Annotated in this window: 43 protein-coding genes and 1 pseudogene (1 of these 44 running past the window's edge); 25 read left to right on the top strand and 19 right to left on the bottom strand. The window is 70.6% G+C overall.

Features of this window, described 5'->3' with window-relative positions:
- From AB0J58_RS27725 to AB0J58_RS27705, 5 genes are all read left to right on the top strand, one after another.
- A protein-coding gene (locus AB0J58_RS27725; protein WP_364220726.1) for an MFS transporter crosses the window boundary here: on the top strand, window positions 1-802 show its 3' portion. Its footprint begins 476 nt before the window's first position; only the last 802 of its 1,278 coding nucleotides appear in the window; its start codon lies off the left edge, out of view; the stop codon is at window positions 800-802.
- A 4-nt stretch (window positions 803-806) separates the two neighbouring features.
- Window positions 807-1,463, top strand: a complete 657-nt coding sequence (locus AB0J58_RS27720; protein WP_364220723.1) for a TetR/AcrR family transcriptional regulator — start codon at window positions 807-809, stop codon at window positions 1,461-1,463.
- A 260-nt stretch (window positions 1,464-1,723) separates the two neighbouring features.
- Complete coding sequence (locus AB0J58_RS27715; RefSeq protein WP_364220720.1) at window positions 1,724-3,052, top strand: SWIM zinc finger family protein; 1,329 nt, start codon at window positions 1,724-1,726, stop codon at window positions 3,050-3,052.
- On the top strand, window positions 3,049-6,258 hold the full coding sequence (locus AB0J58_RS27710; protein ID WP_364220717.1) for a hypothetical protein: 3,210 nt from the start codon (window positions 3,049-3,051) through the stop codon (window positions 6,256-6,258). Before AB0J58_RS27715 ends, AB0J58_RS27710 begins: the two co-directional genes overlap by 4 nt.
- On the top strand, window positions 6,255-9,095 hold the full coding sequence (locus AB0J58_RS27705; RefSeq protein ID WP_364220714.1) for a hypothetical protein: 2,841 nt from the start codon (window positions 6,255-6,257) through the stop codon (window positions 9,093-9,095). The genes AB0J58_RS27710 and AB0J58_RS27705 overlap by 4 nt, the downstream gene beginning before the upstream one ends.
- A 374-nt stretch (window positions 9,096-9,469) precedes the next feature.
- Here AB0J58_RS27705 and AB0J58_RS27700 read toward each other — a convergent pair whose 3' ends face one another.
- Window positions 9,470-10,084: a TetR/AcrR family transcriptional regulator gene (locus AB0J58_RS27700; RefSeq protein WP_364220711.1), complete on the bottom strand. Its 615-nt coding sequence runs from the start codon at window positions 10,082-10,084 to the stop codon at window positions 9,470-9,472.
- A gap of 192 nt (window positions 10,085-10,276) precedes the next feature.
- Here AB0J58_RS27700 and AB0J58_RS27695 point away from each other — a divergent pair, with 192 nt between their 5' ends.
- From AB0J58_RS27695 to AB0J58_RS27650, 10 genes and pseudogenes are all read left to right on the top strand, one after another.
- The gene (locus AB0J58_RS27695) at window positions 10,277-11,887 is read left to right on the top strand and encodes an MFS transporter (protein ID WP_364220708.1); all 1,611 of its coding nucleotides are present in this window, start codon (window positions 10,277-10,279) and stop codon (window positions 11,885-11,887) included.
- Between the two features lie 187 nt (window positions 11,888-12,074).
- On the top strand, window positions 12,075-13,076 hold the full coding sequence (locus AB0J58_RS27690; protein ID WP_364220705.1) for a phosphotriesterase: 1,002 nt from the start codon (window positions 12,075-12,077) through the stop codon (window positions 13,074-13,076).
- Between the two features lie 49 nt (window positions 13,077-13,125).
- Entirely contained in the window at window positions 13,126-14,082 is a 957-nt protein-coding gene (locus tag AB0J58_RS27685; protein ID WP_364220702.1) for a phosphotriesterase, read from the top strand.
- 14 nt (window positions 14,083-14,096) lie between these two features.
- On the top strand, window positions 14,097-15,233 hold the full coding sequence (locus AB0J58_RS27680; protein ID WP_364220699.1) for an NAD(P)/FAD-dependent oxidoreductase: 1,137 nt from the start codon (window positions 14,097-14,099) through the stop codon (window positions 15,231-15,233).
- Window positions 15,234-15,237: 4 nt separating this feature from the next.
- Window positions 15,238-16,158, top strand: coding sequence for an alpha/beta hydrolase (locus AB0J58_RS27675; protein ID WP_364220696.1), 921 nt, complete (start codon window positions 15,238-15,240; stop codon window positions 16,156-16,158).
- 36 nt (window positions 16,159-16,194) lie between these two features.
- Window positions 16,195-17,133: an MBL fold metallo-hydrolase gene (locus AB0J58_RS27670; RefSeq protein ID WP_364220693.1), complete on the top strand. Its 939-nt coding sequence runs from the start codon at window positions 16,195-16,197 to the stop codon at window positions 17,131-17,133.
- A 14-nt stretch (window positions 17,134-17,147) separates the two neighbouring features.
- Window positions 17,148-18,884, top strand: coding sequence for a CocE/NonD family hydrolase (locus AB0J58_RS27665; RefSeq protein WP_364220690.1), 1,737 nt, complete (start codon window positions 17,148-17,150; stop codon window positions 18,882-18,884).
- A 39-nt stretch (window positions 18,885-18,923) separates the two neighbouring features.
- Window positions 18,924-19,163, top strand: a pseudogene (locus AB0J58_RS27660) (3-oxoadipyl-CoA thiolase); the annotation flags it as partial.
- Window positions 19,160-19,855 (top strand): 3-oxoacid CoA-transferase subunit A, encoded by a 696-nt coding sequence (locus tag AB0J58_RS27655; protein WP_364220687.1) that lies wholly within the window; start codon window positions 19,160-19,162, stop codon window positions 19,853-19,855. The pseudogene AB0J58_RS27660 and the gene AB0J58_RS27655, both read left to right, overlap by 4 nt.
- A complete protein-coding gene (locus AB0J58_RS27650) occupies window positions 19,855-20,493 on the top strand; it encodes a 3-oxoacid CoA-transferase subunit B (protein ID WP_364220684.1) in 639 nt (212 codons plus the stop codon). The genes AB0J58_RS27655 and AB0J58_RS27650 overlap by 1 nt, the downstream gene beginning before the upstream one ends.
- A 91-nt stretch (window positions 20,494-20,584) precedes the next feature.
- On the opposite strand, the gene AB0J58_RS27645 is transcribed toward AB0J58_RS27650, so the two are convergent.
- From AB0J58_RS27645 to AB0J58_RS27590, 12 genes are all read right to left on the bottom strand, one after another.
- The gene (locus AB0J58_RS27645) at window positions 20,585-23,668 is read right to left on the bottom strand and encodes an AMP-binding protein (RefSeq protein ID WP_364220681.1); all 3,084 of its coding nucleotides are present in this window, start codon (window positions 23,666-23,668) and stop codon (window positions 20,585-20,587) included.
- Window positions 23,665-26,814, bottom strand: coding sequence for an amino acid adenylation domain-containing protein (locus AB0J58_RS27640; protein WP_364220678.1), 3,150 nt, complete (start codon window positions 26,812-26,814; stop codon window positions 23,665-23,667). Before AB0J58_RS27640 ends, AB0J58_RS27645 begins: the two co-directional genes overlap by 4 nt.
- Window positions 26,811-28,103, bottom strand: a complete 1,293-nt coding sequence (locus AB0J58_RS27635) for an MFS transporter (protein ID WP_364220675.1) — start codon at window positions 28,101-28,103, stop codon at window positions 26,811-26,813. Before AB0J58_RS27635 ends, AB0J58_RS27640 begins: the two co-directional genes overlap by 4 nt.
- On the bottom strand, window positions 28,100-30,043 hold the full coding sequence (locus AB0J58_RS27630) for an ATP-grasp domain-containing protein (protein ID WP_364220672.1): 1,944 nt from the start codon (window positions 30,041-30,043) through the stop codon (window positions 28,100-28,102). The genes AB0J58_RS27635 and AB0J58_RS27630 overlap by 4 nt, the downstream gene beginning before the upstream one ends.
- Before the next feature lie 201 nt (window positions 30,044-30,244).
- On the bottom strand, window positions 30,245-31,063 hold the full coding sequence (locus tag AB0J58_RS27625; RefSeq protein WP_364220669.1) for a glycosyltransferase family 2 protein: 819 nt from the start codon (window positions 31,061-31,063) through the stop codon (window positions 30,245-30,247).
- Complete coding sequence (locus tag AB0J58_RS27620; RefSeq protein ID WP_343963239.1) at window positions 31,042-31,761, bottom strand: polysaccharide deacetylase family protein; 720 nt, start codon at window positions 31,759-31,761, stop codon at window positions 31,042-31,044. The genes AB0J58_RS27625 and AB0J58_RS27620 overlap by 22 nt, the downstream gene beginning before the upstream one ends.
- The gene (locus AB0J58_RS27615; RefSeq protein WP_343963237.1) at window positions 31,758-33,167 is read right to left on the bottom strand and encodes an Ldh family oxidoreductase; all 1,410 of its coding nucleotides are present in this window, start codon (window positions 33,165-33,167) and stop codon (window positions 31,758-31,760) included. The genes AB0J58_RS27620 and AB0J58_RS27615 overlap by 4 nt, the downstream gene beginning before the upstream one ends.
- A gap of 65 nt (window positions 33,168-33,232) precedes the next feature.
- Window positions 33,233-33,670 (bottom strand): VOC family protein, encoded by a 438-nt coding sequence (locus AB0J58_RS27610; RefSeq protein ID WP_364220665.1) that lies wholly within the window; start codon window positions 33,668-33,670, stop codon window positions 33,233-33,235.
- Between the two features lie 13 nt (window positions 33,671-33,683).
- Window positions 33,684-34,454, bottom strand: coding sequence for a sulfotransferase (locus AB0J58_RS27605; RefSeq protein ID WP_364220662.1), 771 nt, complete (start codon window positions 34,452-34,454; stop codon window positions 33,684-33,686).
- A complete protein-coding gene (locus AB0J58_RS27600; protein WP_364220659.1) occupies window positions 34,451-35,293 on the bottom strand; it encodes a sugar phosphate isomerase/epimerase family protein in 843 nt (280 codons plus the stop codon). The genes AB0J58_RS27605 and AB0J58_RS27600 overlap by 4 nt, the downstream gene beginning before the upstream one ends.
- Window positions 35,290-35,973 (bottom strand): hypothetical protein, encoded by a 684-nt coding sequence (locus AB0J58_RS27595; RefSeq protein ID WP_364220656.1) that lies wholly within the window; start codon window positions 35,971-35,973, stop codon window positions 35,290-35,292. Before AB0J58_RS27595 ends, AB0J58_RS27600 begins: the two co-directional genes overlap by 4 nt.
- Window positions 35,970-36,854 carry a Gfo/Idh/MocA family oxidoreductase gene (locus AB0J58_RS27590; RefSeq protein ID WP_364220653.1) on the bottom strand — a complete coding sequence of 295 codons (885 nt, stop codon included), beginning with the start codon at window positions 36,852-36,854 and terminating at the stop codon, window positions 35,970-35,972. The genes AB0J58_RS27595 and AB0J58_RS27590 overlap by 4 nt, the downstream gene beginning before the upstream one ends.
- Before the next feature lie 847 nt (window positions 36,855-37,701).
- Here AB0J58_RS27590 and AB0J58_RS27585 point away from each other — a divergent pair.
- The 4 genes from AB0J58_RS27585 (at window position 37,702) to rfbD (ending at window position 46,038) form a co-directional block, all read left to right on the top strand.
- Window positions 37,702-40,593, top strand: coding sequence for an AAA family ATPase (locus AB0J58_RS27585; protein WP_364220650.1), 2,892 nt, complete (start codon window positions 37,702-37,704; stop codon window positions 40,591-40,593).
- A 73-nt stretch (window positions 40,594-40,666) separates the two neighbouring features.
- A complete protein-coding gene (locus tag AB0J58_RS27580) occupies window positions 40,667-40,792 on the top strand; it encodes a hypothetical protein (protein ID WP_364220647.1) in 126 nt (41 codons plus the stop codon).
- A 100-nt stretch (window positions 40,793-40,892) separates the two neighbouring features.
- The gene (locus AB0J58_RS27575) at window positions 40,893-44,894 is read left to right on the top strand and encodes a S8 family serine peptidase (protein ID WP_364220644.1); all 4,002 of its coding nucleotides are present in this window, start codon (window positions 40,893-40,895) and stop codon (window positions 44,892-44,894) included.
- 283 nt (window positions 44,895-45,177) lie between these two features.
- Entirely contained in the window at window positions 45,178-46,038 is an 861-nt protein-coding gene (gene rfbD / locus AB0J58_RS27570; protein ID WP_364220641.1) for a dTDP-4-dehydrorhamnose reductase, read from the top strand.
- A gap of 63 nt (window positions 46,039-46,101) precedes the next feature.
- On the opposite strand, the gene rfbC is transcribed toward rfbD, so the two are convergent.
- A complete protein-coding gene (gene rfbC / locus AB0J58_RS27565; protein ID WP_364220638.1) occupies window positions 46,102-46,698 on the bottom strand; it encodes a dTDP-4-dehydrorhamnose 3,5-epimerase in 597 nt (198 codons plus the stop codon).
- Between the two features lie 274 nt (window positions 46,699-46,972).
- Here rfbC and AB0J58_RS27560 point away from each other — a divergent pair, with 274 nt between their 5' ends.
- The 4 genes from AB0J58_RS27560 to AB0J58_RS27545 all read left to right on the top strand — a co-directional run bounded on the left by AB0J58_RS27560 (window position 46,973) and on the right by AB0J58_RS27545 (window position 51,549).
- Window positions 46,973-47,170, top strand: a complete 198-nt coding sequence (locus AB0J58_RS27560; RefSeq protein WP_364220635.1) for a hypothetical protein — start codon at window positions 46,973-46,975, stop codon at window positions 47,168-47,170.
- Window positions 47,171-47,269: 99 nt separating this feature from the next.
- Complete coding sequence (locus AB0J58_RS27555) at window positions 47,270-48,076, top strand: ABC transporter ATP-binding protein (protein ID WP_364220632.1); 807 nt, start codon at window positions 47,270-47,272, stop codon at window positions 48,074-48,076.
- On the top strand, window positions 48,076-50,607 hold the full coding sequence (locus tag AB0J58_RS27550; protein WP_364220628.1) for an FtsX-like permease family protein: 2,532 nt from the start codon (window positions 48,076-48,078) through the stop codon (window positions 50,605-50,607). The genes AB0J58_RS27555 and AB0J58_RS27550 overlap by 1 nt, the downstream gene beginning before the upstream one ends.
- 54 nt (window positions 50,608-50,661) lie before the next feature.
- The gene (locus AB0J58_RS27545) at window positions 50,662-51,549 is read left to right on the top strand and encodes a DUF4429 domain-containing protein (RefSeq protein WP_343963209.1); all 888 of its coding nucleotides are present in this window, start codon (window positions 50,662-50,664) and stop codon (window positions 51,547-51,549) included.
- Here AB0J58_RS27545 and AB0J58_RS27540 read toward each other — a convergent pair.
- From AB0J58_RS27540 to AB0J58_RS27525, 4 genes are all read right to left on the bottom strand, one after another.
- Complete coding sequence (locus tag AB0J58_RS27540) at window positions 51,546-52,274, bottom strand: LmbU family transcriptional regulator (RefSeq protein WP_364220625.1); 729 nt, start codon at window positions 52,272-52,274, stop codon at window positions 51,546-51,548. The genes AB0J58_RS27545 and AB0J58_RS27540 overlap by 4 nt on opposite strands.
- A gap of 155 nt (window positions 52,275-52,429) precedes the next feature.
- Window positions 52,430-53,443, bottom strand: coding sequence for a sporulation-delaying protein SdpB family protein (locus AB0J58_RS27535; protein ID WP_364220622.1), 1,014 nt, complete (start codon window positions 53,441-53,443; stop codon window positions 52,430-52,432).
- Window positions 53,437-53,988, bottom strand: a complete 552-nt coding sequence (locus AB0J58_RS27530; protein ID WP_364220620.1) for an SdpA family antimicrobial peptide system protein — start codon at window positions 53,986-53,988, stop codon at window positions 53,437-53,439. The genes AB0J58_RS27535 and AB0J58_RS27530 overlap by 7 nt, the downstream gene beginning before the upstream one ends.
- On the bottom strand, window positions 53,985-54,368 hold the full coding sequence (locus AB0J58_RS27525) for a hypothetical protein (RefSeq protein WP_364220617.1): 384 nt from the start codon (window positions 54,366-54,368) through the stop codon (window positions 53,985-53,987). The genes AB0J58_RS27530 and AB0J58_RS27525 overlap by 4 nt, the downstream gene beginning before the upstream one ends.
- 277 nt (window positions 54,369-54,645) lie before the next feature.
- Between AB0J58_RS27525 and AB0J58_RS27520 the strand changes: the two genes are divergently transcribed.
- Window positions 54,646-55,032: a GntR family transcriptional regulator gene (locus AB0J58_RS27520; protein WP_343963203.1), complete on the top strand. Its 387-nt coding sequence runs from the start codon at window positions 54,646-54,648 to the stop codon at window positions 55,030-55,032.
- Between the two features lie 98 nt (window positions 55,033-55,130).
- Window positions 55,131-56,210, top strand: coding sequence for a hypothetical protein (locus AB0J58_RS27515; RefSeq protein ID WP_364220614.1), 1,080 nt, complete (start codon window positions 55,131-55,133; stop codon window positions 56,208-56,210).
- On the opposite strand, the gene AB0J58_RS27510 is transcribed toward AB0J58_RS27515, so the two are convergent.
- Window positions 56,173-57,516, bottom strand: a complete 1,344-nt coding sequence (locus tag AB0J58_RS27510; RefSeq protein ID WP_364220611.1) for a cation:proton antiporter — start codon at window positions 57,514-57,516, stop codon at window positions 56,173-56,175. The two genes, AB0J58_RS27515 and AB0J58_RS27510, sit on opposite strands and share 38 nt — an antisense overlap.
- Window positions 57,517-57,671 lie beyond the last annotated feature (155 nt).

The raw sequence follows: 57,671 nt of genomic DNA, 5'->3' as shown, positions 1-57,671 counted from the left end.
CGCCGGACCCGCCGGCCTCCTCCTGGCGACGATCGCGATCATGGCCGTCGCCGGCATGGACAAGGCCGACTTCCTCTCGTACGGCTGGCGCATCCCCTTCCTGCTCTCAGCCGTGCTCGTGCTCGTCGGCCTGGCGATCCGCGCCTCCGCCCCGGAGAGCCCGGTCTTCGCCGAGTCCCGGATCCGCCACAGCGCGCCCGTCCTGGAGGTCTTCCGCCGCCACGTCCGCACGGTTCTGCTCGGCGTGGGCACCGGCTTCGGCTTCTACGTCGTCTTCTACGTGCTGCTCGTCTTCGCCGGCTCCTACCTGACCACGCAGCTCAGGCTCCCCGCCCAGGTGCCGCTGGTCGCGGTGGCCGTCGGCTCGGTCATGGTGATCATCCTCGGCCCGCTCTGCGGCCGCCTGTCCGACCGCTTCGGCCGTCGCCCGATGATCGCGACCGGCTCCGCCCTGAGCGCCCTGTTCAGCTTCGCCTTCTTCGCCATGCTGGCCACCGGCGGCACCACCCTGATCTACCTGGCCTACGCGCTGGCCTTCGGCCTGATGACCATCATGTACTCGCCGTTGATCACCTTCATCGCCGAGCAGTTCCCCACCCCCGTGCGCTTCAGCGGCGCCTCGGTCGCCGGGCAGATCGGCGCCGTCCTCGGCGGCGGCTTCGCCCCGCTGATCGCCACCGCCCTGCTCACCGCCTCCGGCATCTGGGCGGTCGCGGCCTACGTCTGCGCCTCGCTGCTGGTCTCCCTCGCCTGCGCGCTGGCGCTGAAGGAGACCAACCAGAGCGATATCACGGCAGAATGAGGTCGTGACCAACGATCGACCGGCAGCACTCGCGACCCAGCGCCGGATCGCCGCCTCCGACGTCCGGCTCCCGGAGCATGTCCTGCTGGAGGGCACCTCCGGCCGGATCCTGCGCGAGGCGCTGCTGCTGTTCGCCGAGCGGGGCTTCCACGGCACCTCCATCCGCGGCCTCGCGGACGCCTGCGAGATCCGCTCGGCGACCCTCTACTCCCACTACCCGGCCAAGGAGAACGTGCTGGCCGAGCTGGTCCGCATCGGTCACGAGGAGCACCACCGGCGGCTGGTCGACGCGGCTTCCGCGGGACCGGCGGACCCCGAGTCGCGCCTGCGCCGGGTGGTCCGTGCGCATGTGCTGGTCCACGCGGAGTTCCCCATGCTCGCCGTCGTCGCCAACAACGAGCTGCACGCCCTCTCCGCCGAGCTGGCCGGTCCCGCGCTCGTCCTCCGTGCCAGTGGCCGGCAGCTGCTCATCGACACCCTCGAGGAGGGCATCGCCGAGGGCGTCTTCGACGTGCCCGACGCCTTCCTCGCGGTCACCGCGATCAGCGGGATGGGTATGCGAGTGGCGAACTGGTATGACTCCGCCATGCCGTACGAACCTGAGGAGGTCGCGAACACCTACGCGGAGTTCGCCCTGCGGATCACCAGGGCGGGCTTCTGACGCGCACACGCCGCCGTACAGACGGGGACCGGCACCACCGGTGACGGTCAGCGGGCGCGCGGGCCCTTCCTGAGGATCCCGCCGCTCGCGGACTTGGGGACGGCGTCCGAGGTGACCGAGGCCGAGTCGAAGCGGGGCACCCTGCGGAAGAGCCCGGTGCGGCCGGTGTTCGTTATGGAAGGTCTCGCACCCGCGCAGCGCGTACAGAAGGTGACATCTCCCGCGCCGGTTTGTCGGTGGGGCGATCTAATGTCCCGGCCATGACTTCAGCGACGCAGGCGTACACGTACGCCGCGCCCTCCTCCCTTGTCGACGGTCGTCTCGGATTGGCGACCTCCGGCGGCCGGGCCCTGTCCGGCCCGGCCGTGGCCCCCCGGTTCTTCAGCGGCGTGGTGACCCAGGCGGCCCCCGCCGCGGCGGCCCTGCTCGGCGTCGCCGATGTGGCGCTGGCCCGCTACCACCAGCCGCAGGCGCGGCCCGGCTGGGTGCGGGATCCGGTGGTGACGTGCAACGGGGACCGGCTGCGGTTCGAGTCGTTCTCGGCCTGTGGCGGCGTGTACGCCCGGCTTGACCTGCTGAACGGCGCGCTCGACGGCGAGGTGTTCGACCGGGGCACCACCAACGTCGACGTGAACGCGCCGCTTCGGGAGGCGCTGGCGCGCATCGGCGCGCGCGACCCGTTGCACCTGGGGGTCGGGCTCGACGAACTGGTCGTGACCACGATGGACGGCGCGGTGGTGGAGAAGAAGGTGCCGCTGCCCGAGCGCTGGTTGCGCGGCTTCGCCGAGGTGCAGGTCATCGCCTCGGGCATGGACCAGCGCGGTGAGCTGACCGGCATGGCGGCGGTGCGGTTCCTGCGCGGGCTGCCCAAGAAGGGCACGGTGTGGGTGGCGCAGGCGGGGCGGGAGCTGAAGGTCTCCGACCGTCGGGTTCCGGGCTCGGTCCAGCTCGCCGGCCCCAACCGGCTCGGCACCCTCCTGCCGCTGCTGCGCTTCGCGAAGTCCCTCCGGGTGTACGGCCCGGCCGACGCCGCCTCCAGCGCCTGGGAGCTGGAGCTGCCGGGCATGCGCTACACGCTCACCCTCTCGCCCGAGCGCTGGCGCGGCTTCTCCGGCGAGGGCGCGGTGCTCGACGACCTGGCCACCGACGAGGCCGAGAACGACGCCGACGTGGTGGGCATGCTGCTCAACTTCGAGCCCGAGATCGAGATCGGCCTGCTGGCCGACCGCGCGGGCATCCCCGCCGACCGGGCGCGGGCCGCGCTGACACAGCTCGGCGTCGCCGGCCGGGTCGGCTACGACCTGTCGGAGGCCGCCCACTTCCACCGTGAGCTGCCCTATGACAAGGACAATGTGATCCTGCTCAACCCGCGGCTGGCCAAGGCGCGCAAGCTCGTCGACGCGGGCGCCGTGCACCTCGAAGGCGAGCTGGCCACCGTCCGCACCTCGGGCGGCGCGCGCCGGGTCTCGCTGGCCGACGGCTCCTGTACCTGCGAGTGGTGGTGGGACCATCGCGGCTCCCGTGGGCCGTGCAAACACGTGCTGGCCGCCCGGATCGTCGCCCGCGCCGCCGTGGAGGTCTCCCCATGACCTTCTGGGCGGAGATCTGCGACCTGATCGCCCGCAACCAGGTCACCCGCCTGGCCGACCGGCTGGTCACGCTCACCGAGGAGGAGCGCGCCGAGTCGGCCGGGCGGTTGCCCGGCCTCGTCAAGGAGCTGCGCCGCGCCCACACCGAGCGGGTGCGCGCCCAGCATCCCGACGACTTCGAGGAGATGGCCTCCTGGGAGGTCGGCGACCTGCTCGACAAACTGGCCGGCGCGCTGCTGCTGACCGGTGTCGGCGTCATCACCGGTCCGGCGGCCGCCGTGGCGTGGATGACCGGCCGCGACGTCAACCGCCGCTGGGCCGAGGCCCCCGACGTCGCCCAGGTGTGCCGGGTGGCGGCCGCCCGCCCCCGGGAGTGGCGTCGCGATGTCGCGGTCCGGCTGGCCCGGCGGGTGCGCCGTCCCGCCGACCGCATCGCGCCGCTGGCCGTGGCGCTGCTGCGCGAGTCCGGCGCCGTGCCGCCCGACCACGGCCCGCTGGTGGCCGCCTGGCTGGCCGCGCCGAGCGTGGCCGATGACCCGCTGACCCCCGTGCTGCTGCCTCGTGTCTTCGACGCCGACGGCGCGGGCCGCGCCCTCCGTGACGAGCGGCTGGAGCCCCGGCCAACCCGCTGGCTGGCCACCGCCGCCCGCGAGCTGCCCAGGGAGCAGGTGCTCGACGGTTGCGTGAGCCGTTTCCTGCGCGGCGGCGAGGCGCAGGACCTGCGTTTCTTCGTCCGGCTGCACACGCTCCTCGACCCCACGCCCGCGGAGTCCGCTCCCCGCCTGCGCGACTACCTGCGGTTGTTGCCCTCGGCTCCGGGCACGGTCGCCGAGCTGGCCGCCGGGCAGGTGCGCGGGGCGATGCCGCTCGATCACGCCGACCTGGTCGAGGCGGTCGACGCGCTCACCTTCCGGGACGAGGCCAAGCTCGCCGCCACGGGCCTGCGCTGGCTCGACCGGGCGATCCGGGCCACGCCCGAGGCGGCCGCCGACTTCGTGACCGCGCTGACCACGGCGTACGCGCACAAGTCCTTCGACGTGCGCAACCGCGCGGTCGAGCTGACCCTGAAATACGCCGACCTGTTCGCCGAGCACGCCGAGGCGATCCTCGACGGCGTCCGCCACCTCCCCGCCGACCTGGGCGCGAAGCTGGCCGGGCGGTTCGGCGGGGAGAGGCCCGTCGAGGAGCTGATCGAGGCCAAGGAGTTCCCGCCGCTGCCCGAGGTGCCCTCACCGGAGCGTTTCCCCGAGCCGTCGATCTCCCCGAACCACCACGAGCGGTGGATCGGATGGGAACGCTGGATGGCGGCGTTCGTCTCCGGGGTCGCGGAGAACCGCACGAACCTGCGCCGCAGGCTGAGGCCGCACGTCGAGCAGCGGACGCAGTACCGGCGGGACAGGAATGAGATCACCGATCCCGACGAATGGCAGGCCGTGCTGGCCGAGGAGCTCGTCGTGCCCGGCACCCTGCCGGAGATCCCTCCTGTCGGCCCGGAGAAGTTCTGGGACGACGCGAGTCACTCGGTCTCGGTCCGCCCGGTCGCCCGCGGCGAGGAGATCGAGCTGGAGCCGCCGAAACGGCGGATCACGGTGGTCGGCGGCTGGCGCCCCGGCCGCTACCTCGACGACGACACCCCGCTCCGCGTCGTCTTCATCACCTGGACCAGCGACGACGGCCCGGCCGGGGCCGTGGCCGTCGAGGCCGGTCGGCCGGTCCCCTTCGCCAACGGCCGGGTCTACCTTTACGGACAGCCCTCCGATGACGACCAGGCACCGGACACGGGCCCCGGCGAGTCCGACGAGTACGAGGACTTCGACGACGCCGTCCCGGATCACCGCGAGCGCCGTCCGGTGGAGCCCGGAGTCCGCTACGACGACTCGGTGGCGGCCATGCCGTGGCACGCCCTGCGTGGCGTCTACGAGCGCATGGCCGAACTGGGGGTGAACCCCGACCGGATCACGGCCATGCGGAAGGGCCTGCCGGTGCCCCCGCCCGGCCCGGACGAGCCGCTCGTGGCGGTCACCGTCGGCTTCGTCCCGCCCCGGTTGCGCTCCTTCCAGCCCCGGCCGCTTCCCGCCCCGCACGAGTGGCGGCGGCGGCACCGGCTCCCGCACCCGAACCGTCTCTCGCCGCCGTCCGACTTCCTCGTCAACCGCTACGCGGAGCTGTACGGGGCCCTGCGCGCCGGCACGCTGCCGCCGGTGCTGCTGGCCACGCCGACGTGGATGACCGGCCACCTCGATCCCGACGTGCTGGTCGGCCGACTGGAGACGTGCGCCGACGCGGGCGTGGAACCGCTGCGGGCCGATCTGACGCAGGCGCTGCTGCGGCTGCCCCGGGGCAGCCACCAGGCCGCTGCCGACCGGGCCGCGAAGATCGATTCCGCGGCGGCGCGCACGGCGGCCGAATGGCTGGCCGGGCCGGGTATGCCCGACCCGGAGTGCGGTCTCCGGTGGACCCACATGGTGGACGCGTCCATGGTCGAGTTCGGCGACGGCGAACCCGAGCACTTCACCGCGGTCCGCCTGACGCCGGTGCTACGGGCCATGCCCACCGGCGACGAGCTGATCGACGAGGTGCTGCTGCGGCAGCCGTTCGACTGGTCGGGCGAGGACCTGGGCAGCGGGATCGGCGGGTGGCCGGCCATGCTGCCCTCGCACCGCGAGGTGGTGGCCGTGAACATGCTGCCGTTCGTGCTCCACAGCCGCTGGTACGCGAGCGTGACCCCGGCGGAACTGTCCCGCCTGGCCGCCTGCGACGGCCCCGCGAGCGAGGCGACGGCGGTGATCATCGCTTGCCTGCTGGGCAGCGGCGTGCCCGGGACGATCCCGGTGGTACTGCGGATGGCGGCCAGAGGCGACCTGCCCGCCGAGGCGATCGGCCGCCAGCTCGCGCTGCTGCTGCGCCGCACCTGGCTGGAGACCCGCCCCGCCATCGCGGCCCTGGCCGAACTGGCCGACGCCGGCGGCCACCACGAGGTGTGGCGCATCCTGCGCGCCCTGCTGCCCGGGATGCTGCCGGGCGAGGGGCGGCGCATCACCGTGACCCACACCGAACTCGTCGCCTTCGCCGCCGACGTGGCACGCTGGACCGGCGCGCGCGGGGAGATCCCGGTCGTCGGCGAGTTCGCGCGGAGCCGCCGGACGATCCGCTTCGTCCACGAGTGCAAGCGCCTCCACGCCCAGCTCACCGGGGCCACGTCATGACCTCTGACGACATCCGTACCGAGATCAGGAATCTCGTGCTCGACCACGACGCCGAGGGTCTGGCGTTGCGGTTGCCGAAGCTCACCGACGCCGAGCGGGCCACCGTCGCCGCCGAGTTGCCGGATCTGCTCGCCGAGCTCCGCGAGAGCCCGCCGCCGGCCGCCGGCGTCGGCTGGGACGCCTTCGACCGGACCGCCGACCAGGTCACCGGCCCGTCCGAGGTGCTGATGATGGTGGGCGCGGCGACCATTCCCGGCCCGGCCGGGGTGGCCACCTGGCTGATGAAGCGCGACCTCAATCCCCGCTGGTCCGGCGCGCCGAGCCCGCACCGGCTGGTGAGGGCGCTCTCCGGTCGCCCGGTGGCCTGGCGTGCCGATCTGGCGGTACGGCTCGCACGCCGCATCCGCCGTCCCGACGACCGGATCGTGCCGCTGGCCCTGGAACTGCTGCGCGACGGCGAGGCCACCCCACCCGACCACGAGCCGCTGGTGGCGGCCTGGTTGTCGGCGGTGGGCGTGGCCCAGGACCCGCTCACGCCCCACCTGCTTCCGAAGATCTTCGAGGCGGCCGGCGCGGGCCGGGCGCTGGTCGACGAGACGCTCACCCCGAAGCCGTCCCGCCGACTGGCCCTGACCGCCCGCACGCTGCCGCGCGAGCAGATCATCACCGGCTGCGTGAGCCGTTTCCTGCTCGGCGGCGACGCGCAGGACCTGCGTTTCTTCGTCCGGCTGCACACGCTCGTGGCGCCCACGCCGGAGGAGTCGGCCGGGCGGCTGCGCGACTACCTGCGGCTGCTGCCCGCCGCACCGGGCCCGGTGGCCGAGCTGGCCTGGCAGCAGGTGCGCCAGGCGCGGCTCGACCCGGCGGACGTCGCCGAGGCCGTCGAGGCGATGACCTTCCGCCAGGAGGCCAAGCTCGCCGTGAAAGGCCTGACCTGGCTCGCCCGCGACCTCGCCACCGCACCGGAACGTGTGGCCGACCACGTCACCGCGCTGACCAACGCGTACGCGCACGCCTCCCACGAGGTGCGCGACCGCGCGGTCACCCTCACCCTCAGGCACGCCGACCACCTCACCGACCCCGCCCCGATCCTGGAGGCGGCCGAACTGCTGCCCCCGGTCTCGGCCCGGCGGCTTTTCGAGCGCTTCACCGGGGGCTGGACCGGCGATTTCACCCCCGGCCGCCTGCCCGACGCCACCGTCCCCGGCCCGTTCCCCACCTCCGGCCTGGAGAGCGGCCCGCCGGAGGAGATCGGCTGGGTCGACGTCGAGGCGTGGCTGGCGGCGGTCATACGGGAGGCGCATACGAACCCGGACTCCCTGAAGGAAACGCTGGCCCGGCGGTTCGGCGAACACCTGCGGCCGGTGCTCTACGACGCGCCGGCGTGGCAGTCCCCGCGTGACTGGTGCACGGCGCTGGCCAGGGAACTCGTCAACCCCGGCGAAGATCCGGGGCCGCCCGTGTCCCGTCCGCCGAGGCAGCGCCCGTCGTACCGGAAGACGATCTCCGAGGAGCAGCGAGCCGACGCGGAGCAGGCCTTCCCCGGCCTGTCCGGCGATCTCGGGCAGGCCCTGTACGACGGCATGGTGAACATCGCGGCCACGGCCTTCCAGCTGTTCCCCGGCCTCCGCAGGGTCGTCCCGCTCCACGGGATGCCCGACTACGTACAGGAGGAGATCCTGCGGACGGTCGACGTCCAGACCGACCTCTACGACCCGAAGGCGCGACCCGCGCCCGCCCCCTGGAGCCGCCTCCCCCACCTGCGGGAGTGCGCCCGCCCCCACGCCTTCCTCCTGTCCCGCCTCGACGAACTCCTGCGCGCGGCGAAGACCGGAGCCCTGCCCCCGGTACTGCTGGCCACCCCCACCCGCGCCGACGGCCACCTCGACCCCGAGACCTTGCTCGACCGCCTGGCCGGGTGCGCGGAATCCGGCTGCGAACCGCTCCCGCTGGACGTGGCACAGGCCCTGTTGCGCCTCCCACCCGATCCCGCCCCCGACCTGGCCGAACGCGCGAAGGGCATCGGCTCGGCGGCCGCCGCGGTGGTGGCCCGCTGGTTCGAGCGCGGCGCGCCCCCACCCCCGGAGGTGGAGCTGACCTGGACCCTCGACCTCGGCTCCCACGTCGTGCCCTACGACGACCATGTCCTCGACCGGCGCGGCATCGTCAACGTGAGCTGGCGCCCCGTGGAGCCCACCGGTCTCGCCCACCTCGACGCCCTGCTGACCGCGCCCGAGATGCGGCCGTTCCGGCGCGTGTCACGTCACTTCTGGCCCGGCATGACGCCCCACCACCGGGAGCTCGCGGCGGCCCACCTGGCGATCGGCCTGATCGACCGTTTCGACCCGCCCGACATCGCGATCGACGACCTCCGCGACCTGGCCCTGGCCGAAGGCGCGTCCGGCCCGGCGACGGCCCTGGTCCTGGCCTACTTCCTCACCGTGGAGGGCGACGACGCGGTGCCCTCGCTGCTTCGGCTGGCGGCCAGGGGCGCGCTCCCCGCCGCTGAGACGGGCCGCCTGCTGGGCCTGTTCGGCCGCCGCACCCGCTACGACGCCGGCCCCGCGTTGCCCTCACTGGAGCTGGCCGCCAAGCAGGGCGCGCACGCCGAGGTGTGGACGATCCTGCGCCACTTCCTGGCCGCCTTCCTCCCGGGGGAGGGCGAGCGGGCCCAGCGTCCGCACACCGACGCCGTCGTGCTGGCCACCGACATCGCCACGTGGGCCGGCGCGCGGGGCGAGATCCCCGAGGTGGCCGCCCACGCGAAGAAGCGCGGTTCGACCTCGCTGATCCGGGCCTGCCGGAGCCTCCACCGGTTCCTGACCCGGGAGGCCTGATCGGCTCAGCGGACGCCCCCTCCCGGGGCCGCCCGGGAGGGAGTCGATCATCGTGGTGGCCGTGCCGCCGCAGTGCCGTTCCTCACTTTTCGGGTGCGCTGGAGTGTCCCGTCGGCCTGGCCCACCGGCATCCGGTCGGGGAGTTTGGATCGGCAGGCCGAAGGGCCGCGTGTCGAAATCCTTAGAACCGGCTCCTCCGAGCATCGCAGAATCGAAAGTTCACCGTCCGGCAGGCAGCCGAAGGGTGAGCCGCCAGGACCGCGGATGTTCCACGCCTCGCACTGAGAGTCGGCGCGTTCTCCGCCGCGCGCCGGTTCGTCGCGGGCCACCCGGAATCCGAGGCGGGGTTCGCGTGGGCCGGCGTGGCTTGGCGCTCAGCGGCGCCCGATCGAGCCGATCCAGCTCTCGGTGAGGACGTCCAGCATCTCGTCGCGCCCGACACCCCAGGTCCCCGGCTTCCAGTGGCGCGCGACGTGGTCGAGCTCGGTGATGGCGATGACGCCGCGAAAGTGGCGGGTGCCCGCCGGGAACCGGTCGGCGCGGTCGAGCCCCTCCTTGATGTCACCGATGGCCTCGTTCAGCCACTCGTCGAGGAGCGCGCGGATCTCGGGGTCGACGGCCGCGGCCTCGAAGGCGGCCGTGGTGTAGGGGCGAATCACATCCCATCGTTCCGAGGTCGACGCCAGCCACCCGCGGATCCGCTCTCGCGAGCCGTCCTCGACCACGGCGACCAGCTCACGCTCGGTCGACCCGTGCTCGGCGGAGGGGAGCCGGTCGAGTGCGGCGTTGAGCCGCTCCGAGACGAGGGCCTTCATCAGATCGACCTTGGAGGGGAAGTACGCGTAGAAGGTCACCCGGGTCGTCCCCGCCACCGACGCGATGTCGTCGACCGTCGTCGTCGCGTAGCCCTTCGACCCGAACAGGTCCAGGCCGGCGTCGAGCAGGAGCTTTCTCGTCATCTCCTTCTGTGCCGCACGAAGCGTAGCCATGCCGCCAGCATAGGGCACCGCGGCTGTGTTCCACCCTTGCTGATCGTTCTGAATACATATCGCTCAAACTCTTGATGCAGTGTCAAGTTATATGACACCTTGCACGTTCAACAGGTGGTCGCGCTCACCCCGGGTGGCCGATCCCGAGCGGCCGGAACCGATCATCCGGCCTATCGACAAGGAAGAAATCGCATGACGCAGACCGCTGCGCGCAAGCAGGGCCACACCGCCACGGTGGTCGCCGGCTGCTTCGCCGTACTCCTCGCGCAAGTGGCGTACTCGCTGCCCGGCGCGCTCAATGGCACCTTCCAGCAGGAGTTCCAGACCACCGGTGCCGAACTGACCTGGATCACGGCCGCCTTCGCCATCCCCATGGTCGTCTTCGAGCTGACCACCGGCGTGCTCGGTGACCTGTTCGGCCGCAAGCGGCTGCTGCAGGCGGGTGCCCTGCTGACCGTTGCCGGCTCGCTCGTCAGCTGCGTCGCCGAGACGGTCCGGATCCTGTGGATCGGGCAGGCCGTCGCGGGTCTCGGAGCCGCGATCCTCTACCCGATCTCGCTCGCCATGCTGGCCGCGGTCAGCCCGTCACAGGAGGCCCGCTCCAAGGCCATCGCCGTCTGGGCCGGCTTCCTCTCGATCGGTGCGGCCATCTCCCCGCTGATGGGCGGGTGGCTGGCCGCAGGGGGCGACTGGCGAACGTCGTACATCGCGGTGATCGCGGCGGCGGTCGTCTCGGTCATCATCACCCGGTTCGCCGTCGACTCCTCGGCGCCGGAGGGGCGCAAGCTGGACATCCCCGGCCAGGTCACGCTGGCCCTCGGTCTGATCGCCATCCTCTTCGCCGCCACGCAGGGTTCCGAAGCCGGCTTCGCCCGTCCCGAGATCATCGGCGCCTTCGTCGCGGGCCTCGTGCTCCTCTGCGCCTTCGTCGTCATCGAGTTGCGGGCCGACGTCCCGCTGCTGCACCTCAACATCTTCGCCAACCGTTCCTACGCGATCGTCGCGATCGCCACGGTGGTCGGCATGTTCGCGTTCCTCGCGATCTGCTACTCGATGAGCATCTGGCTCGGCGCGATCCAGCACCAGAGCGCTCTGAAGATCGGCGTGCTGTTCCTGTTCATCCAGGGTCCGGCCTTCGTGCTGGTGCCGGCCGTCTCCCACCTGATCCGGAACTTCTCGCCTCGTTGGGTGCTCACCGCCGGTTTCGCCCTCATCGCCGTCAGCGGTATCTGGTGCTCGACGTTCGACGTCCACGACATGAACTGGACGCGGTTCATCGGTCCGATGCCGGCCCTCGGTGTCGGCTTCGCGCTCACCGTCGGCTCGATCACGGCCGTCGCGATCAACAGTGTTCCGCTCCGGCTCGCCGGCATGGCCAGTGCCACCACCAACCTGCTCCGCGACTTCGGCTTCGCTCTCGGTCCGGTGCTCATCGCCGCGTTCGCGGTCAGCGGGGCGAACAGTGACCTGAGCGCCGGTTTCGGCAGGGCGATCGGTGAGTCCGGGCTTGAGCCGCCGTACACCGACATCGCCGGGGGTATCGCACAGGGGAGCGGCGCCATGGCGATCAACTCGATGCCGGTCGTGCCCGGCACCGGGCCGGAGATGCCGCCGGTGCCGATGCCGGAGAGCCTCCGCCTGCTCGCGCTCGAGTCGCTGGGCAGCGCCTACAGCCTCGCGTTCCTGGTCGCCGGCCTCTGTGCCGCCGCCGCCGCGGCTCTGACGCTGTTCGGGCTCTTCGGCGCGGAGCGCGCGGGCGCCGAGGAGCCGCTGAGCGAGGCGGAACTCGTCCCCACCGAGTGAGTTGAGAGTCGCCGGACCGGATCGAGGCCCCCGCTTCCCGGGGATGGGGACCTCGACCTGCCCTGTACGAGTAGATTATCCAGTTTACCCATTGGATAATTGATTGACACGCTGTAAAATCTACGTAACACGACTCACGTCGCGACGTGACCGTGGTCACTCGCCGAGACCGAAAGGAGGGGCAGCGATGGGTGCCCAGACTGCCGAGAACACCGCCGATACCGCCGTCAACACCGTCAACACCGTCCTCGGCCCCGTTCCCGCGCGGGAGCTGGGGGTCGTCTCGGTGCACGAGGCCCTGCTGTCGGTGGTTCCGGGAGCGGAGTACGCGTTCGACGTCACCATCGACCGTGCCGAGATCTTCGAGGCCCTGGCCGAGAGGCTGGCGGACTTCCGCGGGCACGGCGGCGGGACGATCGTCGACAGCACCGGCATGTTCCACGGGCGCGACGTGAGGCTGTACGAGGCCCTCTCGCGCGCGACCGGCGTGCACATCGTCGCGTCGACGGGCCAGGGCCCCGAGGAGATGCTCGGCGGTTACTTCCTGACGCCGCAGACCAACCCCCCGACGCCGTGGCCGGCCGAGAGGTTCGCCGACCTCTTCGCCAAGGAGGTCACCGAGGGCATGGTGGTCCCCCGTGTCGAGCGACGGGGCGCCGCGGGCCTGGTGGCCACCGCCGCGACCCTCACGGGCATGACCGCGACCGACGAGAGCCTGTTCCGCGGTGCGGCCCGCGCCGCCCTGGCCACCGGTGTCCCGGTGTCCATCCGCTACGGGGACGACGCCGTGCGCGACCTCGAGATCGTCCTGGACGAGAGGCTGCCGGCCGACCGCGTCGTCGTCGGCGGGCTCGATCGCAAGGACGCCGTCGCGGCCGGCGCGCCGCTCAAGGTCGCGACCCGCGGCGCCTACGTCGCCCTCGACCACGTGGGCACCGAGGACGACGCCCACGTCACCGGCACCGAGCGCGCCGCCCTGGTCGCCGAGCTGATCGAGGCCGGCCACGGCGACCGGATCCTGCTCTCGAGCAACGCCACCGGCGTCGCCAAGGGGCACCCGGCCAACGACGTGCGCTACAGCCACGTCCTGACCACGTTCGTCCCCCTCCTGGCGGCGCGGGGCCTCAGCGACGAGGACGTCGCGCGGATCCTCGTGGACAACCCGCGCGACCTGCTGTCGGTGCGCTGAGCGCGCGGCAGCCCAAGACCATCAAGTTCTTCGCTAAAAGGTGAGTGCCGTGTCGAGAGTGAACACCGTCCTGGGGCCGATCCCGGCCGAAGAGCTGGGCCTCGTGGCCGTCCACGAGCACATCGGGTACGGCATGCCGGGCTCCGAGCTGGACACGAAGTGGTGGAAGACCCCCGAGCAGCGGTACGAGGAGACCGTCCCGAAGCTGCGCCGGTTCCATGAGTACGGCGGCGGCACGTTCGTCGACGCGACCGGCATCTGCAACGGCCGAGACGTCGACTACTACAGGTCGCTGTCCGCGAAGACCGGCGTGCACATCGTGGCGAGCACCGGCTTCGTCGGCGGCGACACCGCGCTGCCGTTCTTCGCCCGGGCGAGCGTGGCATACCTGGCCGAGCACCTCATCCACGAGATCGCCGTCGGCATCGGCGACACCGGCGGCCGCGCCGGCATCATCAAGGTCGGCGTGAGCCGCGGCGGCCGGATGACCGACCTGGACAAGCGCATCTACCGCGCGGCCGCCCGCGCCTCCAAGGCCACCGGGGTCGGCATCCTGACCCACCTGGCCATCGACGCCGAGAACGCGATCGCGATCTTCAACGAGGAGGGCCTCCCCCTCGACCGCGTGCTCTTCGGGCACGTCGACGACGGCGTCAACGCCGACAAGACCCGCGACACCTGGATCGCCGAACAGGGGGGCCGGATCGGCTTCGACACCTTCGGCTACGAGACCGAGCTCCCGGACCCGCCGTTCTGGGCCCGTCCGCGCAAGGATCGCCTGGACCACTTCCTCCGGTTCATCGGCAGCGGGGGTCGCATCAAGCAGGTGCTCGCCTCGGCCGACGCCAACTGCAGCCCGCTGGGCTGGCCGGGCGTGAAGGGCCACACCGTCAACTACATCTTCACCGACCTCATCCCGGACCTCCGCGCCGCCGGTCTCGACGAGGCCGCGATCAAGACCATCTTCGTCGACAACCCCGCCGACTTCCTTTCGATCAAGAACTGACAAGGACCGGAACCATGCAGTCCTCAGACCTGAAGAACCTGAACATCGCCGTCGTCGGCGCGGGGTACGGCGGCGCCGCCGCGGCCAAGGCCCTGAGCCTCCTCGGCGCCACCGTCGACGTCTACGAGCAGGCGAGCCAGATCCGCGAGGTCGGCGCCGGCATCGGCCTGCGGCCGTCCACCATGGACCGGTTCCGCCGGTGGGGCATCTTCGACACGATCGCGGAGGTGAGCTCGCCGAGCGACTACTTCGAGATCCTCACCGCCACCGCCGACCCGATCCTGAAGGAGGCGTGGCCGGAGATCGACGTCTTCGGCGAGAAGACCCACCTGATCCACCGCGGGGACTTCATCGAGGCTCTCCTGGGTGTGCTCCCCGAGGGCATGGTGCATCTCGGTCACAGGCTGGAGAGCGTCAAGGACGAGGGTGACAGGGCGACGCTGACCTTCGCCAACGGCGAGTCGGTCACCGCCGACCTGGTGGTCGGCGCCGACGGCATCAAGTCGGTCGTGCGCGAGCGGCTGTTCGGCGACAACCAGCCGGTGTTCTCCGGCGAGCACGCCTACCGCGCGGTGATCTCCGTCGACGACGCCCACGGGATGGCCGTCGACGACAACCTCCGGATGTACATCGGCCGGGGCACGAAGGTCTACTTCCTGCCGCTGCGCCACCGCGGCCAGGTCTCCTTCGACATCACCGCCCTGTGTCCGGAGAGCACCTGGGCGCCGAAGGTCACCAAGGACGACCTGCTGAAGACCGTCGAGGGTTTCGACGAGCGGATCGTGAACATCACCCGCGAGCTCGACATGGACGCCGTCAACTGCCGTGCGGTCTACGACATCGACCCGGTCGGCACCTGGCACTCGGACTCCGTCGTCCTCGTGGGCGACGCGGCCCACTCGATGCTGCACCACCAGGGCCAGGGCGCGAACTCGGCGATCCTGGACGCCGGTGCCCTCGCCGACGCCCTCAAGGAGGCCGGCTCCGTCTCCGAGGCGCTGGCGCGCTACCAGGCCGTCCGCAAGCCGGTGACCGACGAGTTGCAGCGGATCTCGCGCCAGGGCTGGACCGAGGACGAGGTCGACGACGTCTTCCCGGGCCAGAAGCCCGCGTCCCAGAAGCCCGCGTCCCAGAAGCCGCAGGGGGCCTGACGCCATGCCGCTGCACCCCGACATCGCCCGGACCCTCGCCGGCCTGCCGACGCCGCCTCCCGGCCCGCTGAACCCGGCGGCGATGCGCGCCGGCGAGGAGTCCCAGGTTCCGCCCGTGGCCGACCGCCTGCCGCTGCACTCCGTGGAGGACCTCACCGCGCGGACCGCCGCCGGCGAGGTCCCGGTACGGGTCTACACGCCGGTCGAGGCCGACGCGTACGGCCTACTGGTCTACTTCCACGGCGGCGCGTTCTTCCTCGGCAGCCTTGAGACGCACGACCACGTCGCGCGCTCCCTGGCCGGGGAGACCGGGCTCAAGGTCGTCTCCGTCGGCTACCGGCTGGCGCCCGAGTACGCCTTCCCCGCCGGTCTCGAGGACTGCTACGCCGCGGTCCGATGGGCCGCCGAGAACGGCGAGACCCTGGGCTGGGACGGCACGACGCTGGCCATCGCCGGTGACAGCTCCGGCGGCACGTTCGTCGCCGCGGTCGCCGGCATGGCGCACGACGACGGCTTCCACCGGATCACCCACCAGGTGATGTTCTACCCGTCGCTCGACCTGGACTTCGACGTCGACCGCTACCCGTCGCTGCGGGAGAACGCCGTCGGCCACGGGCTCGAGACGGCCGGGCTGAAGCCGTTCAACGCCTTCTACCTCGACGGCGGCGCCGACCCGGCGGACCCCCGCGTCTCCCCGATCAAGCGGGCGGACCTCACCGGGCTGCCGCCGGCGCTGATCATCACCGGCGAGCTCGACCCGCTGCGGGACGAGGGCGAGCTCTACGGCCGGAGGCTGAGGGAGGCCGGCGTGGACGCGACCGTCAGCCGGTACGCCGGCGCGGGGCACGGGTTCGTGCAGCACTTCTCGTGGATCCCGGAGTACCGCCGGGCCTACGCGGAGACCCGCGACTTCCTCGCGCGCTGACCCGACACCACCCCACGGAGCTTACGAAGGAGAGCCATGTCCGCGTTGAAAGTCCATCCCCTGGTCTCGCCGTGGGGCCGGTTCGGCCTCTACAGCTTCTTCGTCGACGCGCCGGAGCCGGCCATCGTCGACACCGGCATCGCCTCCTCCCCCGCCGAGGGCATGGCCCCCGCGCTCGAGGCCATCGGCCGCAGGATCGAGGACGTGCGCTGGATCCTGCTGACCCATGGTCACATCGACCACGTCGGCGGGGCCCACGCCCTGTGGGAGCTCACCGGACGGCGTGCGCGGGTCGTGATCCACGAGGCCGACGCGCCGATGCTGCGCTCGCGCCGGGCCCACGTGGACGAGTACCTCGCCGGGCGGGGGCGGTATCTGAACGACGCCGAGGGCGAGGCGAAGGTGGCGGCCGCGGCCGACGCGGTCATCTCCGGCGAGATGGAGCCGACCACGCTGCTCAAAGGCGGCGAGACCCTCTCGCTCGGCGGCGACGTCACCGTCTCCGTCCACTCGATCCCCGGCCACACACCGGGGTCGGTCGCCTACGTCGTCGACGGCCTGCGCTCCGCCTTCGTCGGCGACGCGGTCCAGGTGCACGGGGCCGCCAACGGCTTCCCCGGCTTCGAGGACCCGGTCGCCTACCGTGCGAGCCTGGCGTACCTGCGCGACGAGATCCGTCCGCGGCACCTCTACCTCGGCCACCCCTACCGGCGTACCGACGGCACGCCGTACGGCGTCGAACTCGACGAGGAACAGGCGGAGGAGGCGCTCTCGGAGAGCCTCGACATCGAGGCCCGGGTCGGCAGGGCGGCCCACGGCTGCCTGTGCGCGGGCCTGCGGGAGACGGACTCTCCGTACTCCCCGTTCGCCCCCGTGGCCCGGGAGGTCGGCTACACCACCGACCCCACCCTCGAACCGTCGCCGTTCTTCACGTCGATGCACGGCTACCGCACGCACTTCAACCAGAACTCGTGACAGAGGAGGCATCCGTGGCCGACTTTCAGATCATCCAGGCGGGACAGGACAAGATCTCCGTCCGCAAGGACCTCCGCGTGCCGATGCGCGACGGCGTCACGCTGGCCGCCGACGCCTACCAGGGCACGGATGACCGGCCGCGTCCGGCGCTCGTGGCGCTCAGCCCGTACGGCAAGGAGTTGCAGGCCCTCGCGCTCACCACGCCGCCGCAGCGGCGCCCCAGCCCGATGTGGGACGGCTGCGTGGAGGCGGGCGACATCGCGCGCGTCGTCAAGGAGGGCTACGTCCACGTCATCGGCGACCTGCGCGGCTCCGGCGCATCCGAGGGCGAGCACATCGGCAACTACAACGCCGGTGGTGTCCCGCTCGGCCAGGACGCGTACGACTTCATCGAGTGGATCGCGGCGCAGCCGTGGTGCGACGGCAACGTCGGCATGATCGGCATCTCCTACTTCGGCTCGATGCAGGTGCTGGCGGCGGCCGAGCGGCCGCCGAGCCTCAAGGCGATCTTCGTCAGCGGCGGCCACTACGACTTCTACGAGACCACCTACCACGGCGGCGTCATGTGGTTCATGCCGCGCGCCGCCCGCGAGGGCCGCGGTGGCGACTCCGGCTGGGCCTTCACCGATGGCGTCAAATCCCGCATGCTCGAGACCTACTCCCCGGAGGAGATCAGGGAGCGCGTCGCCAAGCGGCTCCAGGACCCGGACGTGGCCGCCTGGCCGAACCTGGTCCACGTGCTGAACTACCCGAAGAACCACGAGGCCTGGTTCGACATCGTGATGAACGAGGTCGACGGCGAGTGGTACGAGGAGCGCAACCCGGTCACGCTCGCGCCCGACATCGACATCCCGGTCTGGCTCCAGATCGACCAGGGCCGTGGCTGGACGATGGACGGCACCATCGAGCTCTACAACTCGCTGAGGGGCCCGAAGAAGCTCGACATCGGCCCCTACCCGCCGATGCAGTCGCGCCCCTTCGTCGAGGAGCACGACAAGATGTTCCGCTGGTACGACTACTGGATCAAGGGCATCGACAACGGGATCATGGACGAGCCCGCCGTCACCGTCTTCGTCGAGGGCACGCGCGAGAACGTCACCGGCGCGCAGTGGCCGCCGAAGGACGTGGAGTACAGGTCGCTCCACCTCCGCCCGCGCCACAGGCTCTCCTTCGAGCCCGAACCCATGGGCGCCGAGTACGCCGCCCCCGACGGCTTCTACCAGGCGCCGCTGACGGTGACCGACAAGGTGGAGACGCTGAGCTGGAGTACGGCTCCGTTCGACGAGCCCACCGAGATGATCGGTCAGGGCGCCGCGCACATCTTCGCGGAGATCGACCAGCCCGACACGAACTTCATCCTGCGCATGTGGGACGAGGCCCCGAACGGCAGGCGCCGGCTCATCACGACCGCCTACCTCAAGGCCTCGCACCGTGAGCTCGACGAGGAGCGCACCACGGAGGGCGACCCCTACCACCCGCACACCCGCGCGGTGCCGGTCGAGCCGGGAAGGATCGAGGAGTACGTGCTGCGCGTCTACCCGTTCGCGGCGACGTTCCTGCCTGGCCACAGGCTGGTCGCGGAGCTCTCCAACGACGAGCCACTGGCCGACGAGCACAACTCGCTGCTGCCGCCGGACGCGTTCCACCTGCCGGTGGGCCGCCCCGTCACCCACAAGATCTATCGCGACGCCGCCCACCGGTCCCGGCTCGTGCTGCCGTTCACGAAGCGCGCCGCGGCGGGGAACAGGTAGTCGAGCATGGCGTTCATCTACGCGGCGGCCCGCACTCCCTTCGCCGTCCAGTCGCTCGCGTGCGTGGACGCCTGGAGAATCGACCCCGAGATCGTCAATGTCAAGGGGGGCGCGATCGCGATCGGCCATCCGCTCGGCGCCTCGGGCGCCCGGATCCTCGGCACCCTCGCCAGGGTTCTGGTCGCGAGGGGCGAGCGGTACGGCGTCGCCGCGATCCGCGTCGGCGTGGGCCAGGCGCCCGCCGTGGTCCTCGAGAACGTCACTGGAGGAGCAGCGTGAGCAGAGCGCAGATCTTCACATCGCCGGACGAGGCGGTGAGCGTCGTCAAGAACGGCGACACCGTTCTGGTGGGCGGCTTCGGATTCGCCGGCATGCCGTTCGACCTGATAGACGCCTTGATCCGGCACGGCGCGGGCGACCTCACCATCGTGTCCAACAACGCCGGCAACGGCGACGTGGGCCTGGCCGCCCTGCTGAAGGCCGGCCGGGTGCGGAAGGTCCTGTGCTCCTTCCCCCGGCAGGTCGACTCCTACGTCTTCGACGACCTCTACCGCCGCGGGGAGATCGAGCTCGAGGTCGTCCCGCAGGGCAACCTCGCCGAGCGGATGCGGGCGGCCGGGGCGGGCATCGGGGCGTTCTACTGCCCGACGGGCGTCGGCACGCCGCTCGCCGAGGGCAAGGAGACCCGCACGATCGACGGACGCGACTACGTCCTCGAGTACCCGATCAAGGGTGACGTCGCCCTGATCTCCGCTCACACCGCCGACACGATGGGCAACCTCGTCTACCGTAAGACCGCCAGGAACTTCGGCCCGGTGATGGCCACGGCCGCCACGACGACCGTCGTCCAGGTCTCGTCGATCGTGGAGGCGGGGCGGATCGACCCGGAGGTCGTCGTCACCCCGAGCATCTACGTCGACCGCGTGGTCCAGGTCGAACCGCGTCACTACACCGTGCAGGGAGCCCGCTGATGCCACTCGATCCCGACCAGCTCGCGGCCCGGGTCGCGCAGGACATCGAGCCGGGCAGTTTCGTCAACCTCGGCATCGGCCAGCCCACCAAGGTCGCCGACCACCTTCCGGCCGAGATCGGCGTCGTCCTGCACACCGAGAACGGCATGCTGGGCATGGGCCCCGCGGCTGTCGGCGACGAGGTCGACCCCGAACTCACCAATGCCGGCAAGGTGCCCGTCACCGAGTTGCCCGGAGCCGCGTACTTCCACCACGCGGACTCCTTCGCCATGATGCGCGGCGGCCACCTCGACGTGTGCGTCCTGGGTGCCTTCCAGGTCTCGGCGAGCGGTGACCTCGCCAACTGGGACACCGGCGCGCCCGGCTCGATCCCCGCCGTCGGCGGCGCGATGGATCTGGCGATCGGCGCCAAGCGGGTCTACGTGATGATGACGCTCTTCGCGAGGAACGGCGGCCCGAAACTCGTGCCCGCCTGCACCTACCCCCTCACGGGCGTCGGCTGTGTCAGTCGTGTCTACACCGACCACGCCGTATTCGAGATCACCCCCGACGGCGTCCGCGTGCTCGAGGTGTTCGGCACCTCCGTCGAGGAGCTTCGCACCCGGCTGGCAGTCCCGCTCGCGGTCGACGTCCGCTGACCGTTCCCACCCGCCGGTTACCAGGGGGCGAACGGTTCCGTCCGGTGCCCCTCCGGACGAAACCGTTCGCCCCGGTGACGGCTCTTCTCGGTCAGAGGTCGTTGAGGCGGGTCACGAAATCCTCGGCGATCGCCTGCGCGAGGTCCGACGGGACGGTCGCGATGTCGTGCTCCACTTCTCCCTCGATCTCTCCGGTGCTCAGCGGCGTGAGTTCCATGGTCAGGTCGAACTGTGCGGCGATGGGCTGGACGCTCATGGGGGTGACCCGGACTCCGGGTATCCGCCAGACCGGTTCGATGGTGTTCTGCCAGGCGAACTGGACCTGGAACAGAGAGGACCGGCCCCTTCCCGTTCGGTGGGACAGGCGTGCCAGTTCGGCGACGCCCAGACCGGACACCGCACGGGCACGGTTCCAGGTGTCGGACAGGGCGTCGAGTGTTCCGTCCAGTTCCGCCGGGCCGATCGGGACGACGACCTGTCGGACGAGGTATCCGACGACGCCGCGGGTTCTCGGGTCGTCTCGCCCTGCGGTCGGCACCCCGACGCAGAAGTCACTCGCGCCGGTGATGTGCCTGACCGTACTCGCGAACGCCCGCAGGGCGAGAACGAACGGCGTGAGGTGATGGGCCCGCGCCTTGGCGGCAAGGCGCGCCCCGGCCTGGCCCGGGAATTTCATCTGCGCCGTCCCGTACCGTCCACCGTCCACCGGCGGCGGCGAGGACGGCCACTCGATGTCGCGGGTCGTCGAGAGGCGGGACGTCCACTTCCGGAGCTCATCGGCCGGAGGCCGGTCGAGAGCGGGGTTCCGCATGTCGGTGAACCGGCGAGGCGGCGGTGGCGTCGCACCACCGAGCAGGGTGCTCAGTTCGTCCGCGAGGACGGCCACGCTGTAGCCGTCGAAACACGCGTGGTGGATGCTGATCGTGAGATCACACCCGCCCGGCGCGGAGTCGATCCGGGCCGCGACCAGCGGCCCCCGCGCGAGGTCGATCCGGCGGGCCAGGTCATGTGCGCGTCGCCACGTCGGAATCGGGGGCGAGGACTTCTCGATGGAGACGGTGACCGCGCTCTGCCGGTCCAGCGCCTTCGCGACCGGAAGACCGTCCTGGTCGGTGTCGATGGCCGTCCTCGTCGCCTCGTGACGCGCGACGAACGTGCTCAGGGCGTCGGCCAGCGCTTCGGCCGGCGGAGCCGGAACAAGACGGTACGCCAGCACCAGCACGTTGCCGATGGCGTGCTCGGGCCGCATGAGACCGTCCAGCCACAGCGAGATCTGGGCATCGCTGAGCCCGCCCGCCTCGGCGATCGTGGAGATCGCCTCGGAGCCGTTCCCGGCTGCGGACTCCCGGGCTATCCGCACGGCCGAACCCGCTCTCAGTACGACGTCGGCCCCGATACCGATGCCCAGGTCGAGCAGCCGATGAGAGAGCCGGATCGCCGCCAGCGAGTCGAGGCCGATGCTACGAAGGTCCGTGTCGAGCCCGAGAGCGTCCAGGCCCAGCACTTCCGCGGCTGTTCGGCCGACGGTCTCCGCGAGGCCGCGAACCATCGGATCCGCGGACACGGCCCGCATCTCGACCGGCGCGTTCGTGGGCGCGGGCAAGGCAGCGACGTCCACCTTGCCTGTCAGGCTGAGCGGGAACTCCCGCAGTTCGGTGATGCTCTGCGGGAGCATGGCGGCGGGCAGGCGCTCGCGCAACGCCGCCATCAGGGCCGGGCCGTCGAGAGGTGCTCTCACCGCCGTGACGTAGGCCGCCAGACCGCTCGCGCGTTCCCCGTCGAAGACGGGGACCACAACGGCCTTGCGCACCTTCCCGGTCGCGAGCAACGACGCCTCGACTTCCGCCGGTTCGACTCGCTGACCGCTGATCTTCAGCTGCCGGTCGGCACGGCCGATGAACTCCAGCACTCCGTCGGCGCGCCAACTGACGAGATCACCGGTGCGGTAGACCCGTACCGGCGCCTCCCCGTCCACCGCGATCGGCGTGAACGCCCCGGTTCCGGCGTCCTCGCCGATGTAACCGGCGGCCAGGCCGTCTCCGGAGATGAGCAGTTCCCCGACCTCTCCGACGGCGACGCGGGTCGCGGTCGAGGCGCCGGTGAAGCGGACGACGAGAAGCCCGGTGTTGGGAATCGCCCGGCCGATCGGAATCCCCCGGGGAGAGTCGCAGTCCGCGAGGCTGATGCGATGCGTGGTGGCGAACACGCTCGCCTCGACCGGCCCGTAGGCGTTGACCAGCGGAATGGTGGGGTGCCGGAGAAGGAAGTCGCGGACGTGGCGGGGAGAGGCGCGCTCGCCGCCGATGATCAGCGTGCCCAGACCGGTGAAGGCGTCGACGTCCTCGTCGACCAGCAGGTTGAACAGCGCCATGGTGAGCACGGCGCCGTTGACCCCCCTTGCGATCCCCTGGCGCAGCCCCTGCGGGGACGGGTACCCGTCGGCCCCCGTTGTGGCGAGGTTCGTGGTCCCCCCGTGGACCAGGGGATACCAGATCTCGAAGGTGAAGATGTCCCAGGAGACGGCCGCCGTCGCGGACATGTGCACGGGCACGTCCGGATAGTCCGGCTCGATCGGCAGGATGGTCCGGAGCACCGCCCGATGCGTGCTCAGCGCGGCCTTGGGCTCGCCGGTACTCCCAGAGGTGAAATACACGCAGCACGCGGCGTCCAACCCGACGCCGACGCACGGGTCCGTGCCGTTCCGGGCCCGGGTGGATCCGCCGGAGGCGCTCGGCACCTCCTGGGCGCCGAGATGCCTCCGGGGTCCTCCGGGGCCGACCACGACAAGCTCCGCGCCTATCCGCTTGATCACTTCTTGCCGGCGGGCGACCGGCCAGCGTACGTCCATCGCGCAATAGGCCGCCCCGGTGCGCAGGACGGCGAGCATCGCCACCACCAGGTCGACTCCTCGGGGGAGGTCTATCGCGACGATCGAGCCGGGGCCGGCCTTCCTGGTTCGCAGGACACGTGCGAGGTCGCCGGATTCCTGGTCCAGCTCGGCGTAGCTCAGGTCGCGGTCCGCGCCTCGGACCGCGACGGCCGCGGGGGTGGCTTGAGCGTGCCGCAGGACATGCGTGGCGATCTGTTCCTCGCCGAGATCGACCGAACGGCCGCGCCACGAGTCGAGCAGCGCACGTTCGGCGTCTGATGCCGGGCGTGCCGCCTCCATCGTCATGCCACCACCTCCCGGGCCGTGAGTGAGCACAGTTCAGCGATCCGGGCGGTCAGAGCCGTGATGTCGGCACGATCGAAATGATCGGTGCTGAACTTGGTGCCGACGGTGAACGCACCGTCGATGACGTCGCCTTCGAACATCAGGGCATAGCGTTCGGACTGGCTTTCCGCCCGGTGGGCGCCGGTGTCCTCGTCGGCGTTCTGGAGGGAGTCGCCGCTCCCGCGTTGTTCGAGGCGCCCCAGCTGGCTGCGGTAGTTCAACCGGAGATCAGGGCGGGGAAGCGCGGCCAGCATCCGTCTCTCCTCTTCCACCGGTGACAGAAAACGAAGCGCGTCGAAGCCGAACGGGCGGGTCGGGACGAGCCGGGGAGCCGCCAGCAGGCTCCGGACGGCGTCGCACCCGCTCCCCCGGACCACCCCGATCTCGGGATGAGTGCTCTGGAGGTAGCCGATGGTGCGGGAGACGTCCAGGTCTCCGACCGTGGCGGTTCGGTTGTTGTCGTAGACGTCCATCGCCACGGTGGCCGTCCCCGTCCATTCGGCCACGGCTGTCATGATCGCGGCCCGCAGCAGGTCGACCGGGCGGAACAGCGCCGGCGCGAGGCGGTGCAGGATCGCGTCGGAATCGGACAGGGTGAGCGCGGACCGAACGGTGACCACGGACGGCAGCAGGGCCGGGCCTTCGCGCCGGCTCAGGGGAAGGACGTCGGACCAGGGGGCGGACAGCCAGGCGGCGGCGTCACGGCGGGCGAGGTCGGAGACGAGGTAGGAACCGATCGCCGAGCGGACGGACCTCACCGATTCGGTCGGCGGGTCGAGGGTCGCCCGGCCGGTGGCCAGCCAGCGGGTGAGCGCGGCCTCGGCCTCGTCCACCAGGAGGGACATCGAGCAGCCGTCAAGAACGAGATGGTGCACGACGATCAGCAGGCGGTGGTCGGTCCCGGCCCGCAACCGCACCATCCGGAACACCTCCCCGTTGCCCGGATCGAGCTCTTGCTGAGCCTTCTGGGCAGGTTCGAGCAGCCGGGCGGCGAGATCACCATCGCCGAGGTCGACGCTGTGGAAGACGTCCTTGGCCTCACGCACGTCGAAGCGCACCAGCAGGGCCGCCAGATCGAACCGGCTGGACAGTGCTGGATGCTGGTCGAGGAGGGCGGTCGCCGTATCGAGCAGGGCGGCGTCGGGAACGTCGTGCCGGATTTTCATCAGGGCCGTCAGGGCGAAGTGGTGCGCCTCCGGGATGGGGCCGTCCAGCAGCCACCTCAGCTGCGAGGGCAGCAGTTCGGCGGGTTCGCCCGTGCGGGGGCCGGGTGAGTCCGACGGTCCGGAAACCTGCTCCGCCTCGCGCGCCGCCGCACCGATGGCGGCCAGGGTGCCGCAGCTGAGCACCTCCGCCGGAGTGATCACGAATCCCCGCGCCCGGGCCCGGGCGGCGAACCGCACGGCCAGGAGTGAGTCGCCGCCGAGTTCCAGGAAATCGTCCTCGGGACGGGCGTGGTCCACACCGAGCACATCGCACCAGATCTGCCCGAGCGCGGACAGGCGGGGGTTCGAGTCCCGGGGCGGGCCGGCCTGCCGCTCGTCGGCCGGAGCGCCGGCTTCGAGCCGGGCGCCGATCTCCGCGGCCACCGCCAGGCGGTCGGTCTTGCCGGAGGAGGTCAACGGGATCCGATCCGCTCGCGCCCAGACGGTCGGTACGAAAGGCAGCGGAAGGATCGACGCCAGGCGTCCGGCCAGGAGCGCCGTGTCGGGGGTGTCCGCTCCGCCCGCCCCGACCAGGAGTGCCCCGAGTCGGGGCTCGGCGCCACTGCGCGAGAGGACGGCCGCCGCCGCGTCGGCGACCAGCCCGGTCGACCGGATGGCGGCCTCCACCTCCCCCAGCTCGATCCTGAACCCGCGGAGCTTCACCTGGTCGTCCGTCCGGCCGGTGAACACCAGGTCGCCGCTGTTCAGGACGCGGACGAGATCACCGGTGCGGTAACGGCGTTCCGGGGTCCGGTCGGGTCCGGGCGGGCCGGCCGGGGCGAAGCGATCGGCGGTCAGATCGGGCCGGCCGACGTACCCGTCGGCCAGCAGGCCATGGATGTAGAGCTCCCCCTCCTCGCCGGATGCCGCCGGACGTCCGTCGGATCGCACCACTGACACGCGTCGCCCCGGGAAGGCGGTGCCGATCGGAAGGCCGCTCTCATCCACCGGCAACTCGTCGCCCGGGTCGAAGCGGAACGCCGTTGACGTGACGACGCTCTCGGAGGGCCCGTAGGCGTTGACCAGCACCGCGGCGCCCAGCGCCGAGCCCAGATGGCGGCGCAGGTCCGTCAGGGCGGCGGCCTCTCCGCCGACCACGACGAGTCGCACCGAGGCGAAGTCCCCCCGGGAGACCGCCGGCAGTTCAACCGTCACCGTCCGCCAGTAGGCGGTGGGGAGCTGAAGTACGGTCACCGCGCTTTCGCGGACCATCGCCGAGAGGTCCGCCGAGTCGGGGAGCGCGACGGACTTGACGACCACGGCCGCCCCGGCGAACCAGGTGGGCCAGATCTCCTCCTGGGCGACGTCGAAGCCGAGGGACGCGAACTGCAGGACTCGATCACCGGGGTGCAGCGCGAAGTAGTCCACGGCGTGCGCCGCGTGGGCCGCTATGGCGGCGTGTGACACGCTCACGCCCTTCGCGACCCCGGTCGAACCAGACGTGTAGACGACGTAGGCCTCGTGCGTGCCGTCCGGACGACCGACCGGCGGCGCGTCGGCCTCGGCGGCGGCCGAGCCGAAGAGGGAGCGAAGCGTCACCACTGGGCAGCCGACCTCAAGGAGACCGTCCCGAGGCTCCTCGACCACCAGCAGTTTCGCTGACACGTCCTGTGCCTGCGCGACCAGGCGGGCGGCCGGCACAGAATCGTCGAAGGGCACCACGGCGAGGCCGGCCCGGGCCAGGCCGGCCAGCAGCACGAGCGCGCGTCCGCTGTTGGGCAGGGCCATCGCCACCCGGTCCCCGGCCCGGAGGCCGAGACGGTGCAACTCTCCGGCCACGATGTCGGCATCGCGGGCGAGTTCGGTGAAACTCCACGTCCGCTCGGCGATGAGCGCCGGACGGTCGGGGTATCGCATCGCCGCCGTCGCGAGACCTTCGGCGAGAGTGGTCGGACGGTTCATCGGGTCGCCTCCGAGACATGGAGGCGGCCGGAGAGGGCCGCGGCGGCCCTGGTACGGCTGGTCCACCCGACGGAGTACCGCTCGGCCGTGCTGGCCAGGAGGAAGATCGCGGCGAGACCGAGCCATCCCGGCGGGCCCGCGGAGACGCCGAGCGCTGTGATCACCATCGGCCCGGCGGTGTCGTGCACGTTGGTACCCAGATTGAAGACGGCGAGGTACTGGGTCTGTTGTCCGGCCGGGGAGAGGTCGTAGGAGATCTGCCACGCCGCGGCGGCGTGCAGGTTCTCACCGGCGGTGAGCAGCAGGACGCCGACGACGATGAGCACGGAGGCGGTCAGGGCGTTACCGTAGTGCGCCACTCCTATGGCCGCCGAAGCAAGGGCCAGCACGATACCGCAGGTTGTGAGCGCCCGCGTCGCGTCGGACAGGGACTCGGCCATGCGCGTCCACCAGACCTGCCCGAACGCCGTGAACATGGTGTTGATGATCAGGACGACCGCCACCATGAACGGCGGTGCCTCGGTGTATCCGACGATCCACAGCGGGAGGGCGACGAACAGGATGCTGTCGTGCAGCATCAGGAACCCGTTGGCGAGGGAGACACTCAGAAAGGGAATCTCGCGAAGTGGCCGTGCGAGGGCGACGGCGGGTTTCGAAGGTTCGTCCACCGGGTCCTGCGCCGCCGGTACCGGCCTCTCGAACCGCTTCAGTCTCGCCACCAGGAAGGCCATCGGAATGAAGGAGATCGCGTTGCCCAACACCAGCAGCCGGTAGGCCCACGACGCGTCCGACTCCACTGCGAGCCCGGCCAGGAGGGCGCCGAGTCCCAGCCCGACGTTCCGGAAGGCACGCAGGTAGGCCATCGTCCGCAGCCGCTCGGTCTTTTCGAAGATGCGCCCGACGAGCGCCTGGTTCGCGGGCGGGCCCGAGCGATCGGCGCTGGTGACCAGCACGACGGCGATCAGGAACTGCCAGAAGTTCGCGACCAGCGCCATACCGATGTACGCGAAGATCCGGAAGATGTGCAGGCCGACGAGGATGACGCGGGGCCCGGTCCGGTCGGCCAGGCGGCCGAGGAGGACGGACGTGAACATCCCGATCAGTCCGGCGAGCGACAGCCCCAGACCGACCTGTAGCGGGGACAGGTGGATCACGCGCGTGTAGTAGAGCACGCTGCCGGTCAGGAACATCCCGGTTCCGATGGAGCCGACGAAGCCGCTCGTGACGAGCACGCGCGCCGCTCCCGCCGGGGGGATGATGTCGATGATCTTTTTACGGTCGGTGTTCATGCCTGTCCGTCCAGTACCCCGGCGAGGATCTCGGCCGAGCGCTCCAGGTGGCGTGCTGTGAGGCCCTCGGGAGCCTGACGGCCGAGGTACCGATGGCCGAACCGGCGCAACACCACGTCGCTGCACCTCGTGTCACACCCGAGGGCGACGAAGACCAGGACGTCGGCCACCGGCCTGGAGAACAGCGGCAGAGCGGCCAGGCAGACGTCGGGTTGGGGGCTCCATTCGTCGTCGAGCGCGTCCCGCAACTGCTCGACCCGTCGAGCGAGGGCCGCCTTCAGGTCGTCGGCGCGGCTCTCCGGCAACCGGGCGATGTCGAGCGACGCCCGAAGGGCGTCCCTGCGTCCCGGATCCTCCGGCGCGTCGAACCAGTCCAGGTCTCGTCCGGCGGCCCGGGCGACCTCGTCCATGGAAGCCCCGACGTCGATCCGGCCCGGGGCCGCGAGGGCGACGGCGGTCAGCGCCTCGAACGCCAACTCGGCCAGGTGCCGTTCGAGGACCTCCGCGGGGAGGATGCGGCCGTCGTCCCAGCGGTGTGTCTCCGCGGCCCGCAACGCGAAGCCGGCGACGGACGCCTCGGTCAACGCCTCGACGGCCACCGGAGCCAATGGTCCTGAGCCGGCGGGGTTCAGCGTGGCGTACGCCTGCCGCACCTTCTCCGCCACGGAGGCCGAGGCCCGGACCTCACGGGTGGCCTCGGAACCGGATGCCTCGTCGATCGTCACCGTCACCGTTTCGGCGGCGGTGCGGGCGATTTTGAGGGCGTGAGCGGGAGAGTGCGAGATGGCCCGGACGACGAGCAGCCGGTCCCGTGAGTCACGCGGAACCTCCACCACGTCGGATCCGACCTCCAGCTCGAGCTCCACGGACAGGACGCCGGCGATCGAGCCCGCCTCGGCGAGTCCCTCAACGGCGACCACCCGGCCGCTCCGATCGGGGACCCGGTACCAGACGGCCGCGTAGCGGTCGCTCGACTCAAGGTCCCGGTGGCCGAGACGGAGCCGGTCGATCACGCTCTCACCGATCGACTGGCGCACGAAGAGGTCGAGCAGGTCGAACCCGTGAGTGTCCCGGATCGTCTCCGGGATCAGGTCACCCGCCGGCCGCAGGTGTGTCTCCACCAGCCTCGGCCCCTCATCGGTGAGAATGATCTCGGTATGAGTCAGGCCGTTCTGCACGTCCAGCGCGCGTAGTACGTCGGTCACGGTCTCGCGGACCAGGTGCTCGGTCTCCGGCGGCAGCTCACCGCGGATCATGTGGCCGAGTTCCACACAGTGGACGGGGTCCTTCACCTTCAGCGTGATCGCGACGATGAGGTGTTCCCCCCGCTCGGAGAACGCCTCGACGCTGATCTCGGGGCCGTCCAGGAACGTCTCCACCATCAGCCTGCCGTCCGCGGCGTCCTCGGCCGCGAGACCCCACTTCCACGCCGCCTCGGCCTGGGACGGGCGGTGCACGACGGTGACCCCTGAACTGGCCGCGCCCATGACCGGTTTCACCACGACGGGATATCCGTGGCGGTCCGCGAAGTCGGTGATGTCGCCTGGCGAGGCGACCTGTCCGGCGAAGGGCCCGGGGATGCCGGCCGCGGTCAGCCGGTCACGCATGTGGAGCTTGTCGTGGACTGCTCTGACCGTCTCGGCGGAGTGCATTCCCAGTCCCAGCGCGCTCGCCACAGCGGCCGCCTTGTCCTGGTCCTTCTCGCTGAAACTGGCGACGTGGGTGACAGGCTCGACCTCGTGGATCGCCCTCGCCATGGCGATCCACGAGGAGTCGTCGGTTGAGGAGACTCCCACGATTCGAGCGTGCAGGGACGCGTCGCGGACCCGCTTCAGCACGTCATTGCGGACGAGTACGGAGGTGCGCGCCTCGGGGTCGACCTGGTGAATGTACGCGGGCAGTTCGCGACCATTCCCAACGACCAGAACGTGACGGTTCATATCATGTCCCTCGTTTCATCAACCGAAACAACAGGTGCAGTTGATCTGTGCGGTCTCCACGGTCATCGGGGATCCGTTCGGCGGAGATGACGTGTCGCGCCCCTGTTCGCCGTGCCGGCCTGAGCAGGCGGCCGCCCAGCTCGAAGACACTTTCCCGAGCGTTCCCCCTGATCGGCCGGCCTGGAGCACCGCTCCGTGGTGTCATCGCTCCCTCGTGCTCGGCACGGCCAGCCGACGGGATCCGCGGCGGCCTGCCAGGTGGACGAGGTTGAGCGCCCAGTTGACGAGCCGGGTCTGCACATCCCGCCCCGAGGCGGAGCCCAGGACCTGCTGGACCGCGACGGCCATCGTCAGCCGTTCGGGGTGGCGGCGGCCCGCGCCGTAGGCGTCCCGGACGGCACGCATCAGGCCCTTGCTGTTGCGGTGAACGATCACCATCGTGGGTACGAAATTGACCGAAAGGCCCATCGCGGCCAGCCCCGCGACGATGTCGTTGTCGCTGCCCGGCGCGTTGACGACATCTCCGCGGGCCGCCAGGAAGGCCTCGCGCCAGACGGCCCCGTTTCCCCCGGCGAAGAAACGCACCTCCTGCCCCGGCCGCAGCCCCCTGTACCGGTCGAGGTAGCGAGACTGCCGGGCCCTGGAGACCACGCCACTGTCGAAGGGCAGCACCCTGCCGGTGACGCCGCCTCGGTCGGCGGTCAGTTCGCGATCGATCTGGTCGAGCCAGTCCGCCCTGGGAAGAGCGTCGTCGTCGAGGAACGCGATCACGGGTGAGACCGCCTGCTCGGCGGCGAAGGACCGGGACGGCATGGCGCCGATCGGCCGCGGATTGCGCAGCAGCCGGATCGGCAGGCCGGCCACCTGCACCGCGTCGGTGATTCGCGGCTTTGAACCGTCGTCGACGACGAGCACCTCGTACAGCAGCGCGGTGTTGCATTCCGCCAGGGCGTTCAGGCAACGCCGGAGGTCTCGATAACGGTCTCTGCTCGGGATGATCACTGTGATTCGCGGTTCCACTGTCGCCTCCATTCGTCGCAGAGCCACGGCCAGGCGTGCTGGTCGTCCGAGGGAAGATAGGTACGGCGGATTCGTTGCGGGGCGACGGTCCATGGCAGCGGGTCCGCCTTCACCGTGCCGAAGCCGAGTGTCCCGGCCGGGACCGCGTCAACGGTCGGAGGGAAGCCGTAGGGGTAGGCCAGCAGGGGCCGGACCGCCCCCAGCCGGGCCTGGATCGCCGCCAGCGAGTCCGCGATCTCCCTGCGCTGTTCGACCGGGGCGAGCTGGTGCAACATCCGGTGCGTCACCGTGTGCGAGCCGACCGCGTGCCCCGCCCTGTGCAGATCGGTCAGCTCGGCCCAGCTCAGGTGCCGGGCATGCTGCGCCTCCAGTTCCGCCATCTCGGTGATGGCGAAGAAGACCGCTCTGATCCCCAGCCTGTCGAGGATGGGCAGGGCGTGGTCGAGATTGTCGCGATGCCCGTCATCGAGGGTGACGAGCACGGTGGGTTCGTCCGGCAGCGCGGTCAGATCATCGAGTGCTTCCGGGGGGAGCGCCGGCCCGTACCGGGACAGCACCGTCTCAAGGCCGCGTTCGAAGTCGTCAGGGGTGAGTGAGGTGTAGTGCACGAGTTCCGGATGTACGTGGTGGAAATAGAGGACCAGGGGCCAGCCCGGGGCGGAGGAGCGCAGCGCCCGAGCCGTGGCGGGCCCGATCACCGCTCGCTCCACCCAAGCGCCGTCGCGACGGCCGCCGGGACGGGAATGCCCGTCTCGTGGGCGCGGGCCGTCCATGCCGCCTCTGCCTGGTCCGGGAAGTACGGCGTGGGCGGCTGTCCTGGGTATCCGGCCAGTACCGCGTCCCGAAGGGTCTGCAACAGCTTGTCGATCGAGGTCCGTTCGGCGTCCAGCCCGAAGGCGGTGGTGGAGAGGCCGACGAACAACTGTGTGCAGCCCATCGGGCGGCCGGGTTCCGCGCGTTGTTTGACCACCAGCGGACTCACGGTGTGGCCCCCCAGAATGCCCGCGATCACCTCGGCGATGAGCGTTACGCACAGTCCCTTGTAGTCACCGAAGACCGGGACGGAGCCGCCCTTTTCCAGGTCCAGTGGATTGGAGGAGGGTCTTCCCCGGCTGTCCAGCAACCACTCCGACGGAACCTGGTCACCGCGCTGCGCGGCAGCACGGATCTTGCCGATGGAGACCACGCCGGTGGCGAAGTCCACCACGAAGGGTTCGACGGCCGCGGTGGGCGTCACCATACAGATCGCGTTGCTGCCGAGCGTCGGTCGTGCCGCTCCGGGCGCGGCCAGGCTCGGCCCTGAGATGTTGAACAGCAGTCCGGCGACGCCCTGCCGTTGGAAAGGCCAGCGGTAGGCCGCCATCATTCCCACATGGTTGTTGGAGTGAACGGCCACGGCGGCCACGCCGAGCCGGGCGGCGGTGGCCGCGCACCAGTCCGCGGCCATCGCCGCCGCGGGCTGGCCGAAGCCGTTCCGCGCGTCGACGCGGGCGACGGCTCCTTGCTCGGTCAGCACCGGCTCGGCGAGCGGGTCGATCCCCCCTTGGCGCACTCGGGTCAGGTAGGTCGGCAGCAGGCCCACACCGTGCGAGTGGTGGCCCCGCACATCCGCTTCCACCAGGACGTCGGCCACCAGCGTGGCGGTCTCGTCACTGCTGCCGGCCGCCCTGAGCGCGGCGGCCGATCGCTCCTTCAGCGTCGCGGGCGGCACCCGCAGCGGTTCGGGAACCGACCGGCTTTCCTCGTCGATGTAGCACAACGTTCCCCGGGCGAGCCGACAGACCCGATCGGTGGGCAAGGATCCGTCGGTGGCCAGCAGAACGGTCGTCTTGCCCTGGCTCGTACGCCGGTCGAGCAGGTCGGCCAGCACCGTGGGGTCCATGGCATCGGCGTCATCGATGATCAGCGCGTCTGATTCCACCGTTCCGAACCGTGGCTCGAGTTCGCCGCAGAGCACCTTGCAAAGAGTCGATTTTCCCGATCCGCGTTCGCCCTGGATCAGCAGGCTGCTGCCGGCCGGAATCCGCAGATCCGCACCGCGCAGCAGCACCACCTCGTTCCCCTTGGCGCCGACCGTGATAACAAGATCGTCAACTTTCAGCATGTGCGCTCCCGGGCCTCGACGGGAGGATGCGGCAGCAAGATGATCTTGATGGGAGATCGTTCATCTCACCACTCCACCGGCGCGTCTAAACCGTCACGCTGCAGGAACTCCAGCCGGTTGCCGAGGTTGTCGGCCGCGTAGAACCGCCGGTGCCCGGGAAAGTTGTCGTCCCAGGTCACCTCGACGCCCTTGGCCGCCAGATGCCGGGCCAGAGCGTCGAGGTCGGCGACCCGGATTCCCGGGTGGGCTTTGCGGGCCGGCCGGAAATCATTCTCGACACCGAGATGGATCTCCAGGTTGTCGGCACGTATCCAGAGGCCGCCGCGCGCGGCGAGTACCGGCGGCTTGACGAGTTCCACCATGCCGAGAACACCGACGTAGAAGGCGCGACAGTCGTCCTCGCTGCCGGCCGGGATGGCGATCTGGATGTGGTGCAGGCCGTAGCCGAACTCGGTCCCGTGATCGGGACCATATCCCTGGCTCGAAACTGAGAGATCGTTCATTTGTCGGTTCCCCTTACGGAATCGTGTGGCGGAGCGTCCGCCACACTGCTGCGATCTCCGGCGACGGTTCTTCGATCGCCGAAGGTCTGGTGGCCGAGAGAGCGTTGAGCGGGCCGGAGAGTTCCAGGCCGGTGAAGGTACTGAGCCGCTCGGTCGCCGCGCCCGAGCACAGCTCGTGGTAGTCGACGACGAGCCTCCGCTCGGGTGCGATCCGGTCGGCGCTCTCCAGCCAGGAGGTGTGCCAGGCCGCCCACTTCCGGCAGGCGTCGGCGGTCGAGGACGGCCGCCAGGGCCGGTCGCCCGTCCACTCCAGCTGTGAGGCGGCCGCCTCCAGCGGGTGCCGGACGAGCAGGATCACCCGCGGTCGAGGCAGCACGTCGAGGAGACCGGGAAGGTCCAGCAGATACTCGTTGTACTTGTCGCCCCAGCGGGGCCAGTCCGCGTAGGCCCGCTCGATCACGTGCCTGCACGTGGCCACCGGGTCGGTGTGCTCGCCGCGGGCCACTTCCGCGGCGGTGTCGCGCAGGACCCTGTCGAGGTTCCCGAGCCAGCGGGCCGCGTGTATCCCGCCCGGCGGTTTACGGTGAAGCGCGTGGCTGATCTCATCGGCCCGGAAGTGTCGGCAGGCGAGGTCCGCCCTCGTGCACCAGCGGGCCAGCACGTAGGGCAGTTTTCCGTTGACGGTGAAGATCCCGCCCATGGCGGCGTACGCCTTGCTCAGCGCGTGCGCGAGCGCGGTCGTGCCCGAGCGCTGCGCGCCGAGAAGCAGAAGGGGCTCGGTCATGACGCGACCAGCGCTCGTAATGCCCGCATGCAGGTGACGCTGGCCGGATAACCACCTTCCGAGAAGGCGTCACCCCACGGACGGTCCCGTTGGTCCTGGGTGAGCACCCGCCCAGAACGCCAGTGGGTCTCCAGCGAGAGCCAGCCGGTGTAGTCGTCCGCGCCCAGCCTCTCGATGATCCGTCCCCAGGGCAGATCTCCGTCACCGAGTCGCACGTAGCCGCTGGTCCCGGCGGGGTCCTTCACGTGGATGTGGCCGATCACCTCTCGGCCGATCGTGTACTCCTCGGGAAAGGGGTTGGCGTGCCAGCCGCTGAAGACAGAGTTGCCCGGATCCCACAGCACACCGATCTCCGGTCGCCCGAGAGCCTCCAGAAAGGCGAGCGTCAACGCCATGGTCGGCGTATTGGTCCGGGTGCCGGTCTCCACAAGAAGCCGGACGCCTGCCAGATCCAGGCCGTCCAGCACCTCCGCGGCGACCAGCGCCGCGGCCTTCGGGTCAGGATCGCCGTCACGGTAGAAGGTGAAGATCCGCACATGCGGCGAACCGAGTATGTTCGCCTGCTCGATCGCGCGGCCGAGCAGGTTCCGAGTCGCCGCCACGTCGGCGTCGGTCCGGGGCATCTTCCGCTTCAGCGCCGGCGGGCAGAAGCCGGCCACGGCCAGATTCCGCTCCGTCAATGTCCGGCGTACGTCGCCAAGCTGCGCGTCGCTCAGCACATGCGGCGGCACGTTGGCCACCGAACGAATCTCGACGCCGGTGAGACCACACTCGACCACGGCATCGGCGGCCCGGGCCAGATCCTGATCGATCTCGTCGTTGATGATCGCCAGCTTCATCGGAAATCCTTCCAGACTCTGCGGAGCACCTGGAGGTCCGCCTGGGGCACGCCGGCCCGGGACTCCACGGTGATGTCGACGCCGGTGGAGGCGAAGGGTGCCAACCAGCCCAGGTCCTCGCAGTCAAGCGCGCGATGCCGGGGCCGCTCGTTCGGATCGGACGGGAGGGTGAAACCCTTGACCTGGATCGCGGCGGTACTGGTCAGCAACCGGGCCTCCTCGGATCGGACATCGGCGCCGATCTGGGCGAGCCCCAGGTTGTCGAGGACCAGCCGGCAGCCGTACCGGTCACAGAGTCGCAGGAGTTCGTCGATCGCCGCGTACCCGTTATGGGTTTCGACGAGTACCTGCTCGGCTTCCCTGCCCCGGACCAGCTCGGCGAACTGCTGGGCGGTGCTCGTCGCCGCCAGCGCGCCCGCCTCGGCGAACACCTTGATCGCATGGCCCGCGAATCGGGTCGCGGCAGCGGTGTCCTGCCCTGGCCGGCCCAGCACCACGGAGATGCCCACGAACGCCACGGGCAGACCGTCCAGGCCCTCGATCCCCTCGTCCTCCCAAGCGTGGCCCTTGCCCGCCCGGAGATCGACGACCTCGCCGAGAGCCGCCCGGGTCAGCCGCGCGAATTCGGCGGCGGTGAGCCGGGGAGCCGACCCCGAGGAAAGTCCGAGCCTGGAGCTCATCGGGCACCCATCTCCCGCAGCGCGTCCAGCACGACCATCGCCGGGCGGGTCCGGTGCAGCGCCGAGCGGTCGGGCCCGACGGACAACTCCCCGTACACCCGCGCCCTGGCCTGTGACGTGGTGAGCTCCCGGGCGCCGACGATCTCGTCTCCCCGCTGGAACTCGACGGCACCGTCCCGGATTTCGAGCCTGCGGTCATCGGCCAGCAGGATCAGTCGCTCCGCACGCGTGCTCACATCGGCGGTGACCGTGAAGTTCAGCGTGGCACCCGACGTGAACCGGATCAGGCCGCTGCTTCGCAGATCGATTCCAGGGGCGCACTCGTGATAGTCGGCGATCTCGACCCGCTCGACCTCGCCCAGTACCTGGCAGGCCAGATCGAGGTAGTGAACACCCAGGTGCGCCATGATTCCGCCCAGCGCACTGCCGGAGTCGCCACGCCACCCCCGATAGTGCCGGACCGCGTCCCTGGGCCGGCTGACCAGGAGGACGCCGGTGGCGCCGCCCGGCCAGTCCAGCAGTGCCTCGCGAGGAAGCCGGAACCGATGCTGCAGCATGACGGCGACCGTTCCGGGTTCGGCGACGATCCGGTCGAACTCCGCCACGGACATCGCCGGCGGCTTCTCCACCAGGACCTTCTTGTTCGCCCGCAACGCTTCGACGACCCGATCCGCGCGGCCACCCGGCGGCAGGCAGAGCGCGACGGTGTCTATCGTGGAGTCCGACAACACCGCGTCCCACGACGGCAGCCTCAGTTCCTCCGGAAGGAGGATTTCGTCATCGGTGTCGAGGATGCCCGCGAGCGATACCTGAGCGACCTGCCGAATCGCCTCTTCATGTTGCCGGCCGGCCCCCCCGTACCCGACGATCGCAACCCGCATGGTTCCCCTCCGAAGTCGTGCAGTACGTTACGACGGGTGACGGTCAGCTACTCGACAGCCAAGTTGAGGCGATCACGCAGGCACACTGATCGGTGACCGAGCAGGCGATAGCCCTGTACGTGCAGGTATGGCAGCTGGAATACGCAAAGCCTTTCCCCCGTCCGCCCCCGTCGCGGACAGGGGAGCGGCGAACTCCCCGAAGCGCATCGTCACCCCGATGTCATTCAAATCTGTGGACCTGACCATGCACGTACGCACCGGCGCCTGTCGACCCTTTACGACATTGCTTTCTTTTTGGTCGTATTGATCTCGACCGCGCCCTGTTCACCTGAGGCCGGTACGACCCGGTATTCGGCCGTTCACTCCGCGGACGGCGATCGCGCCATTCTATGCCTACCGAAAATCATATTATAACTGCCAATAAATAAATCCGGACAGGTCAATACTTCTTCGGAACGCCACCAGGCGGGATCTCGTCGGGGAGCGGCGAACGAGGTGATCCGGGCCGAATCGACACTCGGATCCGGCGCGGCGCGAGTGGTCGGCGGCCGCCGCACCGCCGTGGCGGTCCGCCTTCGCCGGCGTCATGATCGTAATTACACCGGCCACGACAGGTGCGGACCTTTTCGATCATCGACTTCCGCCGGTCCCGAGGCGTGCCGGGTGGCCCTCGGCCTGCCCGGCGGAGGCGATGAGGACTTCCCGACGAACGTCGGAAGCGGAGGTGGCGCGGCGTCCGGATGCTCTAGAAGCCCATCTCGCGGGCCAACCTTAATGACATTTATGGCCAGAAGGTATTGAATGTCGTGATCGCAGCGGGGGCGGAATCAGCGGGGCTGGTGAGCGGATGAGCACGGATGGGCACAGGGTTCACGGCCGGATGGTCTCCCCGGTGCTCGTCGGGCGCGACGGAGAGCTGGAGCGGCTGGTCACCGCGGTGACCGTGCCGCCTTCGGTGATCCTCGTCGAGGGTGAGGCGGGCATCGGCAAGTCCCGTCTGGTGACGGAGCTGGCCGCGCGGCCGGAGGTCGCGGGACGGCGAATGCTCAGCGGCGGGTGCAACCAGATCAGGGAGCCGTTCCCACTGGGGCCGGTCGTCGAGGCGCTGCGGTCCCGCAGCGAGGATCTGGCGGGAGCGGCGCTGTCGCCGGTGGCGGGTTCGCTGCGCGCCCTGCTTCCCGAGCTGGCCCACGTGCTGCCGCAGCCGCCCGAGCCACTGGACGACCGGGCGGCCGAGCGGCACCGGCTGTTCCGCGGGCTGAGCGAGGTGCTGGCCGCGCTGGGTCCGGCGCTGCTGGTCGTGGAGGATCTGCACTGGGCCGATGAGCAGACGGTCGAGTTCCTGGCGTATCTGCTGGCCAAGCCGCCCGCCACGCTGTCGGTCGTACTGACCTGCCGGGGCGAGGAGGCGTCGGCCGCCGTACGGGCGTTGACGGCGCGTCCCGCCGACACGCTCACCCACGAGCACATCGTGCTGACGCCGCTGGACGAGAGACAGACTCGTGAGCTCGCGGCCGCGATCCTGGACAGCCGCGAGGTCTCCGAGGAGTTCGCGGCGCACCTGTGCCTGCGGGCCTCGGGGTTGCCGCTGGCGATCCAGGAGCTGCTGGCGCTGTTGCGGTCGCGCGGGGTGCTGATCCCGTGGGGCGGCGGATGGGCGCGCAGGGCCCTGGAGGAGCTGGACGTGCCGAGCGGGGTGCGCTCCTCGGTGCGGGAGCGGGTGGGGTGCCTGTCACCCGCGGCGCGGGCGGTGGCGGAGGCGGGCGCGGTGCTCCAGCTCGCCTCGCCGGTCGCGGTGCTCATCGACGTCACCGGCCTGTCCTCCGAGGACGCGGCCGGCGCGGTGGACGAGGTACTGGACTCCGGCCTGTTCGTCGAGCGGGACGGGATGGTGAGATTCCGGCACGTGCTGGCGGCCCAGGCGGTCCACGAGGGGATCGGGCTGGGGCGCAGGCAGACCCTGCACGCCGCCGCCGCGACCGCCGTCCAGGGCCTGCGCCCGGTGCCGCTCGGGCAGGTGGCCTACCATCTCCGGCAGGCCGGCCGGCTCGGTGACTGGGTGGACGCCGCCGTGAAGGCCGCCGACAGCGCCTTCGAGCTGGGTGACGACGCCGAGGTGGCACGGCTCCTGGAGGACGTGCTGCGCCACGCGGACTTGGCGCCCGAGCGCCGGGCGGCCCTGACGATCCGGCTGGGGTGGGCCGCCTCGGAGTTGCTGCATCTGCCGGACGTCGGCGACCTGCTCGCCGAGGCGCTCGACCAGGCCCCTCCCGGGCCGGTCCGCGGTGAGCTCCGGTTCCTGCTGGGGATGCAGCTCGAAGTGACCCGGACGGACCCGGCGCGCAGGTATCGGATGTTCACCGACGCCCTGGAGGATCTGGCCGAGCGGCCGGAGCTGGCGGCCTGGACCATGGTGGCCCTGGCGTTGCCGGCCACCATGGACGTGCCGTCCCATGAGCGTCTGGGGTGGTTGGAGCGCGCTCTGGAGACGCTGCCCGAGGTCGGTGACCCCGTGACCCGGCTTCTCGTGCTGAGCAAGGTCGCGATGGTGTTCACCGTGGCCGGCGATCCGCGCTGGGCCGAGCTGACCGACCGCGTCGTGCGGGAGACGGGCGGCTACGCCGGTCGCCGCAGGGAGGTCTCCGCCTATCGCTCCATCGGCGACGAGGCCTGTTTCAGCGGACATCACGAGGTGGCGCTTCGACTGCTGACCAAGGCGCTGGAGAGTGCGGCGAGCGCCGACGTCACCGGCGGCATGGAGTTCCGCTGTCGTGCCTCGATGACGATGGTGGCCTATTGCCGGGGCACCTGGGACGGGCTGGGCGAGGAGATCGAGGCGCTGCGTCACGGGCGCAGTGACCGCCCGGTCGAAATGAACCTCCTGGATGCCGTGGCGGCCTGCCTGTCGCCCGCCCCGGGCCGTATGGACGCCGCTCAGGATCTCCTACGTGAAGTCGTCCAGCGGGTGGGGGCCATGGGAGACGTCGATCTGCTCCCGTTTCCGGTGAGCATGCTGCTGCGGGTGGCCACCGCCCGTGGTGAGGCCGCCGCGGCGATCGCGGAGACCTCGGAGGCCGTCGCCATGTGGGAGGCCAACGGCTTCTGGCCGGTGGGGGTCCGGGCGGTTCCGGCGCTGGCGGAGGCGCTGCTGGCGGCGGGCAGGCCGACAGAGGCGGCCGAGGTGGTGGATCGGTACGAGTCCCGGCTGCCGGGGGTGGACGCGCCGCTGGCTCCGGCGGCGCTCCGGCAGGCCCGTGGTCTCCTGGCCGCCGCGGAGCGGCGGTGGAGCGAGGGCGCGGCGCATTTCGCGGCGTCCGCCGCCGCTTTCGGAGGGTCGTCGGCGCCCTATGAGGCGGCCCAGGCGAACGAGCAGGCCGCGGCCTGCCTCTTCGCCCTCGGCGACGCGGCCGCGGCGGACACCCTCAAAGCCGCCACCACCGGGTACGGCGAGCTGGGCGCGCGATGGGACCTGGATCGGGCCACGCAGCTGGCGCGGCGATGGGGTCTGCGCCCGTCCTCCCCCGCCCCGGCGCGCAGCGTGGCGGGCGACTCGCTGTCCACGCGGCAACGGCAGGTGGCACGGCTCGCCGCGCAGGGGCTGACCAACCAGGAGATCGCCAGGGAGATGTTCCTGTCGCCGAAGACGGTCGACAAGCATCTCGGCGCGGCGATGCGCAAGTTCGGCGCGCGTTCGCGGACGGAGCTGGCCCGCCACCTGGACCACCCCGCAGGACCTTGATCGGGAAAGTTGGGGTGTTTTCCCCACATGTCACCCCATAGCCCGCCGAGGGGGTGGCGACGATGCTTGCCTCATGTCTGACCAGGATGCGCCTGAGCCCGCATCGAACGAGGACCCCGGTCACGAGGCGCAGTCCGAGGAGGTGACCCGACCGGTCGCCGTAGCGCCCCGGCTCCCCGAGGGGTTCGAGCCCCTGTGATCCGGCTCTCCCCGCTCTCCCCCCATCGCGATCACGCAGAAAGGCAGTGCCCCGCCATGTCCGAGAACGGATTCCGGCCGTCACCCCCTGGCAGGACCGCGTGAAACGCACCGTCCTGCTGACCTCGCTCCTCGCACTGGCCGCGACCGCGCTGCCGCAGACGCCGGCGGCACTGGCCGCCGGGCCGGCGCAGCCGCCCCCGGCGGCTCCCGTCACACTCCAGGGTGTCGGCCCGGGCCCGCACGTCATCACCCTGGTCACCGGTGACAAGGTCACGCTCACCCAGGCCGCAGTCGGCCGCTTCGACGTGAAGACCGAACCCGCCGCCCGCTCGGACGGCCGCCGGCCGCGGCTGGTCACCCGGACCACTCCCGAGGGCGTCTACGTCCTGCCCACCGACGCGATGCCCGCCATTCAGGCGGGGCGGCTGGACCGGCGGCTGTTCGACGTCAGATATCTGGCGGAGAACGGCTACGCCGACGACCGGACCAAGCAGGTCCCGGTGATCGTGCAGTACCCGAAGGACCGCGAGGGCGCCACCCTCAGGCGGGCTGCCGACGAGATCCCGGCCAGCGTCCCCACCAACACGCTGGACAGCATCCACGCCTCGGCCGTGAACGTCACCAAGGCGGAGGCGGGGACGTTCTGGGAAGCCGTACGGACCGCCCCCTCGGCCGGCCTGAAAGCGTCCGACACGCTGAGCGGCGGGATCGCCAAGGTGTGGCTGGACGGCAAGGTCAAGGCCGTCCTGGACGAGAGCGTGGCCATGATCGGCGCGCCGCAGGCCTGGGCCGGCGGCCACGACGGCACCGGGGTGAAGGTCGCGGTGCTGGACACCGGCATCGACGCCACCCACCCCGACTTCGCAGGAAAGATCGCCGACTCCAGGTCCTTCGTCCCCGACTCGCCGGTCAAGGACGGCCACGGCCACGGAACCCACGTGGCCTCCACCATCGCCGGCTCCGGAGCGGCGTCCGGCGGCACGCACAAGGGTGTGGCACCGGGCGCGCAGCTGGTCGTCGGCAAGGTGCTGGACGACGCCGGTTCCGGCCAGGACTCCTGGATCATCGAGGGCATGGAATGGGCCGCCAGCAGCGGCTCCAAGGTCGTCAGCATGAGCCTGGGCGCCGGCCCCAGCGACGGCACCGACCCGATCAGCCAGGCGGTCAACGACCTGAGCGCGTCCACCGGCACCCTGTTCGTCATCGCGGCGGGCAACTCCGGCGCCCTCCCCGGGACCGTGTCCCTGCCCGGCACGGCCGAGGCCGCGCTCACCGTCGCCGCGGTCGACAAACAGGACCAGATGGCCTACTTCTCCGGCCGGGGGCCGCGGTTCGGCGACTCGGGGCTCAAGCCCGACATCGCCGCGCCCGGTGTGGACATCGCCGCCGCCCGCGCCGCGGGCACCGCGATGGGCACCCCCGTCGACGACCACTACACCGAGGCGTCCGGCACCTCGATGGCCACGCCGCACGTGGCGGGCGCGGCGGCGATCATGGCGCAGCAGCACCCCGACTGGAAGGGGCCGCTGCTCAAGGCCGCACTGATGTCCACTTCCAAGGACGACGGCTTCACCGTGTACGAGCAGGGCGCCGGGCGGGTGGACCTCGCCAAGGCGTATACCCAGCGGGTCTTCGCCACCACCGGCGGGATCGACTTCGGCTCGGTGACCGAGGAGGGCGAGACCCTGCAGCGGGAGCTCTCCTACCGCAACCTCACCGACCAGCCGGTCACCCTCACGCTCACCCCCGCCCTGCACAAGGTGGGGAAGGGCGCGGTGGAAGGCAGGCTGAGCACCGATCCGACCCTCACCGTGCCCGCGAACGGCACCGCCTCGGCGACCGTCACCCTCGACACGGCCGGCCTGGAGCTCGGCGCCTACACCGGTGCCGTGACGACCGAGGCCGACGGCGTCCGGCTGACCACCCCGGTGGGCACGGTGCGCGAGGCTCCGCTCGCCCAGCTCACCGTCCGCACCGTCGGCAGGGACGGCAAGCCCGTCACGCCGTGGTACCAGGAGACCCTCGACGTCGACGGCGAGAAGGAATACAGCGCGGGCACCGTGCTGTCGGACGAGGGGATCACGGTCACCCGGGTCCCGGTCGGCACGCACTCGGTGATGCAGCTGGTGGGCACGGTGGACTCCGACGACCGGTACAACGAGATGTTCCTGATCAACCCGGAGGTCACCGTCACCGGCGACACCGAGATCACGCTCGATGCCCGGCAGGCCTCCCAGGTCCGCTTCAGCACCCCTAAGCCGGCCGAGCCGCTGAACAACATCTGGGTCGTCGTCACCCAGCGGACCATCGCCAACGGCAAGACGTACGCCACCAGGGTGACTCCGGGCTCGGAGGCCGGCGCGTGGGCGGAGGTGTGGGCCACCCCCACCAAGCCCGTCACCAAGGGCAGGTTCCGCTTCTCCGGCCAGTGGACGCTGGGGCAGGCCCAGGTCACCATGAGCACGGGCGGGCGCAAGCCGATCACCCTGGATCCGGTCGCCCCTCATCACTTCGACTACCCGGAGGGCCCCCGCCAGAACAACCAGCCCGACTGGAAGCCGTTCACCGGGACGCGGAACCTGTCGCTCGTCGACGTCGGAGAGGGCCGGCCCGAGGACATCGCCGGGAAGGACCTGCGCGGCAAGCTGGCCCTCGTGGAGACGGGGGTCGAGCCCGACGGCCATGCGAAGTGCTACACCATGATCAGCAAGGTCATCCCGATCCGCGAGGCCGGTGCGGCCGGATTTGCGGTCTTCCCATCGAAGGGCGCCTCCTGCGCCCTGCCGATCGGCGTCTACCAGGAGATCAACACCGGCGACCCCAAGCCCATCAGCCTCCCGAACGTCTCCCTGTCGAACAAGGAGGGGCTGCAGCTGCGCGCCCGGCTCGCGAGCGAACCGGTCGGCGTCCGGGTGACCGGCACACCGCAGACGCCCTACGCCTACACCCTCAAGCCGTACGCCGAGGGCAGCGTGCCGAAGTCCCTGCACTACACCTTCACCGGCAAGCAGCTCGCCCAGGTCGACCTGGACGTCCACGCCTCCCAGCCGACCGGCTTCAACAACCACCACACGATCTACAAGCAGGACGACGCCGCGACCACGACGACGGCCACCTCGTTCTGGGCGCATACCGCCTTCGTCGGACCGACCAGCCGGACCGAATGGGTCGGCCCCATCGATCCCAAGGTCATCCACTCGCACGGCATGAGCTCCGCCAACCTCGACAGGACGGCCTACTACGACACCCGGTGGCGCACCGAGGTGTTCGACCGGCCCGGCCGTACCCGGCAGCAGTGGTTCACCGCCGGCCTGACACCGGGCGCCATGACGGTGGCGGAGAAGGTCTACGCACTCGCCGACAAGAACGCGCCGCCCCTCACCACACAGGGCGTGGACCTGACGTGCACGATCTGCGTGCAGGGTGACACCCTCTGGGCGGAGTTCGCCCCGGCGGGCACGCCCGACAAGCATCCGTTCAGCAGTGGATTCTGGAAGAACAACGCTCTTCTCACCCCGGACTACGACCTGCGTCTCCACCGGGACGGCACGGAGATCCCCCGCGCCACGCGGCCCTACCTGGACAACCTCCCCGCGTTCACCCTGCCCGAGGGCGCCGGCACCTACCGGCTGACCGCGAAGAACGCCCAGCACGACACCGAGTGGACGTTCCGCGCCCCGCCGGCCAAGGAACACGTGCTGCCGGGATCGTTCTGCAAGTACTGGGTCGTCGCGGGAGTCACCGAGCAGTGCCGGCCCACCCCCGTCGTCTTCGCCGGCTACGACCTGGGCGACACCCTGGCGATGGACAACACCGTCCGCGCCGGCCGATCCCACAGGTTCACCGTCGAGGCCTACCACTCGCCGTCCGCGGCGAAGATGCCGAAGATCGCCGGGCTCAAGCTGTGGATGAGCACCGACGACGGCGCCAGGTGGACGCCCGTCTCGGTCAAGCGCGACCGTGACGGCGCCTACACCGCCGACACCCGCTACCCGTCCCTGCGCGACACCAAGGGCGCGGTCAGCCTGAAGGTCGAGGCCTGGGACGCCGACGGCAACCGCCTCAAGCAGACCAGCACCCGCCTGTTCGACCTGCGCTGAACGGAGGGGACCACCCGCTGAGAGACCGCTGCCGCGTCGCGACGCCCATGTCACCGACGCGGCAGCGATCTTTCGATCTTCACCGCGTGGCGACGGCGATCGCCATGGGGACTCCGGTGGTCACGACCCGATGTGGGAGGCGGTGCTGAGCGTACGCCGGCTGCGCGACGCGCCGTCGTACCCGTAGGCGCCGGACGCCGTCTCGTCTTCCATACCCCTCGATCGCCTTCCGGCTTTAGGGTGATCAGAGCCGGCGATGCCTGGAGACAAGGGAGAGAACGCCATGACGTGGCTCGTCACGGGGGCGACAGGCATGCTCGGGCACGAGGTGGTCGCGCTGGCGCGCGGACGAGGGCACGACATCGCCGCACGAACCCGCCGCGACCTGGACATCTCCCATCGGGGCCAGGTCGAGTCGGCCTTCCAGACGCTCACCCCGCGGGTCGTGGTCAACTGCGCCGCCTGGACGGCGGTGGACGACGCCGAGGAACGGGAGCGAGAGGCCTACCGGGTCAACGCCGACGGCCCCCGGCTGCTCGCCGAGGCCTGCGCGCGGCACGGCGCCCGGCTGGTCCACGTCTCCACCGACTACGTCTTCTCCGGTGACGCGGACGTCCCGTACGCCGAGGGCGACCCGGCCGAGCCGCGGACCGCGTACGGGCGGACCAAGCTGGCCGGGGAGAAGGCGGTCCTCGACGCGCTGCCCTCCGCCGCCGTCGTCCGAACGGCATGGCTGTACGGCGCCCACGGATCGAACTTCGTGAGCACCATGCTCCGTCTCATGGCGGAACGGGAGACCGTCGAGGTGGTCGACGACCAGTTCGGGCAGCCGACCTGGGCCGCGGACCTCGCGGACCGGCTGGTCAGGCTGGGCGAGCTCGGCTCCGCCGCGGGGATGTTCCACGCCACCAACTCCGGGAGGGCCAGCTGGTTCGAGCTCGCCCAGGAGATCTTCCGGCTGTCCGGCACCGACCCCGGGCGGGTGCGCCGGACGACCTCCGAGGCCTTCGTCCGGCCGGCGAAGCGACCGGCTTTCAGCGTCCTGGGCCACGCGCGGTGGCGGGAGCTGGGTCTGGAGCCGCTCCGCCCCTGGCGGGACGCGCTGCGCGCGGCCCACCCCGAGCTGGCGAAGCCCTTCCGCTGAGAGGGTGCGCACCCGCCGATGACGGTTCGCGGCCGGCACACCGACGCGACGGCCGGTGAGTCCCTACCCGCGGGCCTGCGAGGCGTAGAAGGCCAGGCACTCCTCATAGGAGGGCAGGAGACCGGCCGCGCGCGCCTCGGCGAGGGTGGGCGCCGCGGCGTCCTTGGGCGACAGGAGCGGTTCGATGTCCGCCGGCCAGGTGATGCCCAGTTCGGGATCGAGTGGATGGATGCCGCGCTCCCTGGTCGGGTTGTAGCCCTCCGAACACAGGTAGATCACGGTCGCGTCGTCCGTCAGCGCGAGCAGTCCGTGCCCCAGCCCTTCGGAAAGGAACACCCCCCGGTGGTCCTCGTCGTCCAGGCGCACCATCTCCCACCGGCCGAACCCCGGTGAGCCGACGCGGATGTCCACGATCACGTCCAGCATCGCCCCCCGCACGCACTTGACGTACTTCGCCTGGCCCGGTGGCACGTCGGCGACGTGAATCCCGCGCAGGGTGCCCCGGCGCGAAACGGAACAGTTGGCCTGGGAGAGCCGCAGCCGCCGTCCGGTGACCGCGTGGAACTCCTCCTCGCGGAACCATTCGTGCAGACCTCCCCGATCGTCGATGTGGATTTTCGGGTCGTCGATCCATGCGCCTTCGATTTTCAGCGGCTGCATCTCGGCTGCTCCTGATCCCGGCCGTTTACCGGACCGTGTAGAACGTGCTGTGGCCTTTTCCACCACAATCCAATGCTGACGGTAGACGGTCCAATTCGGGTGTCCCGCCGACGGTCGTGATACCAAAGTCGACGCGTCTCATACTTTAGTCGGAAAGCAGGATCCGTATCGGCGACTTCGGTTGACGCGGGAGATGCCGACGACCGATTCCCGCCGCCACGATCGGCCTTAATGTTGAATCGTGCGTAAATCCTTACAGCTCATCGGGTTCATCATGATCCTCGAAGGCGTAAGCGGGGCCATCGATCAGATCGCCGTCCAGCCCATCCTCGGCGCGGTGCTCAACTTCTTCAACCGCGTCGTCGTCAACAACGTGGCCTTCCTGGAAGGTTACGAGATCTACGCGAACTTGATTCTTGCGGTCCTCGGGATTGTCGTGATCATCGCCGCGGAAAGAGCTCCGGCGTCCTGACGTCCCGCACTCTCCGCCCCACCTATTCGATGCCGGGATATCAGCAGAGGCCATGAACGAACTGTCACGACCATTACACACCTGCCCGAGGAGCCGGAAATGAAGAACTCGACGGCGGTGCTGGCGGAGGAGACGGGTGAGCCCGTCGCCGCCCGCGCGGAGAACATCTCCAAGCGGTACAGCACCGGAGACACGGCGGTGGCGGCCCTCGACGGCGTGTCGCTGAACATCCCGCGCGGCCAGTTCGCCGGCATCATGGGGCCGTCCGGTTCCGGCAAGTCCACCCTCATGCACTGCATGGCGGGGCTGGACAGCGTGGACTCCGGGCGGGTGTTCGTCGGCGACCAGGACGTGACGGACCTGAACGAGAAGCAGCTCACCCGGCTGCGCCGGGACCGGATCGGCTTCATCTTCCAGTCCTTCAACCTGCTGCCCACCCTGACGGCGCTGGAGAACATCATCCTGCCGATCCGGCTGGCCGGACGCACGCCCGACCAGGATTGGCTGGACTCCGTGATCGAGACCACCGGCCTGCGCGAGCGGCTGGACCACCGCCCGAACCAGCTCTCCGGCGGCCAGCAGCAGCGGGTGGCGTGCGCGCGGGCACTCGCCGGCAAGCCGGACGTCATCTTCGCGGACGAGCCCACCGGTAACCTCGACTCCCGGTCCGGTGCCGAGGTACTGGGCTTCCTGCAGAAGTCGGTGCGGCAGACCGGCCAGACCATCGTCATGGTCACCCACGACCCGGTGGCGGCCGCGTACACCGATCACGTGATCTTCCTGTCCGACGGCCGCGTCGTCGACCGGATGCCGGAACCCACCGCGGAGAAGGTCCTGGAGCGGCTGAAGAGGTTCGAACCCGCGAGGGCGAGCGGCAGGACCCCCGGCGAGCAGGGGCGGATCTGATGCTCGCGAAACTCACGTTGCGCAATCTCCTGGCGCACCGGGTCCGGCTGCTGCTCTCCGTGCTCGCGGTGACGCTCGGGGTCTCCTTCGTCGCGGGCACGATGATCTTCCGGGACACCGCCACCCAGAGCTTCGATCCGATCTTCGCCGGGCGGACCGAGACCACGACCGTGGTCGTCCGGCCCAAGCCGACCGAGGGTGAGAACGCGACGCCGGCCACGATACCGGCCTCCCTGGTCGACACGCTGCAGCGGAGCGTGCCCGGCGCCGCGGAACTCAAGGGACAGTACGACGGGTACGCCGCGCTCGTCCGCCAGGACGGGCGGATCGTCGGTGAGGACCGCGCGGCGCACCTGGGCGCGGCGTACCTGGAACGTCCGGGCGCGGGCCTGCGGATACTCTCCGGCCGGGAGCCCTCGGCGGCCGACGACGTCGTCGTCGAGGAGCGCACCGCGGCCGAGGGGCAGCTCAAGGTCGGCGACTCGGTCAGCGTGGTGACCGCGCGGGCGACGAGGTCGATGCGCGTCGCCGGCGTCTTCAGGGCGGTCAACGACCAGGTCGGCCGGGCCGCCACCTACGTGATGTTCGCCCCGGAGACCGCACAGGCCCTGCTGACCGGTCCCGGGCAGTACTCGGCGATCTTCGTACGGCCGCGCGAGGGCGTCTCGCAGCAGCGGCTTCTCCAGCAGGTCGGCGCGGCACTCCCGGCGCAGTACGAGGCCAAGACCGGCGCGGACGAGGTCGAGGAGGTCAAGTCCCAGCTGAGCTCCCTCTTCGAGCTGATCAGCCGGTTCCTGCTGGTGTTCGCCGGGGTGGCGGTCTTCATCGGATCGTTCATCATCCTCAACACGTTCACCATGCTGGTCGTGCAGCGGCTCCGGGAGCTCGCGCTGCTCCGGGCGATGGGCGCGAGCCGCGCCCAGGTGACCCGGGCGGTGCTCGGCGAGGCACTCGGGATCGGCTTCCTCGGCTCGACCCTGGGCCTGCTCGCCGGCGTGGGACTGTCCTACGGGCTCAGGCTGCTGTTCGAGCGGTTCACCGGCGGCACCCAGGTTCCGCTGCGCACGCCGGTGATCGGGCTCTCGACCGTGATCTGGGCGTACGCGGTCGGCATGCTCGTCACGCTGCTGGCCGCCTACCTGCCGACGCGCCGCGCGGCGAAGATCCCGCCGGTCGCGGCGATGCGCGACGACGTGGCGCTCACCCGCCGTTCGATGACCCTCCGTCTCGTCGCCGGCGTCGTCCTGGCCCTGCTGGGCACGGGAGCGCTGGCCGCGGGCCTGGCGACCGGGAAGGCGGGGGGCGCGGCCCTGGTGATCGGTGGCGGCCTGCTGGCGTTGCTCGCCCTGACGATGCTCAGCCCGTTCCTGAGCCGGCCGGTCATCGCGCTGCTCGGCTGGCCGCTCTCCCGGCTCGGCGGCACGGTCGGGCGGCTGAGCCGGGAGAACGCCCGGCGGGACCCCCGCCGCACCGCGGCCACGGCGTCGGCGCTGATGGTCGGGCTCGCACTCGTATCGGTGGCGACGGTGGTGGCCGGTTCGATGAGCGCGTCCGCCGACCAGAGGATCGCCCGTCAGTTCGGCGCCGACCTCTCCCTGGACCCGCGCGGTCTCACCGGTTTCAGCCAGGAGACGGTGGACCGGGTGGCCGCCGTCCCGGGCGTGCACGGCGTCACCGCGGTCCGGCACGGGACGATGCGGATCGCCGACGAGCAGGTGTCCGTCCTGGTCGCCGACCCGGTCGCGCTGGCGGGTCCGGCCAACCTGAGGATCGAGGACGGCACCGGCACCCTGGCCGCCGACGGGCTGCTCGTGCAGAGCGCGCTCGCCGCGGAGCGAGGATGGAAGGTCGGCAGTACCGTCACGGGCCGTTACCCGGACCGGTCCGCGGTGACCCTGCGGGTGAGCGGCCTCTTCGCCGCCAACGAGGTCCTGGGCATGCCCTTCGTCATGAGCCCGGCCGGCTACCAGGCGCACGCTCCGGCCGGTCTGATCCAGAAGGCGTTCGTCGACCTCGACGACGGCGGCGAGGCGCGGGCCCTCGCGGCCGTACGGTCGGCGCTACGCGCGTACCCGAACGTCGAGCCGAAGGATCGCGAGGCCGTACGGGCGGACGCCCGCCAGGAGATCGACCAGGTGCTGAACCTGATCGTGGTCCTGCTGGTGCTCTCGATCCTCATCGCCGCGCTGGGCATCGTGAACACGCTGAGCCTGTCGGTGATGGAGCGGACTCGCGAGATCGGGCTGCTCCGGGCCGTCGGGATGAGCCGCGGCCAGACCCGATCCATGATCAGTTACGAGTCGGTGATGGTGTCGCTGTTCGGTGCCGTGGCCGGTCTGGCGCTCGGCACCGCGCTCGGCTGGGCACTGCAGCGGGTGATGGCGGCCGATGGCGTCGAGGTACTCGACATCCCGTACGGCAGGCTCGGGCTCTACCTGCTCAGCGCCGTCCTGATCGGTGTCGTGGCGGCGATCTGGCCGGCCAGGCGGGCCTCGCGGATGAACGTCCTGCGGGCCATCCAGCACCAGTGAACCGTCGATGAGCGGGGGCTACGGTGACGCTTCCGGATGTCCTAGGGTGACGACATGGCCGAGATCTCCGTTCCGGACGGATCATGGACGTTCGACAGTGAAATCCTCAGGATCGTGCCAGGCGGGGACAGCGACGTCCACGAGCTGCGCAAGACGCTCGGCGAGCTGGAGATCCCCCTCGCGGCGATCTCCGCGGCGTCGTTCGAGCCCTCGCGCAAGGGCGGCAACCTGCAGCTCCGCCTGCGGCCCGGAGCCGATCCGCTGACCGACGTGGTCAGCGGGCGGCTGTCGGGATCCGTCGACCCGTACCGGCTGGCGGTCCCCAAGGGGCGCACCGGGGCCGCCGAGTACCTCGCCGACGAGGTGCGCACCCATCTGATGCTGGATCAGGTGCCGAGCGGTCCCTGCGAGACCTTCCTGCTGCCCGGCCCCACCGTGCCGGTGTCGGCCTCGGCGGGTGACGGCACGGTGAGCTTCGACGGTGAGCGGATTCGCCTGGAGTGGAGCGTGTTCGCCAAGTCGATCAAGGAGGAGGCGGGCCCGCAGACGTTCCCGCTGGAGGATGTGGAGGGGGTGGAGTGGGCCCCGCAGACCGGCATCGGCTATGGCCGCCTCCGCTTCCGGCTCCGGGGCGGCGCTCCCGCCGTGTCGCCGGAGAAGGACCTGCACTGCCTGTCCTGGGGCGTGCAGCGGTACGGCGGCTCGACCGCTCTGGTCGCCGCCGCCGTACTGGCCCGGCTGTCACACCGCCCCGAGGAGCCGCCCGCGCTGCCGCCGCCGGCCCAGCCGGACGAGCGGCAGCGGCGCCTGGCCGCACTGGAGGATCACGATGCCCTGGTGCGCCGCCTGGCCGAACTCGGCGATCTGCACCGCTCCGGGGTGCTCACCGACGAGGAGTTCAGCTCGGCCAAGCGGTCGCTGCTGCGCCGGATGGAGCTCTAGCCGGGGACCCCCGCGCCCTCCTGGGTGACCTCCAGCGCGAACTTCTCCAGCACCAGGACCATCCAGTTGGCCAGGTCGCAGTTGTGCTTGCGCGCGGCGAACTCCCAGCGTTCGAGCTGTTCCTGGCTCGGGCTCAGCTGCAGCTTCACGGCGAGCCCGGAGCCGGCCGGGACGCCGGTGCCGGCACCGTTCACCGGCGGGCTCGGCGCCTCGGCCGGCTCGCCCTCCCCGTTTCTCAGGGCGGCCGCCTGCCTGAGCTCCTTGCGCAGGCGGTTCCTGGACCAGGCGTGCTGCTCGGCGCGCTGTAGCCACAGATCCTGTTCGGGCGCGCTCAGCGCCGCCACCTCCGCGTGGTGGGCGAAGCTCAGCTTGTCCCTGCGCCGGGGCAGGCCGAAGCGGCGGGCCACCCAGGCGTAGTTGCGCAGCGTCTGGTAGTCCAGCGACGTCCGTTCGATGGCCGTCCGGTAGCGGTCGGCGTACTGCTTCTCCCCGTAGACCAGCCAGTCGCCCAGCCACCACGCGGAGGAGTCGGCGATGAGGGAGAGCTGGCGGCCGATGCTCTCCCAGTTGGCGAACGGGATCTGGGTCGGAAACTGCAGGCCGGTTCTTCTCGGTATCACCGTCCGGTCGAGCCCGAGACGGCGGTTGATCCCGTTCTCCTGAGACAGGACCGGTGTCACGCGGCTCTCGCCGCCTTTCTTTCCCCGAACGAGAGGCTCGCTCATCGTTTTCCTTCCTTCGCCGTATCGCTGCTCTTCGAATCAGCACGACGTGAACGGCCGAGTCGTGATCGTTCCGCGTGCGCGGAGCCAGGGCACGAAGGTGCGCAGCTCTAATAGGTGCCGCGGCGCCGGCCGTCTCCCGGCCGGTCGCCAGGTGTTCAGCGGCGTGCGTCGGTATCGGTCAGGCCGAGGCCGGCCTCGGCGACACTCGCGTCCCTGGGCTGACGGGCGAGGCGTGCCATCGCCTGCCAGGCAGGGCCGGGAAGGACGCGCGGTCGGTGTGGAAGAAGCATCGGAAGCGTCGCGTTCCCGAACGCGAACGGCCGATCCAGAGGTCTCAGGTACACGACGAGGCAGGCGAACATCGCCAGGGCGAAGCTTCCCAGCCCCATGAGCAGTCCGATGAGGGCGTGCAGGGCGAGACCGGCCACCAGCAGGTACGGACGGACGGCCCGCCGTGACACCAGCCCCATGACCAGGGCGAACTCGATGGCCACCGGTCCCCAGGTGAGCAACGTGACGCCGACCGCCGAGACGCGTAGCGGTTCGAGAAGCCCCGCCGCCCAGCCGGGACTGCCGAACAGCGGATCGCTGAGCCAGTAGTACAGGGCGGTGCCGTCGGCCCATTCCTCCCGGCCCAGCTTCGCCACCGAGGCCTGCAGGTAGATGCCGGCGACCTGGACACGGATGACGAGCAGGGCCGACCAGGCGACCAGCGAGGCGACCGGATCGGCGACGGGCCGGGGACGTCCCCAGTGCCAGGCGCGTCCGTCGGTCAGCGCGATCGGCAGGAGCAGGAGGGTGAGCACCGCGGCGACCTGGTCCCCGCCGTCGGGGATCGTCGCGGAGGCCTGGAAGCTCACGGCCACCCACCAGTGCGGCAGCGCGGTGAACCGCGGCCGCCACCCGGAGGCGGCGACGGCGAGGATCGCGATGGCCACCGGATGCGCCCGGTCGACGTCGAGGACGCAGAACAGGCCGTAGGCGGCGACGCCGTCACAGTACGGGTAGCCGGGAACGCCCTGCGCGGGTCTGAAGAGCGAGGAGGTCTCGCTGGCGAGCAGCGTGGTCAGGGTGCAGAGGGCGAGAAGGGTCCTGGCGAGCCCGTACACGTTCGTCCACGGGCTCGTCTCGGCCACCCCCCGTACCTTGGCACCGAGTCCACTCAGCATGCGACCTCCAATCGCACCACCGAGACCGGCATGTGGGTGTGCGCCGCGGCGTCCGCCCAGGCCCACGGCAGTGGCTTCTGCCGGGTCACCTCGAGCGTTCCGCAGAGGATCGGGTCGGGAGAGGGGTTGCGCGCCGGCACCGCCGCACCGGGCAGTCCGAGGCATTCGGTCACCTCGCTCCGGCAGTCGCGCCACCGGTCGGCGGGCACGGCCGCGAGCAGGATGCCGCGTTCGACCCCCTCGGCGCGGGAGCGCCGGTCAAACCCCCACAGGTTGTGCGGCTCGGCGTGCGGTCCGAGCGTGAAGGGCTGCCACGCTCCGGCGGCGGACGCGCGCCACACGGTCTCCCTCGGTTCGCGGGCGGACTTGGTGAAGAACGCCCACCCTTGGGGAGCGACCAGCCGCGCCGCCTCGCTCACCGTTCGCTGCGCGGGCAGTCGGAGGGCGGCACTGGGCAGTTGGCCGATGACGACGTAGAGGATCAGGGCGGTCCATCCGAGGCCGAGCGCGACCGTGGAGACGCCCAGCCTGACATCGGCGTTCACCGGACAAGGGTCTTCGCCACGTCGTCGACCCAGCGTTCCTGGGCCAGCACGGTGCCGCCCTCGGGGACGCTCCAGATCCGGTTGGTGTTCCAGATGGTGTTGGTCTGCTTGACCAGCGTGGAGTCGACCACGATGAAGGAGTAGGCGACGTTGGGAGCGGCGGGACCGTTGTCGCCGACCGGCACCGTCGCGGCCAGCTCGCCGGCGGAGGTCGCGGCCTGCTCGATGCGGATCCGGTCGCCGCTGGTGATCGCGGTCTCGAAGGCGGTGAAGAAATCCGGTGCGGCGCGCTTCATCCCGGCGACCAGCTGCCGGGCCCTGGCTGCGGGCCAGGTCCCGGTCGAGGACGGGACGCGCAGGTCCGGATATGTCTCCGCCACCTGGCCCTGCCCCAGGAAAAGTCCCTGGAACAGGGCTTCCCCGTCATAACGTCTGACTTCCGTGGCTCCCAGCGCACTGGAGGCGCTCAGGAGGCCGATAGCACACAATAGTCCTATAGATAACTGTCTATGCTGCATTGGCACCCCGTAACAACCCGCGTCAGGCAAGTTAGAAGTTATCCTATAATTTCTATAACAAGCAGTAAAGGGGCCAATAGCCCGACCAGACGCCCCACTACCTTTTGCCTACGGCGGAGGCGCCCGACCTTGAGACCTTATGCAGCTGAACATCGACCCTAACTCCGCAGTCCCCCTTTTTGACCAGATCGCCGAGGGCCTGCGGCGCGAGCTGATCACGGGAACGTTGCAACCAGGTGACCACCTGCCTCCCGCCAAGACACTGGCGGCGAGCCTGCAGGTGAACCTGCACACGGTGCTGCGCGCCTACGCGCTGCTCCGTGACGAGGGCATGGTCGAGGTACGCCGCGGCAGGGGAACCGTGGTCATCGCCTCCGGGGCGCGAAGTGGAGACCGGCGCCTGGACAGAGCGCTCGTGAGCCTCGTCGTCGAAGCGCGACGAGCGGGCGTCACGGAGAGTGCGCTGATGAATCTTGTGTTACACGCTTTCCGAAGCAACACAAGTTATGACACTATCTCGGATTGATCAAGATAGTGTCATTTGTCCGCTTTTTGGACAAATGTTATAATAGTGGGGGAAATATGCGATTCCAGGAGGAAGATAGGCGAGCAGCAATACGTTTCTTGATCATCGTGGTGCTCACTCCTCTCAGCGTGTTCGTCTTGACCCTGGCGGTCCCCTTCCTCCTCAGCGAGCGCCTGCCCGACCCGGTGGCCGCCCACTTTACCGATGGGCATCCCGACGAGTCAGCCCCGCTACAACCACTGATCCGGGACATCCTGATACTCGGCGCGAGCGTGTGGGCGATCCTGGCCCTGCTCGCCTATCTACGACCCGCGGGCTCGCTCGGGCGCAGGGCCGCCGCGGGCAGCGCCGCGGCCCTGCCCACCGCGCTGGGGCTCGCCGTGCTGCTGGGCACGGTGGGCGCCAACCTGGATGCCCCGACCTGGCGAGAGGCCACCACGTCACCGGCCGCGGAGGTCATCACGATCGCCGGTGGAGCGCTGGTCTTCGTGTTCGGCGCGATCGCCGTGCATCCGCCGCGGCGGGGCCCGCGTGAGGCCGCCGACCTGCCGACCGATCCGGTCGTCGGCCGGGCCCGCTCCAGGCGGGGGCGCACGCTGTGGATCGGTCAGTCCCGCAATCCCGACCTCGTCTGGAAGACGTTCACGGCCACCTGCATCATGGTCGCGCTCACGATCGCCGGTACGCACTGGATGGCCGTACCGGCTCTCCTGTCGCTGACCACGCTGCATCTGTGGGGCGGAATCGTCGCCTCCTTCGACGGAACGACGCTCTCGGTGCGGGGCCGCATCCCGTTCGGTCTCATCCGGCGCATCCCGCTCAGCAGGATCGAGACCGCGGAGAAGATCGAGATCGATCCACAGGAGTGGGGCTGGGGCTGGCGACTGCGCAGCATCAGGCGGCACGCCATCGTGATACGCAAGGGCGAGGGGCTCCTGGTGGCGCTACGCGGGGGCGGCGAGTTCATCGTGACCGTCGACGACGCCGCCGGCGGCGCCGAGGAGATCAGGCGCGCCCTGCGTGGGCAACCCCCCAGCCGCCCGGCCACCGTCCGGGGGATCACGACGCGCTACCTGTCCGGCCGGACCGGCGAACTCCAGGAGGGGCGGCGGCCCCAGCGGCTGTGGCCCTCGGCCCGGCTCAGGACGACGGCTCACGACCTGTCATGCGACGCATGAACCATCCGGTGAACGCGGTGGTGACGACGGCGGTCAGCACCAGGATCGTGAAGCCGAGCCGGCTGATGATGCCGTACTGGAGCCCGATGGTGGCGATCACGAGCTCGGTGACACCTCGGCAGTTCATCAGCACGCCGAGTTGGAGCGCCTGCCCTCGGGGCAACCCGGCCAGCCATGCCGCACCGCCCGCGCCGGCGACCTTCGTCACCTGCGCCAGGACCAGGATTCCCGCGGCGACCAGCCAGTGGCCGAGATCCGCGCCGAGAAGCCCGATCGCGGTGTTCAGCCCGACCCCGGCGAAGAAGAGCGGGAGCAGGATCATGAGGGTGAATCCCTGCAGCTGGTGGCCGATCCGGTCGGTGGCCGACGAGTTGCGCGGCACGGCGACACCGAACAGGAACGCGCCGATCAGCGGATGCAGGTTGATCAGCTGGGTCAGTGCGGAGAATCCGGTCGCGCCGATCACGAGCACCACGGTCAGGAGCCGCTCGGACTCCATCCGCGCCACCAGCGCGGCGAGTGCCGGCCGGACGCACAGGTAGGTGACGAGCACCAGCGCCACGGCCAGACCCGCTGTCTTGGACACCTGCCCGACGCCCCCGCTGCCGGTGCCGGCCAGGATCAGGGTGAGCAGCAACCAGGCCACCCCGTCCCCGATCGCCGCGGACGACAGCGACAGCGCGCCGACGCCGGTGCCGTCGAGCTTGAGGTCGACGAGGATCCTGGCGAGCACCGGCAACGCGGTGATGGCGAGCGCGAGCCCGAAGAAAAGGCAGTACGTCAACGTCGACACCGCGGTACCGGCCAGCATCGGCCCGGCGGCCAGCGCGACGCCGACGCCGGCGACCAGGGGCAGGCCCATGCCGCCGAGTACCGCGGCGGTGACGGTACGCGGGCGCTCGATCCTGTCGGTCCGCAGCTCACAGCCGAGCAGGAACATGAAGACGACGAGGCCGAGCTGCGCGGCCTTGTCGAGACTGTCGAGCACGTCGGCGGGGAAGAGCCAGCTCACCGCCTCCGGCCATACCTGACCGAGTGCCGAGGGACCCAGCAGCAGCCCGCCGAGGATCTCCCCCAGCACGGGCGGCTGCCCCACCCTGCGCATCAGCTCGCCGAAGAGGTGGCTGGCCATCAGGATGACGGCCACCGCGAGCAGGAACCTGGTGATCGGATCGACGGCCACCTCCGCGCGGAGGAGGCCGGGCACCCACAGGAGCACGGAGCCGATGAGGATCACCAGACCCGCGCCGATGCCGAGCCAGGTACGCCGGCCGAGACCTGGCTCGGTCCCCGGAACACTCGTCATGCTGGACGTGGTGCTCTCGGCCACGGCTTCGGCCGGGCGAGGCCCACTTCCTCCCTTCGAGGTCGTGCCTGCCGGGCGGGTCAGGAGGCCGGTACCGGCCGCGGTCTTGAGCCCGAGAACGCCCCCATGCCGTACAGCAGCGGGTTTCCAGGGCC

The sequence above is a fragment of the Streptosporangium sp. NPDC049644 genome (assembly GCF_040675205.1).
GTDB lineage: Bacteria > Actinomycetota > Actinomycetes > Streptosporangiales > Streptosporangiaceae > Streptosporangium > Streptosporangium fukuiense.
Note: the sequence above shows the minus strand (reverse complement) of the source record. Positions and strands in the feature narration are given on the sequence as shown.

What these genes read in the sequence shown, in the direction of transcription:
- AB0J58_RS27640 (WP_364220678.1), bottom strand. Translation starts at nt 26,814, where the DNA reads ATGAACCGTCCGACCACTCTCGCCGAAGGTCTCGCGACGGCGGCGATG.
- AB0J58_RS27710 (WP_364220717.1), top strand. Translation starts at nt 3,049, where the DNA reads ATGACCTTCTGGGCGGAGATCTGCGACCTGATCGCCCGCAACCAGGTC.
- AB0J58_RS27510 (WP_364220611.1), bottom strand. Translation starts at nt 57,516, where the DNA reads ATGACGAGTGTTCCGGGGACCGAGCCAGGTCTCGGCCGGCGTACCTGG.
- AB0J58_RS27690 (WP_364220705.1), top strand. Translation starts at nt 12,075, where the DNA reads ATGGGTGCCCAGACTGCCGAGAACACCGCCGATACCGCCGTCAACACC.
- AB0J58_RS27545 (WP_343963209.1), top strand. Translation starts at nt 50,662, where the DNA reads ATGGCCGAGATCTCCGTTCCGGACGGATCATGGACGTTCGACAGTGAA.
- AB0J58_RS27560 (WP_364220635.1), top strand. Translation starts at nt 46,973, where the DNA reads ATGATCCTCGAAGGCGTAAGCGGGGCCATCGATCAGATCGCCGTCCAG.
- AB0J58_RS27695 (WP_364220708.1), top strand. Translation starts at nt 10,277, where the DNA reads ATGACGCAGACCGCTGCGCGCAAGCAGGGCCACACCGCCACGGTGGTC.
- AB0J58_RS27715 (WP_364220720.1), top strand. Translation starts at nt 1,724, where the DNA reads ATGACTTCAGCGACGCAGGCGTACACGTACGCCGCGCCCTCCTCCCTT.
- AB0J58_RS27585 (WP_364220650.1), top strand. Translation starts at nt 37,702, where the DNA reads ATGAGCACGGATGGGCACAGGGTTCACGGCCGGATGGTCTCCCCGGTG.
- AB0J58_RS27650 (WP_364220684.1), top strand. Translation starts at nt 19,855, where the DNA reads ATGCCACTCGATCCCGACCAGCTCGCGGCCCGGGTCGCGCAGGACATC.
- rfbC (WP_364220638.1), bottom strand. Translation starts at nt 46,698, where the DNA reads ATGCAGCCGCTGAAAATCGAAGGCGCATGGATCGACGACCCGAAAATC.
- AB0J58_RS27520 (WP_343963203.1), top strand. Translation starts at nt 54,646, where the DNA reads ATGCAGCTGAACATCGACCCTAACTCCGCAGTCCCCCTTTTTGACCAG.
- AB0J58_RS27580 (WP_364220647.1), top strand. Translation starts at nt 40,667, where the DNA reads ATGTCTGACCAGGATGCGCCTGAGCCCGCATCGAACGAGGACCCCGGT.
- AB0J58_RS27700 (WP_364220711.1), bottom strand. Translation starts at nt 10,084, where the DNA reads ATGGCTACGCTTCGTGCGGCACAGAAGGAGATGACGAGAAAGCTCCTG.
- AB0J58_RS27600 (WP_364220659.1), bottom strand. Translation starts at nt 35,293, where the DNA reads ATGAAGCTGGCGATCATCAACGACGAGATCGATCAGGATCTGGCCCGG.
- AB0J58_RS27635 (WP_364220675.1), bottom strand. Translation starts at nt 28,103, where the DNA reads ATGAACACCGACCGTAAAAAGATCATCGACATCATCCCCCCGGCGGGA.
- AB0J58_RS27555 (WP_364220632.1), top strand. Translation starts at nt 47,270, where the DNA reads ATGAAGAACTCGACGGCGGTGCTGGCGGAGGAGACGGGTGAGCCCGTC.
- AB0J58_RS27535 (WP_364220622.1), bottom strand. Translation starts at nt 53,443, where the DNA reads ATGCTGAGTGGACTCGGTGCCAAGGTACGGGGGGTGGCCGAGACGAGC.
- AB0J58_RS27550 (WP_364220628.1), top strand. Translation starts at nt 48,076, where the DNA reads ATGCTCGCGAAACTCACGTTGCGCAATCTCCTGGCGCACCGGGTCCGG.
- AB0J58_RS27630 (WP_364220672.1), bottom strand. Translation starts at nt 30,043, where the DNA reads ATGAACCGTCACGTTCTGGTCGTTGGGAATGGTCGCGAACTGCCCGCG.
- AB0J58_RS27605 (WP_364220662.1), bottom strand. Translation starts at nt 34,454, where the DNA reads ATGACCGAGCCCCTTCTGCTTCTCGGCGCGCAGCGCTCGGGCACGACC.
- AB0J58_RS27610 (WP_364220665.1), bottom strand. Translation starts at nt 33,670, where the DNA reads ATGAACGATCTCTCAGTTTCGAGCCAGGGATATGGTCCCGATCACGGG.
- AB0J58_RS27590 (WP_364220653.1), bottom strand. Translation starts at nt 36,854, where the DNA reads ATGCGGGTTGCGATCGTCGGGTACGGGGGGGCCGGCCGGCAACATGAA.
- AB0J58_RS27645 (WP_364220681.1), bottom strand. Translation starts at nt 23,668, where the DNA reads ATGACGATGGAGGCGGCACGCCCGGCATCAGACGCCGAACGTGCGCTG.
- AB0J58_RS27675 (WP_364220696.1), top strand. Translation starts at nt 15,238, where the DNA reads ATGCCGCTGCACCCCGACATCGCCCGGACCCTCGCCGGCCTGCCGACG.
- AB0J58_RS27705 (WP_364220714.1), top strand. Translation starts at nt 6,255, where the DNA reads ATGACCTCTGACGACATCCGTACCGAGATCAGGAATCTCGTGCTCGAC.
- AB0J58_RS27615 (WP_343963237.1), bottom strand. Translation starts at nt 33,167, where the DNA reads ATGCTGAAAGTTGACGATCTTGTTATCACGGTCGGCGCCAAGGGGAAC.
- AB0J58_RS27670 (WP_364220693.1), top strand. Translation starts at nt 16,195, where the DNA reads ATGTCCGCGTTGAAAGTCCATCCCCTGGTCTCGCCGTGGGGCCGGTTC.
- AB0J58_RS27595 (WP_364220656.1), bottom strand. Translation starts at nt 35,973, where the DNA reads ATGAGCTCCAGGCTCGGACTTTCCTCGGGGTCGGCTCCCCGGCTCACC.
- AB0J58_RS27540 (WP_364220625.1), bottom strand. Translation starts at nt 52,274, where the DNA reads ATGAGCGAGCCTCTCGTTCGGGGAAAGAAAGGCGGCGAGAGCCGCGTG.
- rfbD (WP_364220641.1), top strand. Translation starts at nt 45,178, where the DNA reads ATGACGTGGCTCGTCACGGGGGCGACAGGCATGCTCGGGCACGAGGTG.
- AB0J58_RS27680 (WP_364220699.1), top strand. Translation starts at nt 14,097, where the DNA reads ATGCAGTCCTCAGACCTGAAGAACCTGAACATCGCCGTCGTCGGCGCG.